Consider the following 48455-nt stretch of genomic DNA (forward strand, 5'->3'; position numbering starts at 1 on the left):
TCCGCTCCCGCCCCCCAGGCAACTTTCTTTGGTGACTTTCTTTTTTGCCAGAAAAGAAAGTCACCCCCCGCCGGGAAGGCGCTCACCCCTCAAACCGAACCCAAAAAAACCAAAGAACAAAAAGCAGAAAACGCAGCTATCAAATCAGCAGCCTTAGCAGTTGTTTTTTATAAAAAAATGACCATGGCGCTTTTGCAGTAAGTACAAGCAGCTATTGTTTTCATAGCGTTTCAACATGTGCAAGGAAACCGGCGCGTTCCATGACTTGCCGGGGCTGGGCATTCAGCCCGGCCAGCACCAGCCGGCCGCCGCGCGAGGCGATGGCTTTTTGCAGTTGCTCCAGCACATCCAGGCCCGAGGCATCAAGCACCTGCAGCGACTGCACGTCCAGACGGATGGTCATGCCCTGGGGGGCGCTTTCCACGACGTTCAGGATCGGGTCGATCTTGGCCACGGCGCCAAAAAACAGCGAGCCGTACAGCCGGAAGCAGGCTTCATCGCCACTATTCGACAGCTCGACCACCTGGAACAGCGAACTCATGCGCCGCACGAACAGCACGCAGGCCAGCAGCAGGCCGACCTGCAGCGCCACCGTCAGGTCAAACACCACCGTCAGGAAGAACGTTCCCAGCATGATCAGCCGGTAGTGGTTGCTGGCGCGCTTGAGTTCGGCAAATTCGCGCCATTCGCCCATGTTCCAGGCGACGTACAGCAAGATGCCGGCGAGCACCGGCAGCGGCACATGCACGGCCAGCGGCGCGGCCACCAGCACCACCGCCACCAGCGTCAGCGAATGCACCAGCCCGGAGATGGGCGAGGTGGCGCCGGCACGCACATTGGTCACGGTGCGGGCAATCGTGCCGGTGGCCGGCATGCCGCCGAAGAAGGGCACGACGAAATTGGCCACGCCCTGGGCCATCAGCTCCTGGTTCGGGTCGTGGCGTGGCAAGCCCGAGATCTGGTCGGCCACGCGCGCGCACAGCAGCGACTCGACCGCGCCCAGCAGCGCAATCGTGAGGGTCGGCGCCACCAGCAGCCGCACCGTCGCCCACGAGAAATCAGGAAATTCAAAGCCCGGCAGGGCGCGCGGAATCCCGCCAAAGCGGCTGCCGATGGTTTCCACCGGCAGGCTCAAGGCATAGGCCAGCGCCGTCAGGGTGAGCAGTGCCACGATCGGCCCCGGCAGGCGCGAGGCCACCCGGGTAGCGCGCTTGAGCTGCAGGCCCTCGCCGGCCTGGATCAGCCGGATCAGGCGGTTGGTGAGGGCATGGGCATAGCGCGTCTGGGTGTCAAACAGGCGCGGCCAGACCAGCAGGCCGATCAGGCAGGCCAGCCCCAGGCCCAGCGCATACAGGTTCAGCGTGCCGATGTTCAGGCCAATCGCCTTGATCTGCGAGAAAAAATCCGCCGGCATCCTGGGAATGTTCAGGCCCAGCAGGTCCTTGACCTGCGACAGCGCAATCAGCACCGCAATGCCGTTGGTAAAACCCACCACGATGCTGACCGGCACATAGCGCACCAGCGTGCCGAGCTTGAAAAACCCCAGCAGGAACAGCAGCACCCCGGCGCAGGTGGTGGAGATCAGCAGGTTGGCCAGGCCGTAGCGCTCGATGATGCCGTAGACGATGACGATGAACGCGCCTGCCGGCCCGCCGATCTGCACCGCCGAGCCGCCCAGCGAAGCGATGATGGCGCCGGCGATGATCGCCGTCCAGATGCCTGCTTCGGGCTTGAGCCCCGAGGCAATCGCAAACGCCATGGCCAGCGGCAGTGCCACGATGCCGACCGTCAGCCCGGCGCCCGCATCCTTGAAGAACCGTTCGCGGTTGTAGCCGGCCATCGACGACAACAGACGCGGACGAAACCGGGCGAATTGAATGGGCAGGTGCATGAGCCAGGATTGTGCGCTTGAGCCCGCTTTGAAGCGAGAACAAGTTGATACAAAAGCGCTGTTTTGTTGGCGCCTGGCGGCGCTCTGGCACCGCGTGAAACCCGGCTATTTGGCCGGGCCGGGCAGCACCGCATCGGCCGTGGCGCCGATGGCCGATCCGGCGATGCGCACCGTGCCGATGACGGCGCTGGCCGCCAGCCCGACCGTGCCCACCGCCACCGAGGCCACGGTATCGACGACGGCAACCACAGCGCAACCCGGCAAGGCAGCAGCCGACAGGCCGATGAGCGCCGCTGCGATCAGGCCGCGTGCGCGAAAGTGAGGCAATGCGGTCATGGCCGGGCTCCGTGGGGCGGTCGCGACCGGTTCAGTGAATCCGCATGCCCGGCGTCGCGCCCGGCAGCGGCTCCAGCACATAGATGCCGGGCTGGGCTTTTTCGTCGGCATGGCTGGCGGCCAGCACCATGCCTTCGCTGATGCCGAATTTCATTTTTCGCGGCGCCAGGTTGGCGACCAGCACCGTGTGCTTGCCGATCAGGTCGTCGGGTTTATAGCTGGAGGCGATGCCGCTGAAGACATTGCGCATCCGGCCTTCGCCGGCGTCCAGCGTCAGGCGCAGCAGCTTGACCGAGCCGGGCACCGCTTCGCAGTTGACGATTTTTGCGATGCGCAGATCGACTTTTGCGAAGTCGTCGATGGTGATGGCCGGCGCGATGTCCTCGCCGCCCGGTTGACTCCCTCTGCCTTCGGGAGAGGGTTGGGGTGAGGGTTCCCCGTTGACAGATGCTACGGTTTCGATAGCTGCTTGCGAAGGTGTGTCCTGCGCTGGAGGCTCAAACAATGCTTCAAGTTGCTTCACATCGACGCGCTGCATCAGGTGTTTGTAGTCGCCGATGGCGTGGCCGTTGCCCAGGCTGCTGGCGGCATCGGCAAATGACAGTGGTGCGCTTTTCAGGAAGGCTTCAACTTGCGCGGCCAAGGCCGGCAATACCGGCTTGAGGTACAGCGTCAGCAGGCGGAAGGCTTCGATGCAGACCGTGCACACATCATGCAGGCGCGCTTCCATGCCTTCTTTTTTGGCGAGTTCCCATGGCTTGTTCTGGTCCACGTAGGCGTTGACGTGGTCGGCCAGCAGCATGACTTCACGCTGGGCCTTGGCGTATTCGCGGCCTTCATAGAGCAACTCAATGGCGGCTGACTGGGCGCGCAGGCTGTCCAGCAGCGCTGCGCCATCGGCCGACACCTGGCCCAGTTGTCCGGCAAAGCGCTTGGCGATGAAGCCCGCCGCCCGGCTCGCAATGTTGATGTACTTGCCCACCAGGTCGCTGTTCACCCGCGCCATGAAGTCGTCGGCATTGAAGTCGATGTCTTCATTCTTGGCATTGAGCTTGGCGGCTAGGTAGTAGCGCAGCCATTCGGGGTTCATGCCCAGGCTCAAATACTTGAGCGGGTCCAGGCCGGTGCCGCGGCTTTTGCTCATCTTTTCGCCGTTGTTCACGGTCAGAAAACCATGAACGAACACGTTGTCAGGTGTCTTGCGGCCACTGAAATGCAGCGTGGCGGGCCAGAACAGCGTGTGGAATGTGACGATGTCCTTGCCGATGAAGTGGTACTGCTCCAGACGCGGGTCGGCCATGTAGTCGTCGTAGCTCTCGCCGCGTTTCTTCAGCAAATCTTTCAGCGACGCCAGGTAGCCGATGGGCGCGTCGAGCCAGACATAAAAGTATTTGCCCGGCGCGTCCGGAATCTCGATGCCGAAGTAGGGCGCATCCCGGCTGATGTCCCAGTCGCCCAGGCCTTCGCTCTGTGTGCCGTCCGGGTTGGTGCGCACGCTGAACCATTCCTTGACCTTGTTGGCGACTTCGGGTTGCAGCTTGCCGTCCTGCGTCCACTGCTGCAGGAATTCAACGCAGCGCGGGTCGGACAGCTTGAAGAAAAAATGCTCCGAGCTTTTGAGCATCGGCACCGCGCCCGACAGCGCTGAATACGGGTTGATCAGGTCGGTCGGCGCATACACCGCGCCGCAGACCTCGCAGTTGTCGCCGTACTGGTCTTTTGAATGGCACTTCGGGCATTCGCCCTTGATGAAGCGGTCGGGCAGGAACATGTTCTTTTCGGGGTCGAAGAACTGCTCGATGGTCTTGGTCTCGATCAGCGAGCCTTGCGGGTTGTCGCGCAGGTCGCGGTAGATCTGCCGGGCCAGCTCGTGGTTTTCCGGCGAGTCGGTCGAGCTCCAGTTGTCAAAGGCAATGTGAAAGCCGTCCAGGTAGGGCTTGCGGCCGGCGGCAATGTCAGCCACAAACTGCTGCGGCGTCTTGCCGGCCTTTTCGGCGGCAATCATGATGGGCGCGCCGTGGGCATCGTCGGCGCCGACGAAGTTGACCGCGTTGCCCTGCATGCGCTGGAAGCGCACCCAGATGTCGGCCTGGATGTATTCCATGATGTGGCCGATATGGAAATTGCCGTTGGCATAGGGCAGGGCGGTGGTAACAAACAGGCGGCGCTGGGTCATAGGATGTACTTTTGGCGGTAGAGGGCTGATTTTTGATTTTAAGGGGCGACCCTTGCCTGGGGGTTATCCGCGCTGCCGGGTTATCGACGTTTTATAAGGAAAACAGGCCTCTTTCGCATACTGCATGGAGGCAAGTAGCTATTAAATGTATAGCAAATTGCAAGCCCTCAGCGAACAATGGTCAGCGCGGCGGCGTTAGACTCCGTGTCAATCCCGGCAGCCCGCAGGCTTTCCTGAAAAAGCAGCGGCCTGCCTTGTCCGAATTACATGGAGATTTCCCCGATGGCTGTAGAACAACAGGCAATTTTGAACGCGCTGCAAACCGTGCTCGATCCCAACACCGGCAAGGACTTCGTCACCACCAAGGCGCTTAAAAACCTGCAGGTCAGCGGCAGCGACGTGTCCTTTGATGTCGAACTCGGCTACCCGGCCAAGAGCCAGATTGCCGGCCTGCGCAAAAGCCTGATTGCCGCCGTCAAGGGTGTCGCCGGTGTCGGCAATGTGTCGGTCAACGTCACCGTGAAGATCGCCAGCCACAGCGTGCAGCGCGGTGTGCAGTTGCTGCCGAATGTGAAGAACATCATTGCCGTGGCGTCGGGCAAGGGCGGCGTCGGCAAAAGCACCACCGCTGTCAACCTGGCCCTGGCCCTGGCCGCCGAGGGCGCTGCGGTCGGCCTGCTGGACGCCGACATCTACGGCCCGAGCGTGCCGATGATGATGGGCATTGAAGGCCGGCCCGAAAGCATCGACGGCAAGAACATGGAGCCGATGGAAAACTACGGCCTGCAGGTCATGTCCATCGGTTTCCTGGTCGCGCAGGACGAAGCCATGATCTGGCGCGGCCCGATGGCGACGCAGGCGCTGGAGCAGCTGCTGCGCCAGACCAACTGGAAAGACCTTGATTACCTGATCGTGGACATGCCACCCGGCACCGGCGACATCCAGCTGACGCTGAGCCAGCGCGTGCCCATGACCGGAGCGGTGATCGTCACCACGCCGCAAGACATTGCGCTGTTAGACGCCAAGAAGGGCATCAAGATGTTCGAGAAGGTCGGCGTGCCGATCCTGGGCATTGTCGAGAACATGGCGGTCCACATCTGCAGCCAGTGCGGCCATGCAGAACACATCTTTGGCGAAGGCGGCGGCAAGAAAATGGCCGCCGACTACCAGATGGACTACCTCGGCGCGCTGCCGCTGGACATCAAGATCCGCCTGCAGGCCGACAGCGGCATGCCGACCGTGGTCGCCGACCCCGACGGCGAGGTGGCTGGCATTTACAAGGCCGTGGCGCGCAAGGTGGCGATCACCGTGGCGGCCAAGGCGAAAGACTTCTCGGCCAAGTTCCCGAGCATCACGATCAGCAAAAATACCTGACCGGGGAAGCGGGCTGCGGGTGACGCGGGGTGACGCTGCGCATCTCCCTTCTTTCATCCAAGCGGCCTTGTCCTACATTCCTGCGAACCCGGTTTCCGGAATAACCCTGTTATTTGTCCCACAATAGGCCTTCCGTCGGACGGACTTACTGTCTTTGCAGTTTGCCGTCAATGGTGATGTCCCTTAGTCAAATTGACGCTGCTCAGATTGATGCGACACATCACCCACCATGCCGGCGCATGAATGGAGTGAGATGGCTGAACCCGGGGTCAAGACAACTATTCCCAATCTCGGCGTTGTCGTTTCGGTGCGCGGCAGCGTCGTGGATTTGCGGTTCGATACGAATTTGCCGCCGATCCACAGCGTGCTGCACGCCGATGAAGGGCGCATCATCGTCGAGGTGCTGGCGCAGCGTGACCCGCAGCATGTGCGCGCGATTGCGCTGACGCCCACGCAGGGCCTGGCGCGTGGCATGACGGTGACGGACACCGGCGGGCCGCTGAAGGCGCCCGTCGGCAAGGGAATCCTTTCCCGCATGTTCGACGTGTTTGGCAATGCGATTGACCGCCAGCCCGCACCCACGGATATTCAATGGCGTTCCGTGCACCGGGCGCCGCCCGCGCTGGTAAAACGCTCCACCCGGTCTGAAGTTTTCGAGACCGGCATCAAGGTCATCGATGTATTGCTGCCGCTGGAGCGCGGCGGCAAGGCCGGACTGTTCGGCGGTGCCGGGGTGGGCAAAACGGTGTTGCTGACCGAGATGATTCACAACATGGTCGGGCATCAGGAGGGCGTCAGTATTTTTTGCGGCATTGGCGAGCGTTGCCGTGAAGGCGAAGAGCTTTACCGCGAAATGAAGGCCGCTGGCGTGCTGCCCGACATGGTGATGATCTTCGGCCAGATGAACGAGCCGCCGGGCAGCCGTTTTCGGGTCGGTCACGCTGCGCTGACCATGGCCGAGTATTTCCGGGACGATGAGCACCGCGATGTGCTGCTGCTGGTTGACAACATCTTCCGGTTTATCCAGGCCGGCTCGGAAGTGTCCGGCCTGATGGGGCAGATGCCGTCGCGTCTGGGTTACCAGCCGACGATGGGAACCGAGTTGTCGGGGCTGGAAGAACGCATTGCCAACACCGAAACGGGCGCCATCACCTCGATTCAAGCGGTGTATGTGCCTGCGGACGATTTCACCGATCCGGCGGCCGTGCATACGTTCTCGCATCTTTCTGCCTCCATCGTGCTCTCGCGCAAGCGTGCCAGCGAAGGCCTTTATCCGGCCATTGACCCGCTGCAGTCGAGTTCCAAGATGGCCACGCCGGGCATTGTGGGCGAGCGGCATTACGCGCTGGCCCAGGAAATCAGGCGCACGCTGGCCCAATATGCGCAGCTCAAGGACATCATTGCCATGCTCGGCCTGGAGCAACTATCGCCGGAAGACCGTAACGTGGTCGGCCGCGCGCGTCGGCTGGAGCGGTTCTTGACCCAGCCGTTTTTCACGACCGAGCAGTTCACCGGCATGCAGGGCAAGCTGGTCAGCCTGGAAGACGCGCTGGACGGCTGTGAACGCATCCTGCGCGATGAATTCAAGGATTACCCGGAGAGTGCGCTCTACATGATCGGGAAGATTGACGAAGCCAAGGTGAAACATCCAGTGGCCGACACCCAGCCAGAGAAAAAAACGGCCGCCACCCATGAATCTTAAGATTCTTCTGCCTTTCAAGGTGTTTGCCGAAAAGTCAGGCGTGTCGCGCATCGTCTCGGAAACCCATGCGGGCTCGTTTGGGTTATTGCCCCTGCGGCGCGATTGCGTGGCGGCCTTGACGCCAGGCATCCTGATTTACGAGACAGCCGCTGAAGGAGAAGTTTTTGTGGCGGTTGATGGCGGCGTGTTGGTGAAAACCGGGCCAGATGTGCTGGTGTCCGTGCGGCGGGCCATGCGGGGCGCGGACCTTGGCCAGTTGCGTCAGGCGGTAGAGGATGAGTTTTTGGCGCTGGACGCGCAGGAGCAAAACGTGCGCTCGGTGCTGACGAAACTCGAAACCGGTTTTTTGCGTCGATTCGCGACCTTGCAACATGGCTGAAAAGTCCGGAAAACCCTTGAAAAAAGAACCCGACCTGGCCGCGCAGGTCGGGGCCAAAGCTGCGCGCAAGCTCAAGGCGCAGCGCAACCCCGCGCCCGGCGTGTGGTCAGGTCTCGGGTTGATGGGCGTCATCGGCTGGTCGGTCGTGGTGCCGACCCTTTTGGGCGCTGCGCTCGGCCTGTGGCTGGACCGGCATTATCCGGGCGGCCGTTCCTGGACGCTGGCATTGCTGGTGGCCGGGCTGACGCTGGGTTGCCTGAATGCCTGGCGCTGGGTGAGTCAGGAAGACCAGGCGATGCGCGATGAACAGGAAAATAATGATGAATGAAACACTGGCCCTGGTGCTGAGCTGGCTTGCAGGCGCTGCGCTGGGTGCGTTCTTTTTCGGCGGTTTGTGGTGGACGGTCAGAAAGAGCCTGGTGTCCCGCCAGCCTGCAGTCTGGGTGTTTTGCAGTCTGCTGCTGCGCATGGGTGCGACGATGACCGGGTTTTACTTTGTTGCCGGTGCGGACTGGCGGCGTTTGCTGGCTTGCGTGATCGGGTTTTTCATGGCGCGCCACATTGTGCTGCGCTTGACCCGCACGCCTGAAGAAATCCTGGCGCGCAAGTCGCAGGAAGCCCGTCATGCACCTTAGTCCCGATGAAATCATTTTCTGGCAAGCAGGATTCTTCAAGCTCAACGCCACCATTGCCTACACCTGGGCATTGATGCTGGTGCTGGTGGTGGGCTCCCGACTCATCACGCGCCGTCTTTCCACGAACCACACCCGTTCCCGGTGGCAGAACCTGCTTGAAATCGTCGTGACCGGCATCGAAACGCAAATTGCAGAGGTCGGCCTGCGCCATCCCCGCAAATACATGGGCTTTCTGGGCACGCTGTTTCTGTTCGTTGCCATGGCCAGCCTGTGCACCGTCATTCCGGGCTATGAGCCGCCGACCGGCTCTTTGTCCACCACCGCAGCGCTGGCCCTGTGCGTGATGGTGGCCGTGCCGCTGTTCGGCATCGAGGACCAGGGCCTGGGCGGCTACCTCAAGTCCTACCTGGAGCCGACCGCCATCATGCTGCCATTCAACCTCATCAGTGAAATCTCACGCACGCTGGCGCTGGCAGTGCGCCTGTTTGGCAACATGATGAGCGGTGCCATGATCATCGGCATTCTCCTGAGCATCACGCCCTTCATTTTCCCTATCGTCATGACCGTGCTGGGCCTGCTCACGGGCATGGTGCAGGCTTACATCTTCAGCATCCTGGCGGCGGTTTATATCGCCGCCGCCACCCATGTGCGCAAGCCCAAGCTCAAGCCTGAGCTGGCGCCCAAAATTTAAAACCAACTTATCTACCAAGGACTCGCTATGGACAGCCTGACAATCATCGCGGTGGCCTCCATCGTCATCGCCGGAATCACCACGAGTTTCGGCTGCATGGGCCCTGCGTTTGCAGAAGGGCGCGCCGTCTCGACGGCGCTCACGGCACTGGCGCAGCAGCCCGACGCTTCGGCCACGATCACCCGCACCTTGTTTGTGGGCCTGGCGATGATCGAATCCACCGCGATTTATTGCTTCGTGGTGTCGATGATCCTGATTTTTGCCAACCCGTTCTGGAATTACGGCATCGCCCTGGCGGCCACTCTGGCTGCCGGAAAGTAAGCCATGCTGTTTGACTGGTTCACGGTCGGCGCGCAAACGCTCAACTTTCTGGTGCTGGTGTGGTTGATGAAGCGCTTTCTTTACAAGCCCGTCCTCGACGCCATCGACGCGCGCGAAAAGCGGATCGCCCTGGCCCTTGCCGACGCCGCCGCGAAAAAGGCAGAAGCCCAGAAGGAACGCGACGCGTTCCAGAAAAAAAATGAGGTGTTCGACCAAGCGCGCGATGCACAGCTGAGCCAGCTCAAGGACGAGATCAAGACCGAACGGCAGCGCTTGCTGGATGAAGCCCGGCAGGCCGCCAATGCCCTGCGCGTCAAATCTCAAGACGCGTTGACCAGCGAACTGCAAACCCTGCACCAGGATATCGCCCGCCGCAGCCGCGAGGAAGTGCTGGCCATTGCACAAAAGGTGCTGACCGATCTGGCGGGCGCAACGCTTGAAGAACGCATGGTCGCGGTGTTCGCACAGCGCTTGCGCGCGCTTGACGATACGGCAAAGGCCGGCCTTGCCAAGGCGCTTGAAAACGCGTCCGGCACCGTGCTGGTGCGCAGCGCCTTTGCGTTGTCGCCGGCGCAGCGGGAGGCGATTCAAAGCGCCCTCAGTGAAACCCTCCCGGGTAATAGCCAGATCCATTTCGACACGACACCGGACTTGATCAGCGGCATCGAACTCTCGGCCAACGGATGGAAGGTTGCCTGGAATATCGCGGACTTTCTTGCCTCGCTGGAGCAGCGCATCGGCGAACGCATCCAGGAGCAATCCGAACCGCAAGTCCAGCCCGCCGCGCCAGAGAAGGCCGCATGAGCGCGCCCGCTGACACCCTGCAAAGTGTCCTGGACAACACCTTTGCCAGCCTGAGCCAGGGGCGCGATGCTTACCAGGCGCAATTGACGCCGCAGGAAGTCGGCACGATCACCAGCGTCTCCACCGCCATCGCCATGGTGTCCGGCCTGCCCGGCGTGGGCTATGACGAGCTGGTGAAGTTCCCCGGCAATGTGTTTGGCATCGCTTTCAATGTGGACGAGACTGAAATCGGCGTGGTGCTGCTGGGCGACTATTCGCGTCTGCATGCGGGCGACAAGGTCGAGCGCACCGGGCGCGTGATGGACGTCATCGTCGGAGACGGCTTGCTGGGCCGGGTGATTGACCCGCTGGGCCGCCCGCTCGACGGCCAGGGGCCGGTTGCTGCCAGCACACGCTTTCCCGTTGAGCGGCCCGCAGCGCCCATCATGGACCGCGCGCCCGTCATCGTGCCGTTGCAGACCGGCCTGAAGGTGGTCGATGCGCTCATTCCCATCGGGCGCGGCCAGCGCGAACTGATCCTTGGCGACCGGCAAACCGGCAAGACCGCCATTGCGATTGACACCATCCTCAACCAGCAGGGCCAGGATGTGGTCTGCGTGTATTGCGCGATTGGCCAGCGCGCTTCCGCCGTGGCAAAGGCTGTCGCCGTCTTAAAGGACAAGGGCGCGATGGAGTACACCGTCGTGGTGGTCACCGAGGGCAATGACTCGCCTGGCCTGGCCTATATTGCGCCCTATGCGGCAACCAGCATTGCCGAGCAGTTCATGGAAGCCGGCCGCGACGTGCTGATCGTCTATGACGACCTGACGCAACATGCCCGCGCCTACCGCGAGCTGTCGCTGCTGCTGCGCCGCCCGCCCGGACGCGAAGCCTTTCCCGGTGACATTTTCTACATCCACTCGCGCCTGCTGGAACGCGCAACGCATCTTTGCGACGAACGCGGTGGCGGCTCGCTCACCGCCCTGCCGATTGTCGAGACCGAAGCGCAGAACATTTCTGCCTACATTCCGACCAACCTGATCTCCATTACCGACGGGCAGATCTACCTTTCGCCATCGCTGTTCGAGCTGGGCGTTCTGCCTGCCGTCGATGTGGGTAAATCCGTCTCGCGCGTGGGCGGCAAGGCGCAACGCGCCTCCTACCGGGCGGTGGCCGGCGACCTCAAGCTGGCTTACGCCCAGTTCGAGGAGCTGGAAACCTTTGCCCGCTTTGGCGCCCGGCTGGACGAAAGCACCACCCAGATCATCGAGCACGGCCGGCGCATCCGGGCTTGTCTCAAGCAACCGCAATCTGCGCCGGTGTCGGTGGCCGCGCAAATTGCGGTGCTCATGGCATTGACTGAAAAACTCTTCGACAACGTGCCGCTCGACCGGATGCCAGAAGCCGAACACGCCGTGCGCGAGGCCGCAGCCCAACTGCCCGATGAGGTGCATGCCCGTTTCGATACCGCCGCCAAACTGAGCGATGCAGACCGGGACGCCATTGTCCAGATCGCCCGCACCGCGCTTGCCGGTTTTCAGCCCGAGGCGGCGCCCAAGGCTGAAGCGCAAAGTAAGCCCCAGACCCCACCTGCGGGCGGAAAGTCGACATGAGCGACACCACCGCCAGCCTCGGCCGCAAGATCGGCACGGCGGACGACCTTCAGTCCGTGGTGCGCACGATGAAGGCGGTGGCCGCGTCCAGCATCGGCCAATACGAGCGCGCCGTGCATGCCCTGGATGATTACTACCGGACGGTGCAACTGGGGCTGGCCGCCTGCTTGCGCGAGATGGAGCGGCCCCTTGCCCCGGCGCTGTTGCAGCGCAGGCCAATCGGGGCCATTGCGGCCGTGGTGTTCGGCTCCGACCAGGGTCTGGTCGGCCAGTTCAACGACCTGATGGCCGATTTTGTTGTCAAGACGCTGGGGGAGTTGCCGGGTCAAAAGACCGTCTGGCCCGTTGGCGAGCGCATCCGCTCACGGTTGGCGGAAACGGATCTGGTGCTGGGGGAGGGCTTCATGTTGCCGGGCTCGATTGGTGCGATCACGCCGCTGGTCGGACAAATTCTGATCGAGATCCAGGCACTGCGTGAAATAGATGCAAACACGCCGGTTTACGTTTTCCATAACCGCCCCAACTCCGGGGCCATTTACACCCCTGCCTGCCAGCGGCTGCTGCCGCTGGACGCGGACTGGCGGCGTGACTTGATGACCATGGCCTGGCCGACCAAAAATTTGCCGGAAGTCATGAATGCAGGAGAAGCGACCCTGCTCGCCTTCGTGCGGGAATACCTGTTCGTCTCGCTTTTCAGGGCCTGCGCCGAATCCCTGGCCAGCGAAAACGCCAGTCGCCTGGCCGCCATGCAGCGCGCTGAAAAAAATATCGAAGAACTGCTGGAAGACCTGAACCGCTCGTTTCATCGTCTGCGCCAAAGTGGTATCGACGAGGAGTTGTTCGATGTGATTGCTGGCTTCGAGGCGTTGACAGGCGGCTGAATCCCGACGGGGCGCTCAGGCTCAAAGGGCCGCGGCAATGGGGCGGCGAAGCTGGTTACTTGCTTTAAAAACACGCTGGATGCCATGAACCGGATTTTTTGCCGTGTCGGCATTTATCCACTTTGGCAACCAGGCGGACAGGCAGGATTCACCTGGGATTGCATGAACCCATACACTGATTCAATTTGACCCACAGGCCGCTTCAAGCCACAGTGCCGCATGCATCCAACCAGCCAGACTCCCAACATGAAAGTCGTCGCCGTCGTCACAGCGAGCGAGTTGCGCGAGCATATCCGCCGCAAAAGCCAGTTGAAAGGGCGCCAGGCCGACGAGGATTCCCTTGCCGAGGTGCGCGCACTGATCGGCGCCCGGCCTGCCGACGGCCATCGCCGCGACCTGCTGATTGAGCACCTGCACCAGCTCAACGACGCGTACCGCTGCCTGCACGACCGGCACCTGGTCGCGCTGGCCAGGGAAATGAACCTCCCGATGGCCGAGGTGTACGAGGTGGCGACGTTCTACCACCACTTCGAGGTCGTCAAGGGCGATGCGAACGGCGACGGGCAGGCGCCCGCTGTGACAGTGCGCGTGTGTGACGGGCTGAGCTGCGAGCTGGCCGGCGCGCGGGATGTGCTGGCGCGCCTGCCGGCCTTGCTGGGCGCGCGGGATGTGCGGGTGATTGCCGCACCGTGCATCGGCCGCTGCGAGCAGGCGCCGGTGGCGCTGGTGCACCAGACGCCCGTGCCATTGGCCACCCCGGAATCCATCATTTATGCATTAAATAGTGCTTCTACGCACTACCCACGGGCGCAGGCAGCTATTAATTTTATAGCTGCCGACTGGGCAGAGAAAAGTATTCCGGAATGGCCTGGCCATACCGATTACGCCACCTACCGTGCCCATGGCGGCTATGCGCTGGCGGTGTCGCTGGTGAATGGGAAAGAGGACGCCGAGCGCGTCCTGCATGCCATGGAAAACTCCGGCTTGCGCGGCCTGGGCGGCGCGGGTTTTCCAGCCGGGCGCAAATGGCGCATCGTGCAGGCCCAGCACGCGCCGCGCCTGATGGCGGTGAACATCGACGAGGGCGAGCCGGGCACTTTCAAGGACCGCACCTACCTGGAGCGCGATCCGCACCGCTTTCTCGAAGGCGTGCTGATCGCCGCGCAGGTCGTGGGCATTTCTGCCTGCTACCTCTACCTGCGCGACGAATACCATGGCTGCCGGGCGCTGCTGCAAGCCGAAATCGCAAAGCTGCAGGCCGATCCGCCATGCCCTTTGCCGCACATTGAACTGCGGCGCGGTGCGGGCGCCTATATCTGCGGCGAGGAGTCCGCCATGATCGAAAGTATCGAGGGCAAGCGCGGCGAACCGCGCATGCGCCCGCCCTACATCGCCGAAGTGGGCCTGTTTGGCCGGCCCACGCTGATGCACAACTTCGAAACGCTGTACTGGGTGCGCGACATCGTGCAAAAAGGCCCGCAGTGGTTCGGCAACTTCGGCCACAACGGCCGCAAGGGGTTGCGCAGCTTCAGTGTCAGCGGACGGGTGAAGCAACCCGGCGTCAAGCTGGCGCCGGCCGGCATCACTGCGCAGCAACTGATCGACGACTACTGCGGCGGCATGGCGGACGGCCACACGCTCTACGCCTATCTGCCGGGCGGCGCATCGGGCGGGATTTTTCCGGCCAGCCATGCGCATTTGCCGCTGGACTTTGACACGCTGCAGCCGCACGGCGGCTTCATCGGCTCGGCCGCTGTCATCGTGCTCGGCCAGCACGACAAGGCGCGCGACGCGGCGCTGAACATGATGCGGTTTTTTGCCAAGGAGAGCTGCGGCCAATGCACGCCATGCCGCGTTGGCACGGCGAAGGCAGCAAAGCTGATGCAAGCGCCAAGCTGGGACCACGCCACGCTGGAAGACCTGAACGCCGTGATGGCCGATGCGTCGATTTGCGGCCTGGGTCAGGCGGCGCCCAACCCGGTGCGCTGCGTGCAGCAATATTTTTCGCATGAGGTGGTTTGACATGAACGCACGCGCCCAAACCGACGCCGAAGCTGCGCAGCCCTCCGTCGCCTTCACGCTCGACCAGCAGACAATTTACGCCTTCGAGGGCGAAACCATCCTTAAGGCCGCCGAACGCCACGGCGTGAACATTCCGCGCCTTTGCTACCAGGACGGCTTGCGGCCCGACGGCAACTGCCGCGCCTGCGTGGTCGAGATCGCAGGCGAGCGCACCCTGGCGCCCAGCTGCTGCCGCAGCGTGACGGCGGGCATGGCGGTGCAGTCGCAAAGCGAGCGGGCGCTGAGAAGCCAGAAGATGGTGCTGGAATTGCTGCTGTCGGACATGCCCGACACGGGTTACAAGTGGAACGATGCGAAGTCGGGCAGCCCTCACCCTGGCCCTCTCCCAAAGGGAGAGGGAACAACAGCCGCATCTGTTCCCGCTTTTCTCTCTTTCGCAAGAGAAAAGGGCGCAATAGCTGCAGTACGAACAACAGCCGCACCGGTCCCCGCTTTACTTCCTCTCCCCTTGGGAGAGGGCAGGGGTGAGGGCCTCCCCGGCCCCGGCCAGCACGGCGAACTCAGCGACTGGGCGGCACGCATGGGCGTCACCGTACGCCCCGAACTCCAGGCCCTGCGCCGCGAACAGCCTAAGGCCGACCTGTCGCATCCCGCCATGGCCGTGAACCTCGACGCGTGCATCCAGTGCAACCGCTGCGTGCGCGCCTGCCGCGAGGAACAGGTCAACGACGTGATCGGTTTCGCCCTGCGCGGCAGCCACAGCCTGATCGTGTTCGACCTGAACGACCCCATGGGCGAAAGCACCTGCGTAGCCTGCGGCGAATGCGTGCAGGCCTGCCCGACCGGCGCACTCATGCCGAAAACGCAGGTCGGCTCGCAAATCGTCGATAAAAAAGTCGATTCGGTCTGCCCGTTCTGCGGCGTCGGCTGCCTGCTGACCTACAACGTCAGGGACAACAGAATAGCCAGCGTCGAGGGACGCGACGGCCCGGCCAACCATTCGCGGCTGTGCGTCAAGGGCCGTTTTGGCTTTGACTACGCCCACAGCCCGCAGCGGCTGACGGTGCCGCTGATCCGCAAGACCGGCGTCGCCAAGGACCCCGCCGCGCTGCAAACCCTCAACCGCCACACCGCCGACTGGTCCGAGGTGTTCCGGGAAGCGACCTGGGACGAAGCGCTGGCGCTGTCCACCGGCGCGCTGAGAACCCTGCGCGACACGAAAGGCAAGAAGTCGCTGGCCGGCTTCGGCTCGGCCAAGGGCAGCAACGAGGAAGCCTATTTGTTCCAGAAGCTGGTGCGTACCGGCTTTGGCAGCAACAACGTGGACCATTGCACCCGGCTCTGCCATGCGTCGAGCGTCGCGGCGCTGCTTGAAGGCGTCGGCTCGGCGGCGGTCAGCAACCAGGTGCATGACGTGCAAAACGCCGGCCTGATTTTCATCATTGGCTCCAACCCGACGGCCAACCATCCGGTGGCGGCGACATGGATGAAGAACGCCGCCAGGCGGGGCGCAAAAATCGTGCTGGCCGACCCGCGCATCACCGACATCGGCCGGCACGCCTGGCGCACGCTGCAGTTCAAGGCCGACACCGACGTGGCGATGCTCAATGCCCTGATCTACACCGTCATTGACGAGGGGCTGACGGACATGGCGTTCATCGAGGAACGCGCCAGCAATTACGAAGCGCTGCGTGCCAATGTGCAGGGCTACAGCCCCGAGGCCATGGCGCCGATCTGCGGCATTCCGGCCGAAACCCTGCGCGAGGTGGCGCGTGAATTTGCCAGGGCCAGGGGCGCGATGATCCTGTGGGGCATGGGCGTGAGCCAGCATGTCCATGGCACCGATAACGCGCGCTGCCTGATTGCGCTGTGCAGCGTGACCGGCCAGATCGGCAAGCCCGGCTCCGGCCTGCATCCGCTGCGCGGCCAGAACAACGTGCAGGGCGCCAGCGACGCCGGGCTGATCCCGATGATGTTCCCGAACTACCAGCGCGTGAACAACAAGTCGGCGCACGGCTGGTTTGAAGACTTCTGGAAAACACCGCTGGACGACCAGCCCGGCTATACCGTGGTCGAGATCATGCACAAGATACTCGCCCCAGAAACCGACCCGCACAGGATTCGCGGCATGTACATCATGGGCGAGAACCCCGCCATGAGCGACCCCGACCTGAACCATGCGCGCCACGCCCTGGCCAGCCTGGAGCACCTGGCAGTGCAGGACATCTTCATGACTGAAACGGCGTGGCTGGCCGACGTGGTGTTGCCCGCCACCGCCTGGCCTGAGAAGACCGGCAGCGTCACCAACACCGACCGCATGGTGCAGCTCGGCCAGCAGGCGATTGAGCCGCCCGGCGACGCGCGGTCCGACCTGTGGATCGTCCAGCAGATGGCCGCCGGCATGGGGCTGGACTGGCATTACGCGGGCGAACATCACGGCGTCGCAGCGGTGTACGAGGAAATGCGGCAGGCGATGCACAGCGCGATTGCCGGCATCACCTGGGATCGCCTGCAGCGCGAATCCAGCGTGACCTACCCCTGCCTGAGCGCCGACGACCCCGGCGCCCCCACCGTGTTCATGGACCGCTTTGACACGGCAGATGGCCGCGTGCATCTGGTGCCGGCCGACATCATTCCGGCCAACGAGAGGCCCAATGCCGATTTTCCCTTTGTGCTGATCACCGGTCGCCAGCTGGAGCACTGGCACACCGGCAGCATGACGCGACGCTCCGAGGTGCTCGATGCACTGGAGCCGATGGCGACAGCCTCGCTGTGCGGCGCGGATTTGCTGGCGCTGGGCGTGCAGCCGGGCGAAGTCATCACCGTGCAATCGCGCCGGGGTGAAGTGGCCATCCACGTGCGCCGCGACGACGGCACGCCGCCCGGCGCAGTGTTCATGCCGTTTGCTTACTACGAGGCAGCCGCCAACCTGATGACCAATGCCGCACTCGACCCGTTCGGCAAGATTCCGGAATTCAAGTATTGCGCCGTGGCCGTCAGGCGCGGGGGCGCGGTGGCTAAGGTGGCAGGCTATGAGCGGACGGCGGCAAAAAGGTAGCTTGGTCTCAAGGCGCGACCATTGCGCCCTTGACAAGCATTCATTGACCTAACCAGACTGCCCCAGGTGTCCAGTCAACCTGTTGTCCACAGCGGCGTCGAAAACGTAGCTGTGGGCGATGAAATCTACGCTGGCGCCAGCCAAGGCGTTTTTACCGGCTGAGCGGTCAGGTCAAATTCTCAGTCCAGCGTGCAGAGGATGGCGCAGTGAAAGTCAAAAAGTTTGACAAGTGATTGTGGATCCGGACCGCATCTTTTGCGGTGCGCGCTTGCACAGTGAAAGCAATTTCCCTGCTTCCCGTGCCACTGCCTCGCCTTTAGCGTCGACCGGCGACAGACCCGCTTACTTCAGCCACTTGTCAGCGGCCTGTTTCAGCTGGCCCCGCGTGTCCAGCACATCCCAGGTGAAAGCCATGACACGGGAGTAATCAGCATCATCGGTTGGCATCATGAAGCCAAGCTTGTTTTTCGGCGTCAACGGCGCATCAATGTAGGCCGCATAAAGGCGCGGATCTGCCTTGCTGTAGTGCAGTGCTTCATAGGTTTCGGTGATCATCACGTCGCCTTTTCCCTCGGCAATCAAGCCGGGAATTTCAGCATTCTTGTCATGCGTGCTGACCTGGGCCAACTTCAGCTTGTCCAGCACATAGGCCTCGTTGGTGCCGCCTGGATTCTTGATGACGCGAACCTCGGGTTTGTTCAGGTCTTCCGGGCTCATGTATTTTGCTTTGTCAGCCGCACGTACCAGCGCGACCTTGCCGAAGGGCGCGTAGCCTGGAAGCATCTCGATGTAGCGGATTCGCCCGATATTGCGCGTAATGCCACCGACCGCCACATCAAACTTGTCCGCTTGGATGTCTTTCATCAGGTTGGGCCATGAGGTCTGCACATACTCGACTTTGACGCCCATCTCCTTGGCCATCAGTTCAATGACGTCGATGTCATGGCCGGCAAAGCCCGCATCGCTCTTGATGGCGAACGGTCGATAGTCGCCCGGCGTGCCGACGCGGATTACCTTGCTTGCCATGATTTTGTCAAGCCGTGGCCCGGCGTACGCAAACTGCGTGAGCGAAAGACTGGCCGCAGCCGCCGCAGCCGCCAGAAAAAGCACTTTTCTTGTCATCATTTAAAGATACTCCAGAGTTGATCAGGTAGGGGATGGGCTTTCCCTTGCCTATGCTGCGCGTTCGGGGAAAGGCTGCCAGCAGATTGAGCGGGCATGTGATCGTAGCGGCATTGGTTGCAGTCGCCATCGTTTGCTGCATGCGTTTGCAAGCTTTCGATGGCATTGATCATGAACTGCATGCGTGTTCTGCATGGTGCAGGTGCACTGTTCGTTTCCTATGTTTGCTTCAAGGTGCTTGTCATCTCCGACCTGTCTTGCAGCAAGGCGGTATCAAAAAACGGCTGACTTTTGACGTAAAAATCCAGACTGCTAAAATTATCAGCATCCCCCGGCACTGTTTTCTACCCATGCATCCCATTTTTCCTCACCCTGGAGCAGGCTCCATGCACCGCTTGCCTGTGGTGAGGTGCGCTGTTGCGTGCGAGACCTGGCCGTACAAGCCGGTCGCACATTCCTCCGCCCGGCGATAACCTTTCCTCTTTTTTGCGCAAACCATCCATCGCCGGGCACCCGCTCAGCGCGATAGCGGCCGTCTGCTGACGTCAGACCCGGCCGCACCCGACGGAGATGCGTCATGTATCCAGATAACGACGGCGAACGCTTGCCTGCCTGCCGAACTGCCTTTCATCCGACGGCCCCCGCGCCATGCGGCATGACCGCCTCAAGCGCTCGCGCCAAGCCTGAGTCCGTTCAGCACGCATGCGCTGTGTGCCTCGTGACTGAACCGGATTGAAGACCATGGAATTCACCAAAAGATTTCTTCGTGCCAAAAATCCCTGCGCCGATGGCTTTCGCTGGTTTGTGCGCAACGTGGAAGACGGCAGCGGCTACCAGGCCGCGCTGGACACGCTGGTCAGTGCCGGGCGGGTCGATGATGCCTGCTGGCTGTTGACGCAGTTTGGCCCCACCAACGAGGTGTTGAGCGTTGATTCGCTGGGCGCCGAGGCGATTGTTTTCGCGGGCAGCGTGGAGGTTAGAGGCGGCATCGATGTCGATACCGTGATTCAGGCCGGGCGTTCCATCCGGGCCGGCGGCGGCTTGCGCGCCGGTCGCGCCATCGTGGCAGGCGAAGATATCCGGGTGGCCGGCAGCATCCACAGCGGCGGCACGCTCCAGACGGGCGGCGGCATCCGGGCCGATTGGGGCATCGAGGTTCAGCAAGCTCTGGTTTGTGGTGGCGACATGCGCGCCGCATGGGACCTGATCTGCCACGGCAAGTTGTCCTTAGAGGGCAATGCCTTTGTCGGCCAGGATTTGATCGTTCACGGGCTGCTTGAGTGTGGCAAGGGCCTGAATGCGGGCGGCGCTATCGTCTGCGCTGACAGCATCCGCGCCGGGCAGGGCATGCTGGCAGGCGGGTCCGTCAGCGGCGGCATGCACCTGGAAGCCGGCTGGGGTATCAAGTCCGGCGAATCCATCAAGGCCAATGGCTCCATCAAAGCCGGCGAGAGCCTGTCGGCGAAAGATGAAATCCGTGCAGGCGCTGGTTATGGCGTGTATGCCGGCCTGAATGTGCAGCTGGACACCTGGGAATCCAGCGCACAGGTGAGGGCGCTGAAAAAGCCCGAAGGCCTGATGAGCGGCTGCTGGGCAGGACCAAGGGTGATATGAGACTGGTTTGGGCAAGGTGTGATCAAGCTTTGGATATTTCTGGTTCACGGCGTCCTGCCCTACCGTGTTCCGGGCGGTGTACACGCACAATCAAGCGCATGAAAACTGGACTCCTCGGCACGCTATGGCTCGAAAACAGGTACATCAGGAGCGCGATTGATCTGGATTTCCCGTCAAGGACGCCCGCTGGGCTGGTGACTTGCGGCGATCCATCCAGGCGGTCTGCAGCGCTTGCGCTGGGCGCTTTTCTGGCCTGCAGCCTGAGCGCTGCGGCATCTGCGGAAACCCTGATGGATGGCGTGGCGGCTGCCAGCCCGGTGCCGCTGGCAGCCGAGTTTGCGCAACAGGTTGCGCCGCGTTTGCTGCTGCCCGACGATGAGCGCGAGGCCTATGCCAAGCGCCTCCAAAACGCGCTGACTACAGCGCAAGTGACGCTGGCCGCGCCGCAATTTATTGTGATGGTGGACCGCAGCCCCAACGTGCAGGCTGCGCTGCTCTATTGGGGTTCGGTCGAGAGTGGCTGGCGTTTCATCGGCGCTACGCCGGTATCGACCGGCCTGCCGGGCCGCTATGAGCATTTCCTGACGCCGCTTGGCGTGTTCGATCATTCGTTGGTGAACCCGGACTTTCGTGCAGAGGGCACGAAAAACAGGCTCGGCTTTCGTGGCTATGGCGTCAAAGGCATGCGCATTTATGACTTTGGCTGGATTGACTCGCCACGTGGCTGGGCCGATGGGACGATGGGCAAGCTGCGGCTGCAGATGCATTCCACTGACCCGGTGCTGGCGGAGCCGCGCCTGGGGACGGCACAGTCCGAAGGCTGCGTGCGCATTCCGGCAACCCTCAATGAGTTCATTGACCGTCAAGGCCTGCTCGATGAAGACTATGACCGTGCCCTGGCCAACGGTGACAAGTTATGGGTGCTGCGCAAGGACCGCACACCCGTGTCGTCGCCGGGACGTTATCTGGTAGTGGTGGACACCGAACGCCAAGTGCGACCAGACTGGGCGCCATTGCCGGCGACCCGCAAAGCCGCCCTCAAATCAATACCCAAACCCGCAGCCAAACCCGCAACACCCTGACACCGGTCAGGAAAAATTGTTTGTTCTGACGGCGCAGACCTCAGTCGGCACGACGGTGGCGCTAGCGTTACAAGGCCTTGCCCGTCAGGATCATGTCAAACCTGTTGTTCATGTTTTAAAAACGGGTTTTACGCACACCAGGTATGCACAAGCAGCTATTTATTTTGCAGCGGATGACTGAAGGGTCGGGGATTTGCCCAGACCGGGCACTTTCTTGTAAACGGGCTCGCAAGACACACAATAGACGGTCCGGTGTGGCCACGAAAGAGCGCGACGTTGAGTCTGGAGGCCGACCTTTAACCCAGTACCGTTTTGGCGCCCTCAAACCGGGCCGCATAGTATTTGCTGTCGAGCCGGTCGATCCTGACGCCGGTGCGCGGGTTGCTGGCATGCACGAAGCGCCCGTCGCCCACATAAATGCCGACATGCGAAAACGAATAACCCAGCGTGTTGAAAAACATCAGGTCGCCGGCCATCAGGTCGGCCGTATTGACCGGGCGCGCGATTTTGGCCATTGATGCTGCGCTTCCCCGCAATGCGATGCCGGCGGCCTCAAGATAAACGTGCGACACCAGTCCCGAGCAATCGAACCCGGTAGCCGGGCCGCGTCCGCCCGACACATAAGACCTGTCCAGCAGCGACAGCGCAAACAGCGCGATGTCGCTCCCGGTACGGGAAGCGTCCAGGGATCGCGGGCTGCGGTCGGGTTGCGTGGCGCAACCGGCGAAAGCCAGCAGTGTCATGCTGCCCAGCCACTGACCCCATCCCCTTCGTGAATATGCCTGATGGTCCATCGAATCTCCAGCCAAAATTGCAGCAGGCCATGCCTGCCAGCGTGTGCTCCAGCCCGTCGCCTCAAACCGTTCGCAGATGGCAGGCAAGCTGAAGTGGCATCCTACCGCAGACGTCTGTCCGGAAAAAGACTTTGATTCCAGCGGGCATCAGGTGCGCCGTACACTCCGGCCATGTCCGATTTCCTGATGCAGTCCCCCGAGACCGATGACGCCCTTCGCCGCCCCTGCATGGATGTGGCCGTGGTCATGCGCCGCGAGCACATCGACAACGTGTGGCAACCGTGGCGCTGGACACTGGCCGATGTGGTGCCGCATGAGACCAGTTTTGGCACGCAACCGCGCCTGCTGCTGAAGGACGAGCGCGAGGAGCGCTGGCTGCATCCCGGCTTCCGCGTGGAGTTGCACCGAGGCGATGCCGAAGGCTATTACCTCAATGTCACCACGCCGCAGCCGTGTTTCTGGGTGGTCTGGCGCATGGAAGAAGAAGCGGCGCTGGCCGAAGAGCCTACAGCCGTGCCGCACATCGTCACCCTGAGCTACCACGACGCCGGCCGCTGGCTCGACGCGCAGGAAACCGTCGAGCAGGTCCCCGCACCGCCCGACGTGGTGCAGTGGATGCAGCATTTCGTTGATGAACACCATGTGCTGGAGGCCAAGCGCCGCCAGCGCCCGCAAAGCTTCAAGCCGCTGGTGGACCGCTTCGGCAGCCCGGCCCGCGTGAGCACCGAGAAGAAGTTCGGCGGCGGAGGCGGCCATGGCTGAAGAGCCCACCGGATTCCTGGGCCGCTGGGCGCGGCGCAAGACGGATGTACGGCAAGGCAAACCGCTGGACGAGCCTGCCGCGCCGGCGAAATCCGCTCCAGGGGCTTCCCTTGCCGTTTCCCCCGCCGCGCTTGTAGCCGACTCGGCCCAGGTTACTGCGCCTGCGACGCCGCCGGCAGAACCATCTGAAAAGCTGCTGTCGCTGGACGATGTGAAGGTGCTCACCCAGGACTCCGACTTCAAGCCCTTTATGGCCCGCAATGTCGGTGCCGACGTGCGCAACGCCGCCATGAAAAAGCTGTTCACGGATCCGCATTACAACGTGATGGATGGCCTCGACATCTACATCAGCGACTACTCCATCGCCGACCCGATTCCGGAATCCATGCTGCGCCAGATGGTCGGCGCCAAGATGCTGAAGATTTTTGACGAGCCAGATGAAGACGAACAAAGGCAGGCGGCTGCAACGCTGCCACCCGAACCCCTGCCATCCGACGCCTTGAACAAGTCCACGCCCGAAGCCGTGGCACCGTCCGGTAATTCACCGGACGCCAGCCTTGCGGAACCCCAGGGAACCGAACCTTCCAGCCAGCCCGAGCTTTCAGACAGCCCAGGCGCCAGCCAAACCGACGACCATGCCCACTCTCATTTGCGACTGCAACCAGACCATGCCCCTTCAGCCCCGAGCGCTGGGCACGGCACTTGATGAAAACCTGACGCTGCATTCGACACTGTGCCGGCGCGAAGCTGGCGCATTCCAGAAAGCCATCCAGTCAGGCGACGACGTCATCGTCGCCTGCACCCAGGAAACCCGGCTGTTTGACGAACTCGCGCAGCAAACCGAAGGCGCCACGTCCGTCATCAAATTCGTCAACATCCGCGAAACCGGCGGCTGGAGCAAGGATGCGGCCCAGGCCAGCCCGAAGATCGCCGCCTTGCTGGCGTTGGCGCATCTGCCCGATGCCGAGCCGGTGCCAACGGTGAGCTATAAAAGCGCCGGTCGTCTGCTCATCATTGGCCCGCTTGACGCCGCCGAGCGCGCTGCCGAACTGGTCTCGGATGCGCTCGACGTCACACTGTTCAGCCTGGGCGCAGGCAGCAACGGCGGGCTGCAGGAGCGGCGCTATCCGGTGCTGGCCGGGCAGATCAGGCAGCTGACCGGCTGGCTGGGCGCTTTCGAGCTGAACTGGACGCGCAGCAACCCGATCGACCTGGACCTGTGCACCCGCTGCAACGCCTGCCTGTCGGCCTGCCCTGAAGGCGCGATCGGCTTTGACTACCAGATCGACATGAGCCTGTGCCAGTCGCACCGGGCGTGTGTGAAGGTTTGCGGCGTCGCCGGCGCCATCGATTTCAGCCGCGAGCCTGAAGCACTGAGCGAAAAATTCGACCTGGTGCTTGACCTGCGAAGCGCGCCGGCCTTCAACCAGCATGCGCTGCCGCAAGGCTATTTCCGCTGGGATGGCCAGGACAGCCGCACGCTGCTGCAATTGCGTTCGCTGGTGGGCGAGTTTGAAAAGCCCAAGTTCTTCAACTACAAGCAAAAGTTGTGCGCCCACAGCCGCAACAACACCGTGGGCTGCAGCGCCTGCATCGACGTGTGTTCGGCCTCTGCCATCAGCAGTGAAAAAAGTCGCCAGCAGATCAAGGTGAACCCGAACCTGTGCGTCGGCTGCGGCGCCTGCACCACGGTCTGCCCGACCGGCGCCATTTCCTATGCCTATCCGCGCCCTGCCGAGCAGGGCACAAAAATCAAGACGCTGCTGACGACGTATGCCAAAGCCGGCGGCAAGCACGCCGCGCTGCTGCTGCACAGCCAGGAGGCCGGCACTCGGCTGCTCGGCGACCTGGGCCGCATGGCCCGGCTCGACCCGGCGATTCGCGGCGTGCCGGCGCGCGTGATGCCGCTGGGCCTTTTTCACACCGCATCCACCGGCCTGGACCTGTGGCTTTCCAGCGTGGCTTATGGCGCGTCGCAGGTCTGGGTGCTGATGACCGGCGAAGAAGCGCCGCAATACCGTGAAGCCGTGCGCGAGCAGATGGACGTGGCGCAGGCCATCCTCACCGGGCTGGGTTTTGCGGGCGAGCATTTCCGTTTGCTGGAGGCAAAAGATGCGCGCGATCTGGCGGCGCTTGATCTCCAGTTGCAGGCCGCACCAGCGCAGGGCGTTGCCCAGCCTGCCGGCTTTGCCGTCCAGGCCGACAAGCGCGCCACGCTGGAGCTGGCGCTCGACCATTTGATGGCGCAGGCGCCGGTCGCGTCGGCCATGCGGGCAACGTCGCTCAAGACCGAAGTGATTGCGCTCCCGGCTGCATCGCCGCTGGGTGCGCTGGCCATCAACAAGGACGCCTGCACCCTGTGCCTGAGCTGTGTCAGCGCCTGTCCGGCCAGCGCTTTGCAAGACAACGCCGAACGACCGCAGCTCCGTTTCATTGAAAAGAACTGCGTGCAGTGCGGCCTGTGCGTCACCACCTGCCCGGAAAACGCGCTGACGCTGGTGCCCCAGCTCAGGCTCACGCCGCAGCGCAAGGAAGCCGTGGTGATCAACGAGATGCAGCCCTATGCCTGCATTCGCTGCAGCAAGCCTTTCGGCACGCTCAAGGCGATTGAATCCATGCTGGGCAAGCTGGCCGGCCATGCCATGTTCCAGGGTGCGGCGGCTGACCGCCTGAAGATGTGCAGCGACTGCCGCGTGATCGACATCTACTCGGCCGACAACGAAGTCAAGATTTCCGACATCCGTTAATCCCAGTTCACCCCAGTTCACAGGCAACGATCCATGCAAGCCCAACTCACCGCCTCCACCCTCGACGAAGAAACCGCGCGTGCCGAGGTCTACGGCCTGCTCGCCGCGCTGTTCTATGCGGCGCCCTCTGCCGACCTGTACGACAGGCTGCGCGTGGCCGTGACCGAAGCCCCGGCAGCCGGCGGGCTGCTGGAAAGCCCATGGGGCGAGCTGGTTGCTGCTGCACGCGAACAGTCGCTGGACGAAATCTGCCGTGAATACGATGCCCTGTTCGGCGGCGTGGGCAAGCCCGAGGTCTATCTTTTCGGCTCCCACTACCTCAGCGGCTTCCTGAATGAAAAACCGCTGGCAGCGCTGCGCACCGACCTGGCAAACCTTGGCCTGGCGCGCGACGGTGCCATGTCCGAGACCGAAGACCATGCGGCGTATTTGTGCGAAGTCATGCGTTACCTGATTGCTGGCGACGATGTCGAAGTCGCCAATCTGACGCGCCAGCGCGAGTTCTTTACGCGCCATGTGCAGCCCTGGTTTCCCATGATGTGCGAGGCTGTCATGCGGCATCCAAAGGCGCGTTTCTACCGCACGCTTTCTAGCTTTGCGCAGGCCTTCATCAGCGTTGAAACGCAGGGTTTTGACATGCTGGACTGAAGTCTTTTACTTTCAGCCCTTGGTCGCCCTCTTTGGGTGAGAAGGGCTTTCAGCACCGGGCGTGCCGCAAAAGCCGCTAGATGACCTATGGTTTGCCCTTGGTTTTTGGACTCTATCACCGTGAACCATTGTGGTGCGTTTAGGTCTGACGTAAAGTTATGCAAACTGCTACATACATATCGACAAAATTTCAGGAAGTAAAAAATGCAAGAAAGCCAGCCCAAACCCTCGCGTCGGGGTTTCTTTTTCGGTGCCGCAGCCACTGGCGCAGCTGCTGCTGCCGTGATGGCGCTGCCGCGAGTGCAGGTTGCGGAAGTTGCGGTTGCGGTTCCCAAGCCCGCGCCTGAAAAGGGCGGCGGCTACAGCGCTTCGGAGCATGTCGAGCGCTATTACAAGACCGCGCGCGTCTGATTCGACTTTCCGGATATTCGTTCTTCAATTCTCACGGAGAGCTTCATGCTGCTCACGAAAAAATCTTCCAGCCCTTCGGGCTTGACAGCGCGCCTTGCAGGTTCGCCGCGCTTTGTGCAAAGCCTGACACGCGGCCTTTCCCACGCCCTGCCCACCATGGACCGGCGTGCTTTTTTGCGGCGCTCGGGTCTGGGTGTTGGCGTCGGTCTGGCAGCGACCCAGCTGACTCTGGTCAAAAAAGCCAGTGCCGCCGCGCCTGGTGAAACCACTGGCAGCTCAAAAATAGAGGTGAAACGCACCGTTTGTTCGCATTGCTCCGTCGGTTGCGCGGTCGATGCTGTGGTCGAGAACGGCGTCTGGGTTCGCCAGGAGCCGGTGTTTGACTCGCCGATCAACCTGGGTGCCCATTGTGCCAAGGGTGCTGCGCTGCGCGAACACGGCCATGGCGAATACCGTCTGCGTTACCCGATGAAGCTTGTCAACGGCAAGTACGAGCGTATCAGCTGGGACACGGCACTGAGCGAAATCACCGAGCGCATGCTGGCCCTGCGCAAGGAAAGCGGCCCGGACTCGCTGTATGTGATCGGTTCTTCCAAGCACAACAACGAACAGTCGTATTTGCTGCGCAAGTGGATGAGTTTCTGGGGTAGCAACAACTGCGATCACCAGGCGCGTATCTGCCACTCGACCACGGTGGCCGGCGTGGCCAACACCTGGGGCTACGGCGCCATGACCAATTCGTACAACGACATGCAAAACAGCAAGTGTGCGTTGTATATCGGCTCGAATGCCGCCGAGGCCCATCCGGTCAGCATGCTGCACATGCTGCATGCCAAGGAAACCGGCTGCAAGATGATCGTGGTGGACCCGCGTTTCACGCGAACCGCCGCCAAGGCTGACGAATACATCCGCATCCGCTCCGGCTCCGACATTCCGTTCCTTTTCGGGGTGCTGCATCATATTTTCAAGAACGGCTGGGAAGACACCAAGTACATCAACGATCGTGTCTACGGCATGGACAAGATCAAGGAAGAAGTTCTGGCCAAATGGACGCCTGACAAGGTGGAAGAGGCCTGCGGCGTGCCTGAAGCCCAGGTGTTCAAGGCCGCCCAGATGATGGCCATGAACCGGCCTTCAACCATCGTCTGGTGTATGGGGCAGACGCAGCACACCACTGGCAATGCCATCGTGCGCGCCTCGTGCATCCTGCAGCTGGCGCTGGGCAACGTCGGCAAAAGCGGTGGAGGAACCAACATCTTCCGGGGCCATGACAATGTTCAGGGCGCCACCGATGTCGGCCCCAATCCCGACTCGCTGCCAGGTTACTACGGACTGGCCGAAGGCTCGTGGAAGCATTTCGCCAAGACCTGGGGTGTTGACTTTGACTGGATCAAGGGCCGCTACGCTTCGCCTGCCATGATGGGCAAGCCCGGCATCACCGTGTCGCGCTGGATCGACGGCGTGCTGGAGAAAAACGAATTCATCGATCAGGATTCCAACCTGCGCGGCGTCTTCTACTGGGGCCACGCGCCCAACTCGCAGACCCGTGGCCTGGAGATGAAGCGGGCGATGGACAAGCTCGACCTGCTGGTGGTGGTGGACCCCTATCCTTCGGCTACTGCCGCCATGGCCGCCATGCCGGGCAAGGCCGAAGACCTGAACCCGAACCGCGCGGTGTACCTGCTGCCGGCCGCCACCCAGTTTGAAACCAGCGGCTCCGTGACCGCGTCGAACCGTTCGCTGCAATGGCGTGAAAAAGTGATTGAGCCGCTGTGGGAAAGCCGCAGCGACCACATGATCATGCAGCAGTTCGCCGACCGCCTGGGCTTTGGCAAGGAGTTGTCAAAGAACTACAAGATGCAAAAGGTCAAGGGCATGGACGAGCCCGTGCCCGAAGACATTCTGCGTGAAATCAACAGCAACTGCTGGACCATCGGCTACACCGGCCAGAGCCCGGAACGCCTGAAGGCACACATGCGCAACATGCACATGTTTGACGTCAAGACGCTCAAATCCAAAGGCGGAAAAGACAAGGAAACCGGCTACGACACCACCGGCGACTACTTCGGCCTGCCATGGCCGTGCTGGGGCAACCCTTCGCTCAAGCACCCCGGCTCGCCCAACCTCTACGACATCTCCAAGCACGTCATGGACGGCGGCGGCAACTTTCGGGCCAACTTCGGCGTCGAGCGCGAAGGCAAGACGCTGCTGGCCGAAGACGGCTCGCACTCGTTGGGCGCGGACATCACCACGGGCTACCCGGAGTTTGACCACATCCTGATGAAAAAGCTGGGCTGGTGGGGCGAGTTGAGCGAACCCGAAAAAGCTGCTGCCGAGGGCAAGAACTGGAAAACCGACGCGTCAGGCGGCATCATCCGCGTGGTCATGAAAAACCACGGCTGCTATCCGTTTGGCAATGCCAAGGCTAGGGCCGTGGTGTGGAATTTCCCGGATGCAATCCCGCAGCACCGCGAACCGCTCTACGGCATCCGGCCCGACCTGGTCGCAAAGTACCCGACGCACGACGACAAGAAGGCGTTCTGGCGTCTGCCCACGCTGTACAAAACCTTGCAGGACAAGAACATTGCCGACAAGGTGCATGAAAAGTTTCCGATGATCCTGACCTCAGGCCGCTTGGTCGAATACGAAGGAGGCGGCGAGGAAACCCGCTCCAACCCCTGGCTGGCCGAGTTGCAGCAGGAAATGTTTGTTGAGATCAACCCCAAGGTCGCGTCAGAAAAAGGCATTCGCAATGGCGAGCGCGCCTGGGTCAGCACGCCGACCGGCGCGCGGCTCAACGTGCAGGCGCTGGTGACTGAACGCGTCGGTCCCGACACCGTGTTCATGCCTTTCCACTTTTCGGGACGCTGGCAGGGTGCCGACATGCTGGCCTATTACCCGGCAGGCGCGCACCCGGTGGTGCGAGGCGAAGCCGTCAACACCGGCACGACCTACGGCTACGACAGCGTGACGATGATGCAGGAATCGAAAACGACCGTTTGTAATGTCGAACGAGCATAAGGAAGAATAAAAATGGCACGCATGAAATTTGTCTGTGATGCGGAGCGTTGCATCGAATGCAACGGCTGCGTCACCGCATGCAAAAACGAAAACGAAGTCCCGTGGGGTGTGAACCGCCGCCGCGTGGTGACACTCAACGACGGTGTTCCGGGCGAAAAATCGATTTCGGTGGCCTGCATGCACTGCAGCGACGCGCCCTGCATGGCGGTGTGTCCTGTCAACTGCTTTTACCGCACCGACGAAGGTGTGGTGCTGCACGACAAGGACATCTGCATCGGCTGCGGCTACTGCTCGTATGCCTGCCCGTTCGGCGCGCCGCAGTTCCCCTCCACCGGCACCTTCGGTGTGCGCGGCAAGATGGACAAATGCACATTCTGCGCCGGTGGCCCCGAGGTTAACGGCAGCCAGGCTGAGTTTGAGAAATACGGCCGCAACCGTCTGGCAGAAGGCAAATTGCCAGCTTGTGCCGAGATGTGTTCCACCAAGGCCTTGCTGGCGGGCGATGGCGATGTGGTGGCGGATATTTTCCGCAACCGCGTCGTGCAGCGCGGCAAAGGCGCGGAAGTCTGGGGCTGGGGCACGGCTTATGGCTCGAAACAGGCGGGTCAGCCGCCAGCAGGAGCGAAATCATGAAACGGCTTGCACTGCTGATTCCGGTTTTGGCTGCCTTGGCGGGCTTGTCTGCATGCGGCGAAAAGCCGCAGACCATGGGCGGCAACAAGGGCCATGTGGCCGCGTTCGAGGGCGCGAAAAACCCCTTTGTCGCGCCGGGCTGGAATGCCGGTGACAAAAACAGCTGGGAGCAGGGGCTGAAAACCCGCATGCAGAACACCCAGAACGAGTACTCCAAGATTAACTGATCGGAGGCCTTATGAAACATGCGCAATTAGCTATATTTTTAATAGCAATTGGCCTGGCTGGATCGGTTGCTGCGCAGGCACCTGCATCTGCACCTGTCGCTTCCGTGCCCGTCATGGCGGCACCGGCACCGGCCGCCCTTCAGCCTGTGCCCGGCGTGTCTGCGTCTGCTGGCGGCATCCAGGGACAGAATATTTTCGAAGTCAAGCCCGATGCCAGCGAGCTTCCCGGTTATGCCAGCCAGACCAATGGCGAACGCGCCAAAGTCCAGCCCGGCAACAATGCCCCCATGTGGCGCCAGGTAGGCGAGGGCGTGACCGGCTACAGCAGCCTGCCCAAAAGCCAGGCGCCTGAAGCGGGTAACCTGATCCAGCCGTTTGTGCAATACCCCGGTTCGCGCCTGACCAACGCCGGCGAAGCCTGGCGCCAGGTGCGCAACAACTGGTTGATTCCCTACGGCGGCGCCTTGCTGCTGATCGTGGTCGGCGCCATAGCCCTGTTCTACCTGGGTAAGGGCAGCATCAAGCAGCATGGCGCCAACACTGGCCGCAAAATCGAGCGCTTCACGCCCTTTGAACGTTCAGCGCACTGGGCCAATGCCATTGCGTTTTGCATTCTGGCCATTTCCGGCATTTTGATGGCTTTCGGCAAATTCTTTGCGCTGCCGGTCATGGGTGGCCAGCTCTTTGGCTGGCTGGCTTATGCGCTCAAGAACCTGCACAACTTTGCCGGACCGGTGTTTGCCGTTTCACTGCTGGTCGTGTTTTTCACTTTTGTGCGCGACAACCTGCCAAGCAAGGGCGATTTGCGCTGGCTGCTCAAGGGTGGCGGCATCCTGTCGGATAAGGAAGTGCCGTCGCACCGCTTCAACGCGGGTGAAAAAGTGGTGTTCTGGGGCGGCGTGCTGTTCCTGGGCATGGTCGTGATCGGCTCAGGACTCGTGCTTGACATGCTGCTGCCCGGCCTGCTGTACGAGCGCAGCACGATGCAGATCGCCCACATGGTGCATGCTGTCGCCACGGTGCTGATGATGGCGATGTTCATCGGTCACATCTACATCGGCACGATTGGCATGGAAGGCGCCTATCAAGGCATGAAAACCGGTTACGTCGATGAAACCTGGGCCAGGGAACACCACGAGTACTGGTACGACGACATCAAGGCGGGACGTATTCCCGCACAGCGCACCGAGCCTGCGCCGTCCGCCGGTCCTGCCGCCGTGCAGGCATAAACCAACGAGTGAGAATTCGCATGAAAAAACTTCTGATCTCCAGCCTGCTGCTGGGTGCCTGCTCGCTGGTGGCGGCCAAGCTCCCGCCGCCAACGCCCGAGGCGAAGGCCAAGTCCGATGAAGCTGCCGCCAAGTCTGCATGGGCCGGCAAGGTCGATGCCTTCCAGCTGTGCCAGGTGCAGGACCGGGTGGCCGCCAGCTACCGGATGTCTGCCCAGGCTGCCAGCAAGGAAATCAAGTCGGCTACGGCCACGCCACCCTGTGCTGATCCGGGCACTTACACCTACGCACCGGCTGAAGCGCCCAAGCCCCTGGAAGCTTCAGGCGCTCATTCACCGGCCGCTACGGCCACCAGTCCTCCGAGCAGCAAAGTGCCCGATGCCGTCATGAATCCGGCTCAAAAACCCTAATTTCCTGTTTCTTTTATTCTGAAAGGCCGGGCCGCGAGGCGCCGGCCTTTTTTTACGGTAATCTTTTTTCATGACACTTCCCCTTCTGACCCAAGCCCGGGCGCCCCTGACCAGCGAAATTGACGCGGTCAACGAATTTGGCGAACTGCAAAAAGTCTCGATTCCTGCCGAGCGTGCGCTGACGGTCTATGTGGACAAGCGCGAACTGGTCACGCTGATGACACTGGGGGCGAATCCCGAACTGCTGGTGCTGGGTTACCTGCGCAACCAGCGCCTGGTGCGCAGCGTGGCCGATATCGAATCGATCACGGTTGATTGGGACGTGGGCGCCGCCGCCGTCAAGACACGTCACGGCATTGAGGACATCGAGGAAAAAACCGCCCGCCGCGTTGTCACCACCGGCTGCGGTCAAGGCAGCGTGTTTGGTGGCCTGATGGACGAGGTGGACCAGATCGAACTGCCCGAAGATGCCGTCATCACGCAAAGCCAGCTCTACGGGCTGGTCAATACCATCCGGCTCAAGGAAACGACGTACAAATCGGCCGGTTCGGTACACGCCTGCGCGCTGTTTTCAACCGTCTCAGGTGAATCCGACATGCTGCTGTTTGTCGAAGATGTGGGACGGCACAACGCCATCGACACCATTGCCGGCTGGATGTGGTGTATGGCCCCCACGCTCCCCGCTTCGCGTGGTTCGCTGCCCCCCGAGGGGGCCGCTGCGCCTGCAGCCCGGCAAAGCCGGTTCTGCGGCCCTGGCTCGCCTGGAGAAGACGCCCCTGCTCCTGCCTTGCTTCCTGAAGCTTCGCTGGGCGATGTCGCTGTACCCGTCTTGCTCGCTCTCCCTTTGGGTGAGGGCAGGGGTGAGGGCTCCCCGGCCTCAGACACCCAGCACCTGGTCTTCTATACCACCGGCCGGCTGACCAGCGAAATGGTCATCAAGTCGGCGCAGATGGGCGTGCCGGTGGTGGTGTCGCGCAGCGGCATCACGCAGATGGGCCACCAGGTTGCGCAATCGGTTGGCTTGTGTGCGATTGGCCGGGCGACCAACAAGCGGTTTCTTTGTTACACCCATGCCGGGCGGCTCAGGCTGGAGCCGGGCTTGCTGGCGGCACATCCTGCCTCAGCCGTTCAGGGATGAGCCGGGTGGCCTGCGCGAGAAATACTCTTATTTTGATAGCTATCAACGCACGCTGGATATGCGAAAAAGGCCTATTTTTCTTGTAAAAATTGTCTTAAGCACACAGCAGCCCCAGCCTGGCGGCGAAGATGTGCAGCCCTGCACATCAACCCTTCAGGGCGCACCCCATACCGGTTCTGCGCTAAGGTCACGCCATGAACACTCTTTTTCTCAAGCTCGGCTGGAAAACCCTGCTGCGCGACCTGCGGGCGGGCGAATTGCGGCTGCTGATGGTGGCGGTCACGCTGGCCGTGGCGTCCCTCACGGCAGTCGGATTTTTTGCCGACCGGCTCAATGGCGGGCTGCAGCGCGACGCCCTGCAACTGCTGGGCGGCGATGCCGTGGTGCGCAGCGATGGCCCGGTTCCGGCGGTTTTCATTGAAAAAGCCCGGTCGCTGGGTCTGAACGGCATTTCCACCGTCACCTTTCCAACCATGGCCCGCGCCCGGGACGAGGAAGGCGGCGCCAGCAAGCTGGTGGCGTTCAAGGCCGTTCCCGAAGGCTACCCTTTGCGCGGCAGCATGAAAGTGGCTGGCAGCCTGGATGAAACCACGGGACAGCCGACGCGTGACATTCCTGCGCCCGGCACCGCCTGGGCGGATGCGGCGCTGCTCGATGCGCTGGGCCTGAAAATCGGCCAGTCGCTGCTGATGGGTGATGCCCGTTTCACCGTTACCCGCGTGATCGTCCAGGAGCCCGACCGGGGCGCCGGCTTCATGAGCTTTTCGCCGCGCGTCATGATCAACCAGTCGGATGTGGCGGCCACTGGCCTGATCCAGCCGGCCAGCCGGACCAATTACCGCTTTGCCGTGGCGGGCGATGACGCGAAAGCCGTCAAGTCCTATGTCACATGGGCCACCGACGAATTGAACAAGCCGGGCGCCGAAACAGCGCTGCGCGGCGCTCGGCTCGAATCGCTGGACAGCGGCAGCCCGCAGATGCAGCAGACGCTGGCGCGGGCCGAGAAATTCCTCAACCTGGTGGCGCTGCTGGCCGCGCTGCTCAGCGCCGTGGCCGTCGCCATCGTGGCGCGCAGCTTTGCCGCCAAGCATCTGGACGATTGCGCCATGCTGCGCGTGCTGGGGCAGCCGCAGCGAACGATTGCACTGGCCTACACCTTCGAATTCGTGCTGGCCGGTTTGGTGGCCAGCGCGCTGGGCGTGGCGCTGGGTTTTGCGGTGCATTACGTGTTTGTGCTGTTGCTGGCCGGGCTGGTCAGCGCCACCCTGCCGGCGGCGACTTTCTGGCCGGCGGCATTCGGCATGGGCATGGGGCTGACGCTTTTGCTGGCGTTCGGCCTGCCGCCGGTGCTGCAGCTGGCCCAGGTGCCGCCGCTGCGTGTGATCCGCCGCGATGTCGGCAACCTCAAGCCGGTGTCGATGCTGGTGCTGGGCGTGGGTATCCTCGGGTTTGCCGCCTTGCTGATGGCCGCCAGCAGCGACCTCAAGCTCGGCCTGATCGCCGTCGGCGGCTTCGCCGGCGCGGTGCTGGTGTTTGCCGCTGCCAGTTACGCCGCCGTCAGGCTGCTGCGCGCCAGCGTCAACGAAGCCACGGCGCCGCGCTGGATGGTGCTGGCCACGCGCCAGCTGTCGGCCCGGCCGGTGTATGCGGTAGTGCAGACCAGCGCCCTGGCCATTGGCCTCTTGGCACTGATGCTGCTGGTGCTGCTGCGCACCGACCTCATCAGCAGCTGGCGCCAGTCGACGCCGGCGGATGCGCCAAACCGTTTTGTCATCAACGTGCAACCCGACCAGGGCGAAGCCTTCCAGCAGGCGCTGAAGGCGGGCGGTGTGACGAAGTTCGACTGGTACCCGATGATTCGCGGCCGCCTGGTGGCGATCAACGGCAAGAATGTCACGCCTGAAAATTTCGAGGATGACCGCGCCAGGCGGCTGGTGGATCGAGAGTTCAACCTGTCCAACAGCGCAGAAAAGCCGGTCCACAACGACATCACGGCCGGCCGCTGGACCCCTGGCGAGAAAGACGCCATCAGCGTCGAGGAAGGCCTGGCCAACACCCTGGGCTTGAAACTCGGCGACAGTTTGCGTTTCGACATTGCCGGCCAGACCAGCGAGGCGAAGATCACCAGCCTGCGCAAGGTGGACTGGGGCTCGATGCATGTCAACTTCTTCGTGATGTACCCGGTGGCCAAGCTGGCTGCCGAGGTGCCGGTGACCTTCATCAGCGCCTTTCGCGCGCCCGAACCCGCCGATGCGGCGGCCAAGGGGCAAGCCCGGCCGCAGAGTTTTGACAACACCCTGGTACGCGCCTTTCCCAACATCACCAATGTGGACATGAGCAGCACGCTGGCGCAGGTTCAGCGGGTGCTGGACCAGGTGATCCGCGCGGTGGAGTTCCTGTTCGGCTTCACGCTGGCGGCCGGGCTGGTGGTGCTGTTTGCCGCCATCACCGCCACCCGCGAGGAGCGCGCCCGCGAATTCGCCATCATGCGCGCCGTGGGTGCCCGGGCGTCACTGTTGCGGCAAGTGCAGCGCGCTGAACTGGCCGGCGTCGGCCTGCTGGCCGGTTTCCTGGCGTCGATGGTGGCGCTGGTGGTTGGCTGGGGCCTGGCGCGCTATGTGTTTGACTTCAGCTGGACCGGTTCCTGGACCGTGCCGGTGTTTGGCAGCCTGGCCGGTGCGGCCCTGGCGCTGGCCGCCGGCTGGTGGGGCCTGCGCGCCGTGCTGAACACGCCCGTGGTGGAGACACTGCGCAAGGCCCAGTAAAAGCCAGCTGCGCGGCGTCGTCATTCCCGCGAAGGCGGGAATCCAGTCCTGCTAGCGGTTCTCCATCCCCGGATTCTCAGCTTTGCGGCAAAGGTGTTTGGCGGGTTTATAAAATCCTCTGCATGCACACTGAAGAAAAACCCGCTGAAGCGCCGCTCCATGAAACCCCTTTTGCCTGGATCGGTGGCGAAGAATGCGTCAAGGCTTTGGTCGAACGTTTTTACGACCTGATGGACCTGGAGCCCGCCTATATCGCCTTGCGTGCCGCGCACGGCAGCACGCTGGACAACGCACGCGAGCGCCTGTTCTGGTTCCTGTGCGGCTGGCTGGGCGGCCCGCAACACTACACCGATCGCTTCGGCCATCCGCGCCTGCGACAGCGCCATATGCCGCAGCAAACCGGCGGCGGCAGTATCGGCATCAAAGAGCGCGACCAGTGGCTGGCCTGCATGGACCAGGCGATGCAGGAAACCGGCGTGGACGACGCCTTGCGCAATCGGCTCAATGTGTCGTTTTTCCAGACAGCCGACTGGATGCGCAACCGGGGCGAGTGACGCCCCGCAATGTTTGCTTGAGGCCAGCGTGTTCCTCAAGTGCTTTTCATGCAAGGCGACAGCATGCTGCACTGCGGCTTCAAACCATTCTTTGTTGCTGACGTTGTGCCATCAGTCAGATGTTCGCAAAATCAATAAATTATGGTGATTCCATTTCTAAATCATTCCGATATGCCTTTGCTTCGCCTTGCCGTGCTACAGCACTGTCTGCGGATTTGCGGCTAATCTCGAAATGATTTAAAAATGGAATAACTACTCAGCTTCGTCGAAGCTCTTCGTATTCTCTTTTGTCGTTGCAGGCTCGATCCGCAATCCATGACCGCGCTGGGGAGAATTCATGGTTTCCGGATCGAGCCCCGGTTGACAGAGCCTTATGTCATCGCGCTCTAACCTGAAAAGCGAGCTGAGTAGTTAAAAATTATGGGTAAAAAATGACTATTGCACTTTAAAAACGGGCGGTGAACGCTATTGAATAAATAGCACATCCGGTTTCAGGCCCTGGCCCGTCACCACGGCACCAGCAGCACCACCAGCGCCCCGGCGCCGCCATGGGCCGGCCGGGCCTGCACAAAAGCCAGCACTTCCTCTGCACCAGCCAGCTTTGCACCCGGCCCTTGAGTACCGGCGTCTTGCCCGGCGAACCCAGGCCTTTGCCATGCACCACGCGAACGCAGCGCACGCCGGCCTTGTTGGCTTCGCGAATGAAGAGGCCCAGCGCATTGCGCGCATCCTCGCGCCGAAAACCGTGCAGGTCGAGCTGGCGCTGGATGCTCCAGTTGCCCCGGCGCAGCTTGCGGACCACGTCAGGTCCGATGCCGGGGCGCCGAAAGCTCAGGGATTCGTCGGTGTCGAGCAGGCTTTCCACATCGAACCCGTCCGAAAGGGCTTCCTGCATCACGGCCTGCTCGTCGCGCTGGCGCTGCTCGGCCACCGGTGCCGGCCGCGCCCGCTCCAGGCTGGACTTGTGGCCCGGCCGGTGTTGCGCGGCCAGAGCCATGACGCGCCCGACGGCGCGTGAAAACATCTCTTTTTCAGCCCGCACCAGCGCTGCGGCTGCGCGCACCTCGGCCTGCCGTTGCGCTTCCTGGCGGGCGCGCAGTTCCAGTTCGCGGCGAACCGGCAGCAGGTCCTTGAAGTCCCGGATCAGCAGGCTTTTCTGGCGTGGGGAGGAGGGCGCAAACATGGTGACAGTGGAAATGGACGTGCGGTATTGCCAAAGGTCCCCATCCTAAAGCAGTCCCCGCTCGGCCATCGAGACCGACTGCGAAGCCGTGACCACGAAATGGTCGAGCACCCGGACGTCGACCAGCGCCAGCGCGGTTTTCAGGGTGTGCGTCAGCATTTCGTCCGCTCGCGAAGGCTCGGCTGCGCCGCTCGGGTGGTTGTGCGCCAGCACCACGCTGGCAGCATTCAGCGCCAGCGCCCGGATCACCACCTCGCGCGGGTACACGCTGGTTTGCGTCAGGGTGCCGCGAAACAGTTCCTCCAGGGCAATCAGCCGGTTCTGGCTGTTGAGGAACAGCACCGCAAAAATTTCGTGCGGCCGGTTGCCCAACTGCAGCTGAAGGTAGTCGCGCACCGCCTGCGGTGTGGAAAACAAGGCTTTTTCTTTCAGTTCCTCGGCCAGTGCGCGCCGCGCCAGTTCCAGCACGGCGACGATCTCGGCACGCTTGGCCGGCCCCAGTCCCTTGATGCACTTGAGCGCCTCGGGTCCGGTGTGCAGCAGTCCGGCCACGCCGCCAAAGTTGTCAAGCAACTCCTGGCCCATCTGCAGTGCGTTCTTGCCCGGCAGGCCGGTGCGCAGCAGCAATGCCAGCAATTCGGCATCACTGAGTGCCGCAGGGCCGCGCGCCAGCAGTTTTTCACGCGGACGGGCGTCTGCGGGCAGGTCTTTGAGAAGCATGGAGAAGGCCGTTTTTGGAAAATTGCAAGCAAAAGTAATTGCAGTATGCCGCAGTGCAGGGTGATTCCTGGCCGTGAACCCCGCTGCAAAAGCATGAAAAGGCTTGCCGGCCAACCTGCACAAGCCTGGCTTTCTACAATAGGCACTGTTCAGTCCATGTTGCTGGCCGACTCTGGCTGGTCCGAAAGTCTTATGTCATCTCTGCAATCCCCAACCGTGCCTGCACAGCCCCTCGTGGTCGAGCCAGGCTCTTTTCTGACGCTGCATTACCGCATGGCGGCACCCGGCGGCGCGAGCATCATCAACACCTTCGAGGGCAAACCGGCCACGCTCAGCCTGGGCAACGGCGAGTTGTCGCCCGCCATCGAACTGCGCCTGCTCGGCCTGCCGGAAGGCACGCGCACCACGTTTCAACTGGCCGCCGGCGAAGCATTTGGCGAGCGCAACCCTGAGTTGGTGCAATGGGTGGCGCGCAAGCTGCTCAACGAACTGGGCGATCCGGACGAACGTTACAACGTGGGCGACGTCGTGCAGTTCCCCACGCCCGACGGCATGCGCCAGTACGCCGGCGCGGTCCAGCAGGTCAAGGAAGACGGCACTGCCGTCCAGTTTGACTTCAACCATCCGCTGGCCGGCCAGCCGGTGGAGTTTGAAGTCCACGTGATCGGCGTGCTGTGAAAAATAACCCCACGCCTGTCACCTCGTCTGCTGTGCCGTCCGCCCTGCAGCTTGAAGAAATCCTGCTGGCCGAACCGCGCGGCTTTTGCGCTGGCGTTGACCGCGCGATCGAGATCGTCGAGCGGGCGCTGGCCAAGTTTGGCGCGCCCATCTACGTTCGCCATGAGATCGTGCACAACACCTACGTGGTGAACGACCTGAAGGTCAAGGGCGCGATTTTCATTGAAGAACTGTCCGACGTGCCGCCTGGCGCCACGCTGGTGTTCAGCGCCCACGGCGTCAGCCGGGCGGTGCAGGAAGAGGCGAGGGCGCGCGGGTTCCAGATTTTCGACGCCACCTGCCCGCTGGTGACCAAGGTGCATGTCGAGGTCGCCAAGCTCAACAAGGAAGGCTACGAGTTCATCATGATCGGCCACAAGGGCCATCCCGAGGTCGAAGGCACCATGGGCCAGCTTGACAGCGGCATTCACCTGGTCGAGGACGTGGCCGACGTGGCGCGCATCTCGCCACTGCAGACTGAGCGCCTGGCGGTGGTCACCCAGACCACGCTGAGCGTGGACGACGCGGCCGAAATCAGCGCGGCCATCGTGGCGCGGTTTCCGCAGGTGCGCAAGCCCAAGCAGCAGGACATCTGCTACGCCACGCAAAACCGGCAGGACGCCGTCAAGCTGCTCAGCCCGCAGGTTGACATCCTGATCGTCGTCGGCAGCCCTACCAGCTCGAACAGCAACCGCCTGCGCGAACTGGCCGCCAAGCTGGGCACCGAGGCCTACATGGTCGATGACGCCAGCGAACTGCAGGAGGCCTGGTTTGACGGCAAGGTACGCGTCGGTCTTACGGCGGGCGCGTCGGCCCCCGAAATTCTGGTCAAACAGGTGATTGACCGCATCAAGTCGCTGGGCGCGGTGTCGATCCGCAAGATGGACGGGGTTGAAGAAACCATCAAGTTTCCGCTGCCCAAGGGCCTCAAGCTGGACGCACAGGGCCAACAACTGGAACTCGGCGGCAGCCAGCTGCACCAGTCGAACTGAGTGTCAATAGTCATTGATTGCTATCAAATAGAGAGCTGCAAGCGTACGTTCGACGAGCGCTACAGCCACTTTATCTATCAAACTCCGCTGTGGAAGCTGCCCGGCAAGGCACTGGGCGTGGACTGCGCTGAAGTCTGGCTCAAGCTGGAGCACTTGCAGACCGGGGGCAGCTTCAAGGCGCGCGGCATGCTCAACCGCCTGCTGTGCCAGCCGATTCCGCCCAGCGGCGTGATCGTGGCGTCGGGCGGCAACGCAGGCATTGCCACGGCGGCGGCGGCCCGTGAACTCGGTGTGCCGTGCGAAGTGTTTGTTCCCGACCTCTCCAGCCCGGCCAAGCGTGCCCGGCTGGCTGCACTGGGTGCCCGCGTGGTGGTCGGCGGTGCCGCCTATGCCGAGGCGCTGCAAGCCTGCCTGGCGCGCCAGCAGGAAACCGGCGCGTTGCTGACGCATGCCTACGACCAGCCCGAAGTGCTGATCGGCGCCGGCACCATGGCACTGGAAATCGAACAGCAGGGCGGTCTGCCCGATTCGCTGCTGGTCAGCGTGGGCGGCGGCGGCCTGATTGGCGGCGTGGCCAGCTGGTTCGGGAAGCGCAGCCGCGTGGTGGCGCTGGAGCCGGAACTGGCCCCCGCTTTGTTCCGGGCGCGTGAAGCCGGCCGGCCGGTGGATGTCGAGGTCAGCGGCATCGCGGCCGATTCGCTGGGCGCCAGGCGCATCGGCAGCCTGGCCTGGGACATCACGCAGGCGCAGGTGCGCGATGCGCTGCTGCTGACCGATGAATCCATCCGGGCGGCGCAGTTGTGGCTGTGGAAAGAACTCAAGCTGGCTGTCGAGCCTGCTGCGGCTTTGCCGCTGGCTGCGCTGCACAGCGGTCGCTATGTGCCGCGAACCGACGAAACCGTCTGCCTGGTCATTTGCGGCGCGAACGTCGATCCGGCCAGCCTGAACTGAAGTCGCCATCCTGATTTTTGGCCCTTGCGGGACAAAATACAATCGACGCCATGCTAGACATCAACCTGCTCCGTAAAGACCTTCCCACGGCCATCGCCCGCCTGGAAACCCGCAAGCATCCGCAAGCCTTCCTCAACGTCGAGGCTTTCCAGACGCTGGAGGCCGAACGCAAGGCGGTGCAGATCAGGACCGAGGAACTGCAAGGCCAGCGCGGAACCTTGTCCAGACAGATTGGCCAGCTCAAATCCAAAGGCGAAGACGCCAGCGCCGTGATGGCCCTGGTCGCGGCCTCCAAGGCCGAACTCGAAACCTCTGCGGCCCGGCTCGACCAGATCCAGATCGAGATGCAGGCGCTGCTGCTGGCCGTTCCCAACCTGCCGCACGACAGCGTACCGCTGGGCATCGGCGAGGCTGGCAATGTCGAGGTGCGCAAGTGGAGCCCGTTTGAAGGCCTGGGCGGCGAGCCAGCGGCCTTGACCTTTGAGCCCAAAGACCATGTCGATGTCGGCCAGCCGCTGGGGCTGGACTTTGAATTGGGCACCAAGCTGACCGGATCGCGTTTCACCGTCATGAAAGGCCCGCTGGCGCGACTGCACCGCGCCCTGTCGCAGTTCATGCTCGACGTGCAGACGGCCGAGCACGGCTACACCGAATGCTATGTGCCCTACATCGTCAACAGCGATTCGTTGCGCGGCACCGGGCAGTTGCCCAAGTTCGAGGAAGACCTGTTTGCGGTCAAAAAAGGCGGTCAGGAAGGCCAGGCCGAGAATGCCGCGCTGTACCTGATCCCGACGTCCGAGGTGCCGCTGACCAATCTGGTGCGCGACGAAATCATCCAGGAAGCGCAATTGCCGCTGATGTTCACTGCCCACACGCCGTGTTTTCGTTCCGAGGCTGGCAGCTACGGCCGTGACACACGCGGCATGATCCGCCAGCACCAGTTTGACAAGGTCGAGATGGTGCAGATCGTCCATCCCGAGAAAAGCTACGAAGCGCTTGAAGCCATGACCGGCCATGCCGAGGCCATTCTGCAAAAGCTCGGCCTGCCGTACCGCGTCATGCTGCTGTGTACCGGCGACATGGGGTTTGGCGCGACCAAGACCTATGACCTGGAAGTGTGGCTGCCCGCGCAAAGCACCTACCGGGAGATCAGTTCGGTGTCCAACTGCGAAGCCTTCCAGGCGCGCCGCCTGCAAGCCCGGTTCAAGAACGCGCAAGGCAAGAACGAGTTTGTGCACACACTGAATGGCTCTGGTTTGGCCGTGGGCCGCACCTTGGTGGCGGTGCTGGAAAACTACCAGCGCGCTGATGGCGGCGTTGATATACCAGCAGTCCTTCAGCCCTACATGGGCGGCATGGCGACTCTTTCAGCGCCTGCGGCCTGAACAGCATTTCAGCCTGCTAGAATTGCTGCTCGATACATAGGAGAGGTGGCAGAGTGGCCGAATGTACCTGACTCGAAATCAGGCGTACCGCAAGGTACCGTGGGTTCGAATCCCACCCTCTCCGCCAATTAAAAGCCCCGAATAGTGCAACTATTCGGGGCTTTTTTATTGTTCAGTCCAGCCCGTCAGGGCTTGAGTTGTATCTGCCACACAGCCCAGGTCTTCTGCCAGCAAGCGGACCGAGACGGCAGATTATTTCTGCCGTATTCTTTTCCTTTTCAATGACGACTTCCTTTTTGGACGTTTTTTGACAATTGGTTTTGCAGCTATCGATTTTTCAGCGGACGCGGCAGCAGGCGAAGGCCTGACCGCCACAGACAATCGATCGGTAACAGTGCGTTGCGTTACAACTTCCGGCTCGATATTGGTGTTGGGAAGGTAGGTCAAGTCAATTTGAGCCCTGGCTGCGCGTCGCTCGACGTCGGTGAGCATGACTTCGAAAACCATGATTTTCTGCTTGCGTTCGGTGATTTTGGTGCGAAGTTCGCGGGACTGCGCGACCAGTGCGGCTTTGCCGGCCGATGGGGCGGGCGTTGAAACGTCGGCGGTCGTGGGTGGCAAGGGCGGCGCGGCGCAGCCGGACAGATACAGGGTCGCCAGGATCACCGTCGTTTTCAGCTTCTTCATGTCTTCCTTTCGTTGCCGTTTGCAGGCAACTATCGCTTGCCCGACAGCACATTGCAAGTAGTCTGCCGCAAGGCTCGACAGTAGGACGACCTACAGCAATGGATGAGATAACTTCCCGAACCGTCGCGCTTTGGCTGGCAGGCGCTTGCGGCCCGGGCTAAATCGTTGCCATGGTGGCGACGGCACAAAAAAAGCCCCGAACTTCGGGGCTTTTTCATTAGCTCAGGGGCCGGTCAGTGGCTCACAGCGCCATCGGCACCAAAGCCGGTCTGGGCGCGAACCCACTGGTCTGCATAAGCCAGGCGCTCCTTGGCAGCGCGTGGGCTCTTGTCGGTGATGGAAAACACATAACCCAGCAGGAAAGCCAAAGGCATGGCGAACAGGGCAGGCTGGTCGTACGGGAAGATCGGTGTTTCGTAGCCGAACACGGTCACCCACACGGATTTGGACAGCACCACCAGCACCACGGCAGCCGTCAAGCCGCCGTAACCGGCTGCCAGCGCGCCGCGCGTGGTCAGGTCTTTCCAGTACATCGACAGGAACAGCACCGGGAAGTTTCCTGCCGCTGCAATGCCGAAGGCCAGCGCTGCCATGAAGGCCACGTTCTGCTTTTCAAACGCAATACCCAACACCACAGCGATCAGGCCGATGCCGAACGACGCCATTTTGGAAACCTTGATTTCCTGCGCTTCGGACACATTGCCTTTTTTGATCACGCGGGCATACAGGTCGTGCGAGATGGCGGACGCGCCGGCCAAAGCCAGACCCGACACCACGGCCAGAATGGTCGCAAACGCCACCGCTGCCAGGAAGCCGAGCAACAGGTCGCCGCCCACGGCCTTGGCCAGGTGCATGGCCACCATGTTGCCGCCGCCGATGATCTTGCCGCCTACCGTGCCGCCTTCAAAGAAGTCAGGGTTGGTGCCGACGATGACGATAGAGCACAGGCCCATCAGCAAAATCACGTTGAAGAAGAAACCGACGAATCCGGCTGCGTACAGCACCGATTTACGGGCTTCCTTGGCATTGTTGACGGTGAAAAAGCGCATCAGGATGTGCGGCAGACCGGCCAGGCCGAACATCAGGCCCAGTGCCAGCGAAATGGCATTGACCGGGTCCTGCAGCAGCTTGCCGGGGGCAAATAGCATGTCTTTGAGCTTGTGGATTTCAATGGTCTTGGCAGCCAGCGTGTTGAAGCTGAAGCCGAACTGCGAAAACGCCAGCACGGTGATGACCGTGCCGCCGAACAGCAGCAAACACGCCTTGATGATCTGCACCCAGGTGGTGGCAACCATGCCGCCGAAGGTCACGTAAACAACCATCAGGCAACCGACCACGATCACGGCGATGTGGTAGTCCAGCCCGAACAGCAGCTTGATCAGCTGGCCGGCACCGACCATTTGCACGATCAGGTAAAAGCACACCACCGTCAGCGAGCCGATGGCCGCCATGGTGCGGACCTTGCCCTGGTCAAGCCGGTAAGACGTGATGTCCGCAAAGGTGAACTTGCCCAGGTTGCGCAGGCGTTCGGCCATCAAGAACAGGATGACGGGCCAGCCGACAAAGAAGGCAATCATGAAGAGATAGCCGTCATAGCCGTTGGTGAACACCAGCGCGGTCAGGCCGAGCAGGGTGGCGGCCGACATGTAGTCGCCGGCCATGGCCAGGCCATTTTGAAAGCCGGTGATGCCGCCGCCTGCGGTGTAGAAGTCCGAAGCGGTCTTGGTGCGGCTGGCCGCCCAGTAGGTGATGCCCAGCGTCATGCCGACAAACACGGCGAACATGATGATGGCCGGAACGTTGAGCGGCTGCTTTTGCGTGATTTCCACAGCGCCCGCAGCCATTGCCGCGCCGGTGGCGCCCAGGGCCAGCAGGCCAGCGGCCAGTTTTGCAAGTATTTTTTTCATTTTTTTGCTTTCATGGATTCGTTCAGCAGCGCTTCGGTCAGGGCGTCAAATTCCGAATTGGCGCGGATCACGTAATACGCCGTCAATGCCCAGAACAGGACGAATTCGAAAAGGCCGATGACCAGACCAGTGGTGACAAAACTGTCGCCCAGCCGGATCGCAAGCACCGACGGGTTGAAGGCCACCGTCAGGAACAGCCCGAAAAACAGCACCAGCACGATGCCGGTGAGTGTCCAGGCCAGGCGCTCGCGCTTGCTGACCAGTTCCTTGAATTTCGGATTCGTTCGAATCCGGGCATACATTTCAGAGCTCATGCTTCATCCTCCATTAAAAAAACAATTCAATTTCTTGCGTAAAGCTGCGCCAGCACAGCCTGCCGTTCAGAACATGTCAACCGGCATGCGGTTGGTGGTGGGGCCGGACAGGCAGATGCCCTGGGCCAGGCCGGGCGCCTGCGTCAGCACCGATTCGGCGTAGAAGCGGGCAGTGACCACCTTGGCGGTGAAAAACGCCGGGTCGCTGTCCATCTTGTCCTGGGCCACCATCAAGGCGCGCGCCATCTGCCAGCCGCACAGCACCACACCGGCCAGCTTGAGGTAGTTCACCGCGCCGGCGTACACCGTTTTGGGCTCGCTCCTGCCGTTGGCCACCATGAAGTCGATGGTTTTTTCAAGCGCCAGCCGGCCTTGGCGCAAGGCACCCAGCATGGCGTTGCAGTCGTCGTTGTCGTGCGCGGCAAGGTCTTGCTCGGTGCTGGCGATCTGGTCGCACAGGGCCCTGGCCACGGCGCCCTTGTCGCGTAGCGTCTTGCGGCCGACCAGGTCGTTGGCCTGAATGGCGGTGGTGCCTTCGTAGATCGTCAGGATGCGGGCGTCGCGCAGGTACTGGGCTGCGCCGGTTTCCTCGATGTAGCCCATGCCGCCATGCACCTGCACGCCCAGGCTGGCCATGTCGATGGACATCTCGGTTGAAAAACCCTTGATGACCGGAACCAGGTACTCGTACACCGCCTGGTTGTGCGCCTGGATGGACGCCTCAACCGCGTGGTGCGCGGCGTCGCTGGCGGCTGCGGCCACATAGGCCAGGGCGCGCGCGCCTTCGACATGGGCGCGCATGGTCAGCAGCATGCGCTTGACATCGGGGTGGTGGATGATGGCGACCGGGCCGGCAGAGCCCGCCAGATCGCGGCTCTGGGTGCGGTCATGCGCAAAACGCACGGCTTTTTGGTAGGCGCGGTCGGCAATTGCAATGCCCTGCATGCCGACGTTAAAGCGGGCGGCGTTCATCATGATGAACATGTATTCAAGGCCGCGATTTTCTTCGCCGATCAGGTAGCCGACCGCGCCGCCGTGGTCGCCGAACTGCAGCACGGCGGTCGGGCTGGCCTTGATGCCGAGCTTGTGCTCGATGCTCACGCAATGCACGTCGTTGCGCGCGCCCAGGCTGTCATCGTCATTGACCAGGAACTTGGGAACCACGAACAGCGAGATGCCCTTGACGCCCTCGGGCGCGCCCGGCACACGGGCCAGCACCAGGTGAACGATGTTCCCGGTCATGTCGTGTTCGCCGTAGGTGATGTAGATCTTGGTGCCAAACACCTTGTAGCTGCCGTCTTCCTGGGGTTCGGCACGGCTGCGCACGGCGGCCAGGTCCGAGCCGGCCTGCGGCTCGGTCAGGTTCATGGTGCCGGTCCATTCGCCGCTGATGAGGCGGGCGGCAAACTTGCGCTTGAGCGCGTCGCTGCCGGCCACCAGCAGCGCCTCGATGGCGCCATCGGTCAGCATCGGGCACAGCGCGAACGACATGTTGGCCGCGTGCAGCATTTCGGCGCAGGGCGTGGCGATCAGCTTCGGGAGGCCCTGGCCGCCAAATTCGGCCGGATGGATCACGCCTTGCCAGCCGCCTTCGGCAAACTGGGCAAAAGCCTCCTTGAAGCCGGGCGTGGTGGTGACGACGCCGTCTTTCCAGCTGCTCGGCGTCTGGTCGCCTGTCCAGTTCAGCGGTGCGACGACGCTTTCGCAGAATTTCGCCGACTCTTCGAGCACGGCCTGGGCGGTGTCCAGGTCGTAGTCTTCAAAACCGGGCAGGGCGCTGACCTTGGGCAGGCAGGCGAGTTCCTGCATGGCAAACAGCATGTCTTTCAGGGGGGCTTGGTAGCTCATGGGGGACTTTCTTGAGTGGTTGAAAGGATCAGGCGGTGGCTTGGGCGGCCGCAGCGGCCTTGGCGGCACGCCGGACCGATGAATCGACCTTCACCAGCGCTTCGCCATCAATCACCACGGCACCCTTGACGCTGCAGGTGGTGTGCAACACCACGCGGCCACGGTCGGCGATGACTTCGCGCACCGTGACGGTGGCGTGCACGGTGTCGCCGGGGCGCACCGGTGCCAGAAACTTCAGGTGCTGGTCCATGTAGATGGCGCCGGGGCCGGGCAAGCGGTTGGCGACCGCCGCCGAGATCACGCTGGCCGACAGGAAACCGTGGGCGATGCGGCCCTTGAACGCCGTGGTGGCTGCGTACTCTTCATTGATGTGGATGGCGTTGGTGTCGCCCGACACGCCGGCAAACAGCACGATGTCGGCTTCGGTGATGGTCTTGGAAAAGGTGGCGCTCATGCCCACGTGCAGGTCTTCGATGTCGTAGCCGTTCAGGTCGTTCATGTCGTTGTCTCGTGTTTTAAGTTGAAGCGTTGAAAGATTGAAGGAATGGCCGTGGCCTTACATGCCGCTGTAGTTGGGCCCGCCACCGCCCTCGGGCGTGACCCAGACGATGTTCTGGGTCGGGTCCTTGATGTCGCACGTCTTGCAGTGCACGCAGTTCTGCGCGTTGATCTGCAGCCGGTCGGTGTTGTCCGGGTTTTTCACGTACTCGTACACCCCGGCCGGGCAGTAGC

44 protein-coding genes, 1 tRNA gene and 1 pseudogene are annotated in these 48455 nt (G+C 62.2%); 33 read left to right on the top strand and 13 right to left on the bottom strand.

Annotation, left to right across the window (positions count from 1 at the left end):
* On the top strand, nucleotides 1-201 hold a 201-nt coding region (locus tag GZ092_RS17245; protein WP_293638210.1), incomplete at its 5' end, for a hypothetical protein.
* Between the two features lie 19 nt (nucleotides 202-220).
* Here the strand turns inward: GZ092_RS17245 and GZ092_RS17250 are convergent.
* The 3 genes from GZ092_RS17250 to metG form a co-directional block, all read right to left on the bottom strand.
* Nucleotides 221-1891 carry a SulP family inorganic anion transporter gene (locus GZ092_RS17250; RefSeq protein WP_293638211.1) on the bottom strand — a complete coding sequence of 557 codons (1671 nt, stop codon included), beginning with the start codon at nucleotides 1889-1891 and terminating at the stop codon, nucleotides 221-223.
* A 105-nt stretch (nucleotides 1892-1996) separates the two neighbouring features.
* Nucleotides 1997-2227 (bottom strand): hypothetical protein, encoded by a 231-nt coding sequence (locus GZ092_RS17255; RefSeq protein ID WP_293638213.1) that lies wholly within the window; start codon nucleotides 2225-2227, stop codon nucleotides 1997-1999.
* Between the two features lie 31 nt (nucleotides 2228-2258).
* Nucleotides 2259-4403 carry a methionine--tRNA ligase gene (metG, locus tag GZ092_RS17260; RefSeq protein ID WP_293638215.1) on the bottom strand — a complete coding sequence of 715 codons (2145 nt, stop codon included), beginning with the start codon at nucleotides 4401-4403 and terminating at the stop codon, nucleotides 2259-2261.
* Between the two features lie 282 nt (nucleotides 4404-4685).
* On the opposite strand from metG, the gene apbC reads away from it, so the two are divergent.
* The 12 genes from apbC to fdhF all read left to right on the top strand — a co-directional run bounded on the left by apbC (nucleotide 4686) and on the right by fdhF (nucleotide 17862).
* Complete coding sequence (gene apbC, locus GZ092_RS17265; protein ID WP_293638217.1) at nucleotides 4686-5777, top strand: iron-sulfur cluster carrier protein ApbC; 1092 nt, start codon at nucleotides 4686-4688, stop codon at nucleotides 5775-5777.
* A 253-nt stretch (nucleotides 5778-6030) separates the two neighbouring features.
* Complete coding sequence (atpD, locus tag GZ092_RS17270; RefSeq protein WP_293638219.1) at nucleotides 6031-7479, top strand: F0F1 ATP synthase subunit beta; 1449 nt, start codon at nucleotides 6031-6033, stop codon at nucleotides 7477-7479.
* Complete coding sequence (locus GZ092_RS17275) at nucleotides 7469-7858, top strand: F0F1 ATP synthase subunit epsilon (RefSeq protein ID WP_293638221.1); 390 nt, start codon at nucleotides 7469-7471, stop codon at nucleotides 7856-7858. The genes atpD and GZ092_RS17275 overlap by 11 nt, the downstream gene beginning before the upstream one ends.
* Nucleotides 7851-8186, top strand: a complete 336-nt coding sequence (locus GZ092_RS17280) for an AtpZ/AtpI family protein (protein WP_293638222.1) — start codon at nucleotides 7851-7853, stop codon at nucleotides 8184-8186. The genes GZ092_RS17275 and GZ092_RS17280 overlap by 8 nt, the downstream gene beginning before the upstream one ends.
* The gene (locus GZ092_RS17285) at nucleotides 8179-8493 is read left to right on the top strand and encodes an ATP synthase subunit I (RefSeq protein WP_293638223.1); all 315 of its coding nucleotides are present in this window, start codon (nucleotides 8179-8181) and stop codon (nucleotides 8491-8493) included. Before GZ092_RS17280 ends, GZ092_RS17285 begins: the two co-directional genes overlap by 8 nt.
* Entirely contained in the window at nucleotides 8483-9184 is a 702-nt protein-coding gene (locus GZ092_RS17290) for a F0F1 ATP synthase subunit A (RefSeq protein ID WP_293638225.1), read from the top strand. Before GZ092_RS17285 ends, GZ092_RS17290 begins: the two co-directional genes overlap by 11 nt.
* A 27-nt stretch (nucleotides 9185-9211) precedes the next feature.
* Complete coding sequence (locus GZ092_RS17295) at nucleotides 9212-9505, top strand: F0F1 ATP synthase subunit C (protein ID WP_293638227.1); 294 nt, start codon at nucleotides 9212-9214, stop codon at nucleotides 9503-9505.
* A 3-nt stretch (nucleotides 9506-9508) separates the two neighbouring features.
* Nucleotides 9509-10309: a F0F1 ATP synthase subunit delta gene (locus GZ092_RS17300; RefSeq protein ID WP_293638228.1), complete on the top strand. Its 801-nt coding sequence runs from the start codon at nucleotides 9509-9511 to the stop codon at nucleotides 10307-10309.
* Complete coding sequence (locus GZ092_RS17305) at nucleotides 10306-11901, top strand: alternate F1F0 ATPase, F1 subunit alpha (protein WP_293638229.1); 1596 nt, start codon at nucleotides 10306-10308, stop codon at nucleotides 11899-11901. Before GZ092_RS17300 ends, GZ092_RS17305 begins: the two co-directional genes overlap by 4 nt.
* Entirely contained in the window at nucleotides 11898-12782 is an 885-nt protein-coding gene (locus tag GZ092_RS17310; RefSeq protein WP_293638230.1) for a F0F1 ATP synthase subunit gamma, read from the top strand. The genes GZ092_RS17305 and GZ092_RS17310 overlap by 4 nt, the downstream gene beginning before the upstream one ends.
* 246 nt (nucleotides 12783-13028) lie before the next feature.
* Nucleotides 13029-14804, top strand: a complete 1776-nt coding sequence (locus GZ092_RS17315; RefSeq protein ID WP_293638231.1) for an NADH-ubiquinone oxidoreductase-F iron-sulfur binding region domain-containing protein — start codon at nucleotides 13029-13031, stop codon at nucleotides 14802-14804.
* A 1-nt stretch (nucleotide 14805) separates the two neighbouring features.
* Nucleotides 14806-17862 carry a formate dehydrogenase subunit alpha gene (fdhF, locus tag GZ092_RS17320; RefSeq protein WP_293638233.1) on the top strand — a complete coding sequence of 1019 codons (3057 nt, stop codon included), beginning with the start codon at nucleotides 14806-14808 and terminating at the stop codon, nucleotides 17860-17862.
* Nucleotides 17863-18204: 342 nt separating this feature from the next.
* Here fdhF and GZ092_RS17325 read toward each other — a convergent pair whose 3' ends face one another.
* Nucleotides 18205-18987, bottom strand: a complete 783-nt coding sequence (locus GZ092_RS17325; protein WP_293638235.1) for a transporter substrate-binding domain-containing protein — start codon at nucleotides 18985-18987, stop codon at nucleotides 18205-18207.
* 738 nt (nucleotides 18988-19725) lie between these two features.
* Between GZ092_RS17325 and GZ092_RS17330 the strand changes: the two genes are divergently transcribed.
* Nucleotides 19726-20598, top strand: coding sequence for a hypothetical protein (locus GZ092_RS17330; RefSeq protein ID WP_293638236.1), 873 nt, complete (start codon nucleotides 19726-19728; stop codon nucleotides 20596-20598).
* A gap of 98 nt (nucleotides 20599-20696) precedes the next feature.
* Entirely contained in the window at nucleotides 20697-21680 is a 984-nt protein-coding gene (locus tag GZ092_RS17335; RefSeq protein WP_293638237.1) for a L,D-transpeptidase, read from the top strand.
* A 296-nt stretch (nucleotides 21681-21976) separates the two neighbouring features.
* Here GZ092_RS17335 and GZ092_RS17340 read toward each other — a convergent pair whose 3' ends face one another.
* A complete protein-coding gene (locus GZ092_RS17340; RefSeq protein ID WP_293638238.1) occupies nucleotides 21977-22474 on the bottom strand; it encodes a C40 family peptidase in 498 nt (165 codons plus the stop codon).
* 171 nt (nucleotides 22475-22645) lie between these two features.
* Here GZ092_RS17340 and GZ092_RS17345 point away from each other — a divergent pair, with 171 nt between their 5' ends.
* From GZ092_RS17345 to GZ092_RS17405, 13 genes are all read left to right on the top strand, one after another.
* Nucleotides 22646-23236, top strand: coding sequence for a DUF3305 domain-containing protein (locus GZ092_RS17345; RefSeq protein WP_293638240.1), 591 nt, complete (start codon nucleotides 22646-22648; stop codon nucleotides 23234-23236).
* Complete coding sequence (locus tag GZ092_RS17350) at nucleotides 23229-23942, top strand: DUF3306 domain-containing protein (protein WP_293638242.1); 714 nt, start codon at nucleotides 23229-23231, stop codon at nucleotides 23940-23942. Before GZ092_RS17345 ends, GZ092_RS17350 begins: the two co-directional genes overlap by 8 nt.
* On the top strand, nucleotides 23905-25983 hold the full coding sequence (locus GZ092_RS17355) for a 4Fe-4S binding protein (RefSeq protein ID WP_293638274.1): 2079 nt from the start codon (nucleotides 23905-23907) through the stop codon (nucleotides 25981-25983). Before GZ092_RS17350 ends, GZ092_RS17355 begins: the two co-directional genes overlap by 38 nt.
* A 33-nt stretch (nucleotides 25984-26016) precedes the next feature.
* Complete coding sequence (locus tag GZ092_RS17360; RefSeq protein WP_293638244.1) at nucleotides 26017-26631, top strand: molecular chaperone TorD family protein; 615 nt, start codon at nucleotides 26017-26019, stop codon at nucleotides 26629-26631.
* Between the two features lie 204 nt (nucleotides 26632-26835).
* Complete coding sequence (locus tag GZ092_RS17365) at nucleotides 26836-27042, top strand: formate dehydrogenase (protein ID WP_293638246.1); 207 nt, start codon at nucleotides 26836-26838, stop codon at nucleotides 27040-27042.
* Between the two features lie 45 nt (nucleotides 27043-27087).
* Nucleotides 27088-30063, top strand: coding sequence for a formate dehydrogenase subunit alpha (locus GZ092_RS17370; protein WP_293638248.1), 2976 nt, complete (start codon nucleotides 27088-27090; stop codon nucleotides 30061-30063).
* A 12-nt stretch (nucleotides 30064-30075) separates the two neighbouring features.
* Nucleotides 30076-30696: a formate dehydrogenase FDH3 subunit beta gene (fdh3B, locus tag GZ092_RS17375; protein WP_029525759.1), complete on the top strand. Its 621-nt coding sequence runs from the start codon at nucleotides 30076-30078 to the stop codon at nucleotides 30694-30696.
* The gene (locus GZ092_RS17380) at nucleotides 30693-30923 is read left to right on the top strand and encodes a hypothetical protein (protein WP_293638254.1); all 231 of its coding nucleotides are present in this window, start codon (nucleotides 30693-30695) and stop codon (nucleotides 30921-30923) included. Before fdh3B ends, GZ092_RS17380 begins: the two co-directional genes overlap by 4 nt.
* 11 nt (nucleotides 30924-30934) lie before the next feature.
* The gene (locus GZ092_RS17385; RefSeq protein ID WP_293638255.1) at nucleotides 30935-32152 is read left to right on the top strand and encodes a formate dehydrogenase subunit gamma; all 1218 of its coding nucleotides are present in this window, start codon (nucleotides 30935-30937) and stop codon (nucleotides 32150-32152) included.
* Nucleotides 32153-32172: 20 nt separating this feature from the next.
* Nucleotides 32173-32562 carry a hypothetical protein gene (locus GZ092_RS17390; protein WP_293638256.1) on the top strand — a complete coding sequence of 130 codons (390 nt, stop codon included), beginning with the start codon at nucleotides 32173-32175 and terminating at the stop codon, nucleotides 32560-32562.
* Nucleotides 32563-32632: 70 nt separating this feature from the next.
* Nucleotides 32633-33700: a formate dehydrogenase accessory sulfurtransferase FdhD gene (locus tag GZ092_RS17395; protein ID WP_293638257.1), complete on the top strand. Its 1068-nt coding sequence runs from the start codon at nucleotides 32633-32635 to the stop codon at nucleotides 33698-33700.
* Between the two features lie 194 nt (nucleotides 33701-33894).
* Entirely contained in the window at nucleotides 33895-36465 is a 2571-nt protein-coding gene (locus GZ092_RS17400; RefSeq protein WP_293638258.1) for an FtsX-like permease family protein, read from the top strand.
* 122 nt (nucleotides 36466-36587) lie between these two features.
* The gene (locus tag GZ092_RS17405; protein ID WP_293638260.1) at nucleotides 36588-37019 is read left to right on the top strand and encodes a group II truncated hemoglobin; all 432 of its coding nucleotides are present in this window, start codon (nucleotides 36588-36590) and stop codon (nucleotides 37017-37019) included.
* 506 nt (nucleotides 37020-37525) lie between these two features.
* Here the strand turns inward: GZ092_RS17405 and GZ092_RS17410 are convergent.
* Together GZ092_RS17410 and radC are read right to left on the bottom strand one after the other, a co-directional pair.
* Nucleotides 37526-38202 (bottom strand): annotated as a pseudogene (locus GZ092_RS17410) (Smr/MutS family protein).
* Between the two features lie 45 nt (nucleotides 38203-38247).
* Complete coding sequence (gene radC / locus GZ092_RS17415) at nucleotides 38248-38922, bottom strand: DNA repair protein RadC (RefSeq protein ID WP_293638261.1); 675 nt, start codon at nucleotides 38920-38922, stop codon at nucleotides 38248-38250.
* 192 nt (nucleotides 38923-39114) lie between these two features.
* On the opposite strand from radC, the gene GZ092_RS17420 reads away from it, so the two are divergent.
* The 5 genes from GZ092_RS17420 (at nucleotide 39115) to GZ092_RS17440 (ending at nucleotide 43094) form a co-directional block, all read left to right on the top strand.
* Nucleotides 39115-39600, top strand: coding sequence for an FKBP-type peptidyl-prolyl cis-trans isomerase (locus GZ092_RS17420; RefSeq protein ID WP_293638262.1), 486 nt, complete (start codon nucleotides 39115-39117; stop codon nucleotides 39598-39600).
* Between the two features lie 44 nt (nucleotides 39601-39644).
* Nucleotides 39645-40631 (top strand): 4-hydroxy-3-methylbut-2-enyl diphosphate reductase, encoded by a 987-nt coding sequence (gene ispH, locus GZ092_RS17425; protein WP_293638276.1) that lies wholly within the window; start codon nucleotides 39645-39647, stop codon nucleotides 40629-40631.
* 6 nt (nucleotides 40632-40637) lie between these two features.
* Nucleotides 40638-41582 carry a threonine/serine dehydratase gene (locus GZ092_RS17430; RefSeq protein WP_293638278.1) on the top strand — a complete coding sequence of 315 codons (945 nt, stop codon included), beginning with the start codon at nucleotides 40638-40640 and terminating at the stop codon, nucleotides 41580-41582.
* A gap of 50 nt (nucleotides 41583-41632) precedes the next feature.
* On the top strand, nucleotides 41633-42967 hold the full coding sequence (gene serS, locus GZ092_RS17435; RefSeq protein WP_293638263.1) for a serine--tRNA ligase: 1335 nt from the start codon (nucleotides 41633-41635) through the stop codon (nucleotides 42965-42967).
* A 39-nt stretch (nucleotides 42968-43006) separates the two neighbouring features.
* Nucleotides 43007-43094: transfer RNA gene (locus tag GZ092_RS17440), tRNA-Ser, on the top strand.
* Between the two features lie 125 nt (nucleotides 43095-43219).
* Here GZ092_RS17440 and GZ092_RS17445 read toward each other — a convergent pair.
* The 6 genes from GZ092_RS17445 to GZ092_RS17470 form a co-directional block, all read right to left on the bottom strand.
* Entirely contained in the window at nucleotides 43220-43654 is a 435-nt protein-coding gene (locus GZ092_RS17445) for a hypothetical protein (protein WP_293638265.1), read from the bottom strand.
* Between the two features lie 233 nt (nucleotides 43655-43887).
* A complete protein-coding gene (locus tag GZ092_RS17450) occupies nucleotides 43888-45561 on the bottom strand; it encodes a cation acetate symporter (RefSeq protein WP_293638266.1) in 1674 nt (557 codons plus the stop codon).
* Nucleotides 45558-45875 (bottom strand): DUF485 domain-containing protein, encoded by a 318-nt coding sequence (locus tag GZ092_RS17455; RefSeq protein ID WP_293638268.1) that lies wholly within the window; start codon nucleotides 45873-45875, stop codon nucleotides 45558-45560. Before GZ092_RS17455 ends, GZ092_RS17450 begins: the two co-directional genes overlap by 4 nt.
* Nucleotides 45876-45941: 66 nt before the next feature.
* Nucleotides 45942-47723 carry an acyl-CoA dehydrogenase gene (locus tag GZ092_RS17460; RefSeq protein ID WP_293638270.1) on the bottom strand — a complete coding sequence of 594 codons (1782 nt, stop codon included), beginning with the start codon at nucleotides 47721-47723 and terminating at the stop codon, nucleotides 45942-45944.
* A gap of 28 nt (nucleotides 47724-47751) precedes the next feature.
* A complete protein-coding gene (locus GZ092_RS17465) occupies nucleotides 47752-48222 on the bottom strand; it encodes a MaoC family dehydratase (protein WP_293638272.1) in 471 nt (156 codons plus the stop codon).
* Between the two features lie 57 nt (nucleotides 48223-48279).
* On the bottom strand, nucleotides 48280-48455 hold a 176-nt coding region (locus GZ092_RS17470), incomplete at its 5' end, for a 4Fe-4S dicluster domain-containing protein (protein WP_293638279.1).

It is taken from the genome of Polaromonas sp., assembly GCF_010365105.1.
In the GTDB taxonomy this organism is placed as follows: domain Bacteria; phylum Pseudomonadota; class Gammaproteobacteria; order Burkholderiales; family Burkholderiaceae_C; genus Polaromonas.

Excerpts from the sequence above, each read along its gene's own strand:
- GZ092_RS17300 (WP_293638228.1), top strand. The coding sequence starts at position 9,509 with ATGCTGTTTGACTGGTTCACGGTCGGCGCGCAAACGCTCAACTTTCTG.
- GZ092_RS17460 (WP_293638270.1), bottom strand. The coding sequence starts at position 47,723 with ATGAGCTACCAAGCCCCCCTGAAAGACATGCTGTTTGCCATGCAGGAA.
- GZ092_RS17400 (WP_293638258.1), top strand. The coding sequence starts at position 33,895 with ATGAACACTCTTTTTCTCAAGCTCGGCTGGAAAACCCTGCTGCGCGAC.
- fdhF (WP_293638233.1), top strand. The coding sequence starts at position 14,806 with ATGAACGCACGCGCCCAAACCGACGCCGAAGCTGCGCAGCCCTCCGTC.
- atpD (WP_293638219.1), top strand. The coding sequence starts at position 6,031 with ATGGCTGAACCCGGGGTCAAGACAACTATTCCCAATCTCGGCGTTGTC.
- fdh3B (WP_029525759.1), top strand. The coding sequence starts at position 30,076 with ATGGCACGCATGAAATTTGTCTGTGATGCGGAGCGTTGCATCGAATGC.
- GZ092_RS17280 (WP_293638222.1), top strand. The coding sequence starts at position 7,851 with ATGGCTGAAAAGTCCGGAAAACCCTTGAAAAAAGAACCCGACCTGGCC.
- GZ092_RS17385 (WP_293638255.1), top strand. The coding sequence starts at position 30,935 with ATGAAACATGCGCAATTAGCTATATTTTTAATAGCAATTGGCCTGGCT.
- GZ092_RS17445 (WP_293638265.1), bottom strand. The coding sequence starts at position 43,654 with ATGAAGAAGCTGAAAACGACGGTGATCCTGGCGACCCTGTATCTGTCC.
- GZ092_RS17335 (WP_293638237.1), top strand. The coding sequence starts at position 20,697 with ATGAAAACTGGACTCCTCGGCACGCTATGGCTCGAAAACAGGTACATC.
- GZ092_RS17355 (WP_293638274.1), top strand. The coding sequence starts at position 23,905 with ATGCCCCTTCAGCCCCGAGCGCTGGGCACGGCACTTGATGAAAACCTG.
- GZ092_RS17380 (WP_293638254.1), top strand. The coding sequence starts at position 30,693 with ATGAAACGGCTTGCACTGCTGATTCCGGTTTTGGCTGCCTTGGCGGGC.
- radC (WP_293638261.1), bottom strand. The coding sequence starts at position 38,922 with ATGCTTCTCAAAGACCTGCCCGCAGACGCCCGTCCGCGTGAAAAACTG.
- GZ092_RS17365 (WP_293638246.1), top strand. The coding sequence starts at position 26,836 with ATGCAAGAAAGCCAGCCCAAACCCTCGCGTCGGGGTTTCTTTTTCGGT.
- GZ092_RS17360 (WP_293638244.1), top strand. The coding sequence starts at position 26,017 with ATGCAAGCCCAACTCACCGCCTCCACCCTCGACGAAGAAACCGCGCGT.
- GZ092_RS17395 (WP_293638257.1), top strand. The coding sequence starts at position 32,633 with ATGACACTTCCCCTTCTGACCCAAGCCCGGGCGCCCCTGACCAGCGAA.
- GZ092_RS17330 (WP_293638236.1), top strand. The coding sequence starts at position 19,726 with ATGGAATTCACCAAAAGATTTCTTCGTGCCAAAAATCCCTGCGCCGAT.
- GZ092_RS17310 (WP_293638230.1), top strand. The coding sequence starts at position 11,898 with ATGAGCGACACCACCGCCAGCCTCGGCCGCAAGATCGGCACGGCGGAC.
- GZ092_RS17370 (WP_293638248.1), top strand. The coding sequence starts at position 27,088 with ATGCTGCTCACGAAAAAATCTTCCAGCCCTTCGGGCTTGACAGCGCGC.
- GZ092_RS17325 (WP_293638235.1), bottom strand. The coding sequence starts at position 18,987 with ATGATGACAAGAAAAGTGCTTTTTCTGGCGGCTGCGGCGGCTGCGGCC.
- GZ092_RS17405 (WP_293638260.1), top strand. The coding sequence starts at position 36,588 with ATGCACACTGAAGAAAAACCCGCTGAAGCGCCGCTCCATGAAACCCCT.
- GZ092_RS17275 (WP_293638221.1), top strand. The coding sequence starts at position 7,469 with ATGAATCTTAAGATTCTTCTGCCTTTCAAGGTGTTTGCCGAAAAGTCA.
- GZ092_RS17285 (WP_293638223.1), top strand. The coding sequence starts at position 8,179 with ATGAATGAAACACTGGCCCTGGTGCTGAGCTGGCTTGCAGGCGCTGCG.
- metG (WP_293638215.1), bottom strand. The coding sequence starts at position 4,403 with ATGACCCAGCGCCGCCTGTTTGTTACCACCGCCCTGCCCTATGCCAAC.
- GZ092_RS17465 (WP_293638272.1), bottom strand. The coding sequence starts at position 48,222 with ATGAACGACCTGAACGGCTACGACATCGAAGACCTGCACGTGGGCATG.
- GZ092_RS17345 (WP_293638240.1), top strand. The coding sequence starts at position 22,646 with ATGTCCGATTTCCTGATGCAGTCCCCCGAGACCGATGACGCCCTTCGC.
- serS (WP_293638263.1), top strand. The coding sequence starts at position 41,633 with ATGCTAGACATCAACCTGCTCCGTAAAGACCTTCCCACGGCCATCGCC.
- GZ092_RS17250 (WP_293638211.1), bottom strand. The coding sequence starts at position 1,891 with ATGCACCTGCCCATTCAATTCGCCCGGTTTCGTCCGCGTCTGTTGTCG.
- GZ092_RS17295 (WP_293638227.1), top strand. The coding sequence starts at position 9,212 with ATGGACAGCCTGACAATCATCGCGGTGGCCTCCATCGTCATCGCCGGA.
- GZ092_RS17455 (WP_293638268.1), bottom strand. The coding sequence starts at position 45,875 with ATGAGCTCTGAAATGTATGCCCGGATTCGAACGAATCCGAAATTCAAG.
- GZ092_RS17420 (WP_293638262.1), top strand. The coding sequence starts at position 39,115 with ATGTCATCTCTGCAATCCCCAACCGTGCCTGCACAGCCCCTCGTGGTC.
- GZ092_RS17450 (WP_293638266.1), bottom strand. The coding sequence starts at position 45,561 with ATGAAAAAAATACTTGCAAAACTGGCCGCTGGCCTGCTGGCCCTGGGC.
- GZ092_RS17350 (WP_293638242.1), top strand. The coding sequence starts at position 23,229 with ATGGCTGAAGAGCCCACCGGATTCCTGGGCCGCTGGGCGCGGCGCAAG.
- GZ092_RS17315 (WP_293638231.1), top strand. The coding sequence starts at position 13,029 with ATGAAAGTCGTCGCCGTCGTCACAGCGAGCGAGTTGCGCGAGCATATC.
- GZ092_RS17255 (WP_293638213.1), bottom strand. The coding sequence starts at position 2,227 with ATGACCGCATTGCCTCACTTTCGCGCACGCGGCCTGATCGCAGCGGCG.
- GZ092_RS17340 (WP_293638238.1), bottom strand. The coding sequence starts at position 22,474 with ATGGACCATCAGGCATATTCACGAAGGGGATGGGGTCAGTGGCTGGGC.
- GZ092_RS17390 (WP_293638256.1), top strand. The coding sequence starts at position 32,173 with ATGAAAAAACTTCTGATCTCCAGCCTGCTGCTGGGTGCCTGCTCGCTG.
- apbC (WP_293638217.1), top strand. The coding sequence starts at position 4,686 with ATGGCTGTAGAACAACAGGCAATTTTGAACGCGCTGCAAACCGTGCTC.
- GZ092_RS17305 (WP_293638229.1), top strand. The coding sequence starts at position 10,306 with ATGAGCGCGCCCGCTGACACCCTGCAAAGTGTCCTGGACAACACCTTT.
- GZ092_RS17290 (WP_293638225.1), top strand. The coding sequence starts at position 8,483 with ATGCACCTTAGTCCCGATGAAATCATTTTCTGGCAAGCAGGATTCTTC.